The following is a 57,671-nucleotide window of genomic DNA, read 5'->3' on the forward strand; positions in this document are numbered from 1 at the left end:
CCACAGGCTCCACAGCGCGATCGGCAACCAGCCGCCGGTCAGCCGGCTGACCAACCTCCCTGGACATCACACCTAGGCGGCTCCGACTAGGCGCGAGATCTCGACGATTCCGGGCGTCAGTCATGTCCGGGCCAGGGCGCCCGAGGCGACGAGCAGCGTGTTGACCGCTGAAGACTCGCGGGGGCTCGTGACGCGGCGGCCTCGGCCGTGCGCGCACCGACGACGTCGCGCACCTGCCTGCCACGTCGCGTGCCACGCCCAGGTGCCGCCGGGCCTCCGCCGACTGTTCGCCTGTCGGACGGTCTGTCGTCACCGGCTGGTCGTCTTTCCGGTCTTGGCTCGTGCCGATGCTGTCCGACGAGACGAGGCCCACGATGGTCGAGAGCCCGACGACTCTCCGCGAGACCGATCCACCGACCCCTCGCGCTGCCGGGAACCCGACGGCGCGCACCGCACGGTTCCCGCGCCCCGTGGTCGCCGCGCACGATCCGTCGGACCCCGACTACACGGCGGGGGACCTCGACGAGCTGGTGCGGTGGCAGGTCCGCGCGGCCAGGACCGTCGCGTCGCGCACGCGCTGAGCGCGGCGGCTCAGCCGACGCGGCGCAGGAGCAGGATCGCGCCACCCGCCGCCGCGGCGACGAGCCCGCCGACGCCGACGACGGCGAGCGTCGGGAACGTCTCCTCCGCGGGCTGCGGAGGGGCCATGCGTTCTGCCGCGGACGTCAGGGGCGTCCGAGAGGGCTCGGGCCTCGGCGTCGTGGGCTCGGGCGAGGGATCGACGGGGGCCTCGGTCGTCGGCTCCTGCGTCGGCTCCTCGGTGACCTCCGGCGCGGGCGCCTCCACGGTCTCGACGGGCGCCTCGACGACCGGCGCCGGCGCCTCGACCGGCGGTGCCTCGACGGGCGCCTCCGTCGCGGGCGCGGGCGGCGGCGTCGTCGGTGGGGGCGTGGCGGCGGTCGTGCAGACGGCGGCGTCGCCGTTCCACCCCGCGTACTGCCGGTCGATGCCCGTCACCAGGACCCAGCTGATGCAGTACCCGTCGCTGTACTGCCCGCGCCGCGGGACGTCGAGCTCCAGCACGCCGTCCGCGGCGTCCTCGCTCGAGTAGCTGTCGCCGAGGTTGCGTGCGTGCGACCCGTCGGGCTTGGTGACGACGTACCCGAGCCACCCCGGTCCCTCGTGCAGGCGGCTCGCGTCGAAGGACACGGTGTCGACGGTGACGGTGAGCCCGCCGCCGCCGTCGCGGTCGGCGGCCACCGCCGGGGACGCGGCGAGCGCCGTCGTGACGACCCCCAGGGTCGCGAGCGCGAGCAGTCGGCCAGCGGCGCGCATCATCACCTCCGGGTCGGCTCGGGCGTGGTCCGCGGCACATCGTACGCAGTCCTGGCTCGCCGTTGGAAAGCCCTGTCACGAGCCCGGACAAATCGTTCGACGACGACGCTCGCGCCGTCCTAGCGTGGCCGCCATGTTCTTCATGACGATGGTGCGTCGTGGCCGGGCCGGCCTCGCGACGCGAGTGGGGATGGCACCCGCTCACCGCTGAGCACGCCGCGCGCGTGGTCGACGACGCCGGGGTGCGTCCCGGTCAGCTCGTCCTCGATCTCGGGGCGGGGGACGGGGCGCTCACGCGCCACCTCGTGGCCGCGGGCGCGCGCGTCCTCGCCGTCGAGCTGCACCCGCGCCGCGCCCGCGCCCTGCGCGAGCGGTTCGCCGGTGCGGACGTGACGGTCCTCGAGGTCGACCTCGCCGACCTGCGCCTGCCGCACCGCCCGTTCCGCGTCGTCGCGAACCCGCCGTTCGGACTGACGTCGCCCCTGCTCGCCCGCGTGCTCGCGCGCGGCTCGGCGCTCGTGGCGGCGGACGTCGTCGTGCAGCGGCAGGCCGCTCGACGCATCGCCGCGGGCGAGGGCACGGCGGGGCGCGCCGCGCGAGGCTGGGCCGTCGAGGTCGGGCGGGCGGTGCCGCGCTCGGCGTTCCGACCGCCGCCGCGCGTCGACGCGGCCGTGCTCCGCGTCCGGCGCGGGCGACGCTGAGGGCCCCCTGCGGGCGCGGTCAGGAGCCGAGCGTCGCGAGCCACGCGACGAGCGCGTCGCACACCGCGGCGTCCTGTCCCTTGAGGTCGTGCGCGCCCGGCAGCTCGACGCGGGTGACCGGGCCGGGGATCGCGGCGGCGTGCTCGGTGAGCTCGTCGGGGGTCGCGAACGGGTCCGTGCGCCCCGACACGAGCAGCACGGGCACGCGCAGGTCGGGGAAGTGCTCGGTGCGCAGGCGCTCGGGCTTGCCCGGCGGGTGCAGGGGGTAGCTGACGAGCGCGAGCCCGGCCGCGGGCAGGCCCTCGGCGACGGCCATCGAGCACATGCGTCCGCCGTACGATCGGCCGCCGAGCACGAGGCGGTCCGTCGTCGTGCCGAGCTCGGCGGCGAACGCCTCCGCCTCGGCGCGCACGTGAGCGATCGCGACGGGCGGGCGGTCGGGCATCCGCCTGCCCGCGGTCCGGTACGGGAAGTCCACGCGTCGCACCGGCACGGGCGGGTCGAGCGCGGCGAGGGCGTCGTCGATCGCGACGAGCGCGCGGTGGTCGCGGCTCGCGCCGGCGCCCGGCGTGAGCAGGACGCCGGCGACGGGCCGGTCGGCGGGGTGCGTCGTGGTCACCCGCCCAGTCTCGCAGCGAGCACGACGTTCCTCGCGGTCGAGCACGACGTAGGTGTCGCGAAGGCGTTCAGAACGACACCTACGTCGTGCTCGGCAGGTCAGAGGTCCGTCAGCAGCGAGCGCATCGCGTCGATCTCTTCCTGCTGCGTCGCGACGATCTCCTCCGCGAGCGCCAGCACCTCGGGGTCCTCGCCGTCGGCGAGGACGTCCTGCGCCATGGCGACGGCGCCCTCGTGGTGCTCGACCATGCCCTCCAGGAAGAGCCGCTGGGCCTCCTCGGCGGGCGCGGCCCTGAGCGCGGCGAGCGCGTCGTCGTCGAGCATGCCGCCCGTGTGCCCGGCGTGGTCGCCGCCGGACGGGTCGGCGCCCCAGCGGTCGAGCATCGCGGTCATCTGCTCGACCTCCGGGGCCTGCGCGGCCTCGATCTGCTCGGCGAGGGCGACGACGCGCTCGTCGACACCGTCCTTCGCGAGCACGATCGCGGACATCTCCACGGCCTGCTCGTGGTGCGGGATCATCATCTGCGCGAACATCACGTCGGCGTCGGACGCCGTCGCGGCGCTCGCGGGCGCGGTGCTCGTGGGCGTGCCCGCGGGCTGCTCGCCGGCATCTCCGGTGCCGGCGTCGGAGCAGCCCGCCAGGGCGAGCGTGGTGCCGAGCGCGAGCGCGGCGAGGGTCGTGCGGACGGTGCGTGTCATGGTCGATCTCCGTTCGTGGGGTGCAGCGGGCGCACGACGGCGCCCAGGACGGGGCCGATGTCGGCCTACGTCCTGCTGATCCCCAGCGCGTGGAGGTCGGGCGGGCGGTCCGGGTGCGCGGCCCGCGGCTGGCGGAGGGGCACGTCGCCGTGCGTCGGTGCCCACGGTGCCCGACGGCGCAGCGCGAGCCGTGCGGCGATCGTCACCAGCGCGACGAGCACCATGAGGCACAACGGCCCCGCGCCGCCGTGCGCGTCCGCGCCGGCCGAGAGGACCGGACCAGGCCCGGAGGCTGGCGTGGCGTCGTCCTGGCCGAGCCCGGAGGCGGCCGTGCCGTCGTCCTGGCCGAGCCCGGAGGCGGCCGTGGCGTCGTCCCGGCCGAGCCCGGTCGCGGCGTACGAGGGCTCGCTGTGCCCGGAGAGGGCGTCGCCCGCGGACGCCGGCCGACCCTCCAGGACGGTGACCGGACCGCTGTGCCCGGAACCGACGTCGGGCAGCACGACGCCGTGGTGCGTGCTGCTGCCCGCCAGGACGTGCATCCACAGCACGGCGGCCGCCAGCAGGCCCACGAGCGCGACCGCCGACCACGACCTTGCTCGCCCGCGAGCACGGGGTTGCTGTCGTTCTCGTGCGGAGAACGACAGCAACCTCGTGGTCGGCGTGGGGATCACCGGGACGCGAGCCGCGCCGGGTCGAGGTCGATGCGGCGCAGGAGCTGCGCGTTGAGCGCCACGATGACCGTCGACGCGGACATGAGGATCGCGCCCACCGCCATCGGCATGACGAACCCGACCGGGGCGAGCACGCCCGCCGCGAGCGGCACGGCCGCGATGTTGTAGCCCGCGGCCCACCACAGGTTCTGCTGCATCTTGCGGTACGAGGCGTGCGACAGCTCGATGATCGACAGGACCGCGCGCGGGTCGGAGCTCGCGAGGATGACCCCGGCCGACGCGATCGCGACGTCCGTCCCGGCGCCGATCGCGATGCCGACGTCCGCCTGCGCGAGCGCCGGGGCGTCGTTGACGCCGTCGCCGACCATCGCGACGACGCGGCCGTCGTGCTGGAGCTCCGCGACCTTCGCGTCCTTGTCCTCGGGGCGCACGCCCGCGAACACCTGGTCGATGCCGAGCTCGCGCCCGACCGCCCGGGCCACCGGCTCGGCGTCGCCCGTGATCATGACGACCTTGATGCCGCGCCGGTGCAGGGCGTCGACCGCCTCGCGCGACTCGGGGCGGATCGCGTCGGCGAGCGCGAACGCCCCCACGACCTCGCCCGTCGCGTGCCCGTGACCGTGCTCGTGGTGGGCGCGGGCGTCCGCGTCCGCACCCGCGACGTCGGGAGAGACCACCACGTGCAGGACGGTCGCGCCGTCGTGCGCCCACGCCTCGACGTCGGGGAGCGGGTCGAGGCCGCGTTCGCGCAGGAGCGCGGGACCGCCGACCGCCACGCGCCGGGCGCCGTCCGGCGTGGGGACCGTCGCCTCGACGCCGACCGCGGTGAGCGACCGGAAGTCGGTCGCCTGCGGGACGACGAGGCCGCGTCCGCTGCGTTCCTCCGCCGCGCGCACGATCGCCCGCGCGAGCGGGTGCTGGCTGTCGGCCTCGGCCGCGGCGGCGAGCGCGAGGAGCTCGTCCTCGCTCGTGCCGCCCGCGGTGGCGAGGTGCGCGACGACCGGCTCGCCCGCGGTGAGCGTCCCCGTCTTGTCGAACAGGACGGTGTCCACCGTGCGCATGCGCTCCAGCGCGAGGCGGTCCTTCACCAGGACGCCGGCCTTCGCGGCGCGCTCGGTCGAGAGCGACACGACGAGCGGGATCGCGAGGCCCAGGGCGTGGGGGCACGCGATGACGAGCACGGTGATCGCGCGGATCAGTGCCTGCTCGGGCGTGCCGAAGACGAGCCACAGTCCGATCGTCAGCGCGGCCGCGCCGAGCGCGTACCAGAACAGCCAGCCGGCGGCGCGGTCGGCGAGGCGCTGCGTCTTGGTCGAGGACGCCTGGGCGTCGGCGACGAGCCGCTGGATGCCCGCGAGCGCCGTGTCCTCGCCCACGGCCGTGATCCGTACGCGCAGCGCGTCGTCCGTCGCGACGGTCCCGGCGACGACGGCGTCCCCGACGGTGCGGCGCACGGGCCGCGACTCCCCGGTGATCATCGACTCGTCGACGTCCGCGGACCCGGCCGCGACCTCGCCGTCCGCGGGGACACGCCCGCCCGGGCGGACGACGACGAGGTCGCCCACGCGCAGGTCGGTCGGCGGGACCGTCGTGACAGACCCGTCCTCCGCGACGCGCTCGGCCTCGTCCGGCAGGAGCGCGGCGAGCGAGTCGAGCGCCGACGCCGTCTGGGCGAGCGAGCGCATCTCGAGCCAGTGGCCGAGCAGCATGATGACGACGAGGAGCGCGAGCTCCCACCACACGTCCAGCTCGTGCGCGAGAAGCCCGAGGCTCGACCCGAGCGACGACACGAACGCGACCGTGATCGCGAGCGAGATGAGCGTCATCATCCCCGGCTTGCGGCCGCGGAGCTCGCTCACCGCACCCGTGAGGAACGGGCGTCCGCCCCAGAAGAAGATGACCGTGCCGAGCACGGGCGAGACCCAGGGGAGCCACGCCGCGTCGGGCAGGTCGTAGCCGAGGAGCATCGCGAACATCGGGCTCAGCGCGACGGTGGGCACCGCGAGGACGAGCATGACCCAGAACAGGCGGCGGAACTGCCCGACGTGGTCGCCGTGGCCCCCGTGACCGGACATGTCGTGCCCGACGTGGTCGCCGTGGCCGGACATGTCGTGCCCGGCGTGGTCGCCGTGGCCGGACATGTCGTGCCCGGCGTGCGCGTCGTGCCCGGCGTGGCCCGCGTGGTCGTGCTCCGCGTGCGCGTCGGCCGGCGCGTGCGCGGCGGGCGCGTGCCCGTCGTGGTGGGCGTGCGACCCCTGGTGCGCGGCGTCGGTGCCCGGACCGGGCCCGTGCCCGTGGTCATGCTCCGTACGGTGGTCCACCGTTCCTCCTCCCAGATACCCCTAGGGGGTATGCTCTGCTCACGATCATGCACCGCCATGTCCGATTCGTCAACCCCTCGGCGGTGTCGTGGGCCGACGCAGCACAGCCCGTGCGTCGCTCGGCGGGAGGGCCGAGCAGCGCACGGGCTGCGGGTGGTGGAACTGAGCGGGCCCGGTCGGGTCGCGTGCCGGTCAGGAGCCGGTGAGGTGCGGCAGGACGTGGCGGGCGTAGCGGTCGGCCACGGTCGCGACGACGCGGCGCGGGTCGTCGTCCCAGATCTCCTGCCGGAAGATCTCGGTCTCGACGTCGCCCGCGTACCCGGTCTCGGCGACCCACCGGGTGATCGTCGCGAAGTCGACGTACCCGTCGCCCACGTGGCCGCGCGAGAGCAGCGGGTCGGCCGCGAGCGGCAGGACCCAGTCGCACACCTGGTAGCCCGCGATGCGCCCCTCGGCACCGGCGCGCGCGACGCTCGACCGCAGGTCCGGGTCCCACCACACGTGGTACGTGTCCACGACGACGCCGACCACCGCCGCGTCGAACGGCGCGGCGAGGTCGAGGGCCTGGCCGAGCGTCGAGAGCACGGCGCGGTCCGCCGCGAAGATCGGGTGCAGCGCCTCGAGCACGAGCCGCACGCCGTGGTCCGCGGCGAACGGGGCGAGGTCGGCGAGCCGGTCGGCCACGCGCCCGCGCGCGGCGACGACGTCGCGGTCGGCCGGGCCGGCGTCGGGCCGCGGCCCCTGCCCGGGCGTGCCGTTCGCAGGGAGACCGCCGACGACGAGCACGAGCTCGCGCGTCCCGACCGTGGCCGCCTCCTCGATCGCGCGCCGGTTGTCGTCGAGCGCCGCGGCGACGTCGTCCGTGCCGGTCGCCGTGAGGAACCCGCCCCGGCACAGCGACGAGACGCGCAGACCGGCCTCGGCGACGACCTGCGCGGCCCGCTCGGCGCCGGTCTCCTGGACGCGGTCGCGCCACAGCCCGACCGCGCCGTAGCCCGCCTCGGCGGCGAGGCCGACCGCCTCCTCGAGCGTCGCGCGCTTGACCGTCGCGGTGTTGAGCGAGCAGCGCGAGAGGTCGGGCCCGTTCCGGGCCCCGGACGACGCGCTGGTCACGACGCCGCCCCGTTCGCCTCGAGGAACGCGCGCGTGCGACGCGCGGCGAGGTCCGGGTCGAGCAGGAGCCCGGCGCGGTCGGCGAGCCGGACGAGGGCGACGAGGTGCGCGACCGAGCGCCCGGACTGCAGGCCGCCGACCATCTGGAACGCGGGCTGCGTGCCGTTGAGCCAGGACAGGAACGCGATCCCCGTCTTGTAGTAGTACGTCGGCGCGGCGAACACGTGGCGCCCCAGCGCCTCGGTCGACGCGAGGATCGCGTGCGCGCGGTCGGGGTGCCCGGCGTCGAGCGCGCCGAGCGCCGTCGACGCCGCGGGGTAGATCGCCGCGAAGATGCCGAGCAGCGCGTCCGAGTGCGCCCGGCCGTCGCCGACCACGAGCTCCGGGTAGTTGAAGTCGTCGCCCGTGTAGAGACGGACGGGACCTGGCGCGGCGGCGCCGGCGCCCGGGTCGAGCGCGGCGAGGCGGGCTCGCAGGTCCTTCTCGTGCGCGGCGTCGAGCAGCGACACCTTCACGCCGTCGACGCGGCCCTGGTGGGCGCGGACCAGGTCGACGAACACGTCGGTGGCCGCGGCGACGTCGTCGCCCGTGCCCCAGTACCCGGCGAGCGCGGGGTCGAACATCGTGCCGAGCCAGTGCAGGATCACGGGCGCCTCGGCCTCGGCGAGCACGGCGTCGTAGACGTGCGCGTACTCCTCGGGGGAACGGGCGACGCGGGCGAGCGCGCGCGACGCCATGACGATCACCTGGGCGCCGGCGTCCTGGACCACGCGCACCTGCTCGCGGTAGGCGTCGGTGACGGCGGCGAGCGCGGCGGGGTCGCCGGGCTCCCAGCCCGCGACGACGCCGGGGTCGAGCTGGTCCGTGCCCGCGCCGCACGCGACGCGGCCGCCGACGGTCCGCGCCTCGGCCGCCGAGCGCCGGACGAGCTCCTGGGTCGCGGCCCAGTCGAGGCCCATGCCGCGCTGCGCGGTGTCCATCGCGTCGGCGACGCCCAGCCCGTGCTCCCAGAGCCGGTGCCGGTAGGCGAGCGTCGTGTCCCAGTCGACGACGGCGGGCGCGCCGGGCACGTTCTCCGCGCCCACCTGCGGCACGACGTGCGCGGCCGCGAAGGCGACGCGCGACGTGAAGGGCGCGGACGGCGTCGTCCACGGGCCGGGGACGAGCAGCTCGCGCACCTCGGTCCCGGCGACGCGGCCGTCGTCGGAGAAGCGGGGCAGGCGCACGACGGCGCCGCTGCCGTCCCGTTCGCGCAGCTCGCGCGCGCCGGGGAGCGGAGGGGCGGGGTGCGCGGGAGCAGGCGCGGGCGCTGGCGCGGCGGTGACCGGTACCGCGTTCACAGTGCGATCTCCGGCACGTCGAGGCGGCGACCCTCGGCCGACGAGCGCAGGCCGAGCTCGGCGAGCTGGACGCCGCGCGCGGCGGAGAGGAGGTCGTACCGGTGCGGGCGGCCGGCGGCGACGTCGCGCAGGAACTCCTCCCACTGGGCCTTGAAGCCGTTGTCGAGGTCGGCGTTCGCGGGGACGTCGAGCCACTGGTCGCGGAACGGCTCGGTGACGGGGAGGTCCGGGTTCCAGACGGGCTTGGGCGTGTGGGCGCGCTGCTGCGCGACGCACCGGCGCAGCCCGGCGACGGCGGAGCCGTGCGTGCCGTCGACCTGGAACTCGACGAGCTCGTCGCGGTAGACGCGCACGGCCCAGGACGAGTTGATCTGCGCGACGACCGGGTCACCACCCGGGGTCTCGACCTCGAAGATCCCGTACGCGGCGTCGTCGGCGGTCGCGTCGTACTCCGTGCCCTGCTCGTCCCAGCGCGTGGGGATGTGGGTCGTGGTCTGCGCCGTGACGGTCCGCACCGACCCGAGGATGCCCTCGAGCACGTAGTTCCAGTGGCAGAACATGTCCGTCGTCATGCCGCCGCCGTCCTCGGCGCGGTAGTTCCACGACGGGCGCTGCGCGGCCTGGTGGTCGCCCTCGAACACCCAGTAGCCGAACTCGCCGCGCAGGGACAGGATGCGGCCGAAGAAGCCCTCGTCGACGAGCCGGCGAAGCTTGACGAGGCCCGGCAGGTAGAGCTTGTCGTGCACGACGCCGGCGGTCAGCCCGGTCTCCTCGCGCAGCCGGGCGAGGTCGATCGCCTCGGCGAGCGTCTCGGCCGTCGGCTTCTCGGTGTAGACGTGCTTGCCGGCCTGCATCGCCTTCGTCAGCGTCTTGGCGCGCAGCGCCGTCATCGAGGCGTCGAAGACGACGTCCGTCGCCGGGTCGACGATCGCGGCGTCGAGGTCGGTGGTCCAGTGCTCGACGTCGTGCTGCGCGGCGAGCTCCCGGAGCCTGGTCTCGTTGCGCCCGACGAGAACCGGCTCGACCTGGAGCCGCGTGCCGTCAGGGAGCTCGATGCCGCCCTGCTCGCGGATCGGCAGGATCGAGCGGACGAGGTGCTGGCGGTACCCCATGCGGCCGGTCACGCCGTTCATCGCGATCCGCAGGGTTCGGGTGGTGGTCATCGAGGACTCCGTCGTCGGTCGGGCGCCCGGCGGGCCGCCGAGCGCGGAATGCGCTTTCCGCGAGCGTAGGGTAACCGTTTTCCCGCGTCAACAGGGAGGCGTCAGAGCGGCGGCGTGGACTCTCGGAGCACGACCTCTCCCCGGACCACGACCCGCTGCGGCGCGGCGTCGTCGTCAGGCGCCGCGAGTGCGAGCGCGAGCGCCTGCTCCCCGACCTCGGCGAGCGGGATGCGGACCGTCGTCAGTCCCGGCGTGACGTCTCGCAAGGTCACGATGTCGTCAAACCCCGCCACGGCGACGTCCTCGGGGACGCGCAGACCCGCCTCGCGCACCGCGGCCATCGCCCCGACGGCCATGACGTCGTTCACCGCGAAGACGGCGACGGGTGTTCCTGTGCCGCGCAGGCCGTGCCCCAGGTGGTCGAGCAGCGCCCGCATCCCGCCGTGGCCGCCGTCTCGCGTGAACGCGCACTCGACGACAGCGTCCGCGGCGACGGGCGAGCCCAGCCCGGCCAGCGCCTCGGTGAAGCCGCGCGCCCGGTCGAGCGCGGTGCGGTGGCCCCCCGGACCCGCGAGCACGCCGAACGCGCGGTAGCCCAGGCTATGCAGGGCGCGCGCGAGGTCAGCAGCGCCGTCGGCGTTGGCGATCTCCACCGCGGGCAGGTCGCCGAGCGGCTGCCCCACGAGCGAGACCCCGCCCCCCGACGCGCGGTAGCGCTCGAGCGCGCCCCGCAGCGCGCCGTCGGCGTCCTCCGCCAGCCGCCCGCCGCCCAGCACGACCGCCCGCGCCCGCTGCCGGTCCATGAGCTCGACGAACGCGCGCTCGCGCTCCGGCGAGTGGCGTGTGCTCGTCAGGGTGACGATGAGCCCGTCGCGGTCGGCCGCGTCGGCGACCCCCGCCGCGAGGGACGAGAAGTACGGGTCCGCGATGTCGTGCACCACGAGGCCCACGCTCGTCGTGCGACCGCGCGCCATGGCCTGCGCGCTCGGGTCCGGTGAGTAGCCCAGCCGACGGGCCGACGCGAGCACCCGCTCCCGGAGGTCGGGGCGCACCGTGCGGTTCGCGCTCCCGTTGATCGCGCGGGAGGCGGTCGCGAGGGAGACGCCGGCGTCGCGCGCGACCTCGCTCAGAGTGGGTCCGGGCACGGACCCAGGCTAGCGGGACCGCTCCCGCAGCCCGGGTGGGCCGCGCCCGGAGCGGCTACGTTCGTGAGGACCGCCCACCGAGCACGGCCGACGAGCCGCAGGAGGACCCCATGACGTCTGACGACGCAGCACCCGCACCCGGCACGACGACGCTCCTCGCCCGGGCGCTCGCGCTCGGCGTCGCCGCGGGGTCGCGCAGCAGCCTCGGCGTCGCGGCGCCGGTGCTCGGCGGCTGGGTCGGGGGTCGGGTTCGCGGGTCGGGCGACGGCCCAGGTGCTCTCGGCGTGCTCGTGCGCGGTGCGGCCGCTGCCGGGGTCGCGGGCGAGCTGGTCGGCGACAAGCTTCCGCAGACGCCGAGCCGCCTCGACCCGCCCGGGCCGGTGTTCCGCCTCGCGAGCGGGGCGGCGGGTGGCGTCCTCCTGGCCCGACGCCGCACCGGAGCCGCGGGCGTCGTCGCCGCCGCGGTCGCGGGCGCGGCGGGGGCCGCCGTCGGGACGTGGGGCGGTGCGGCGTGGCGACGCCTCGCCGTCGGTTCGCGCCCTGACTGGCCGGGCGCCGTCGCAGAGGACGCCGTCGCGCTCACCCTCGCGGCGTGGGCCGTGCGGCGCTGACGACCCGCCGAACCCGGGGTCGCCGGGCACGACCGAGCACCGGTGACCCGAGAACCCGGGATCGGCGCGACCACGACCGTGCGCCGTCGCTCAGGCGTCCGGGATGCTCGTCACCGTCGTGAGCAGGAACGCGGAGTCCTCGACAGCGCCCACGGCGTGCCGCTCGTGCGTGAGGACGCGCAGCTCGCCGGCGCCCAGCTCGACGTCGCCCTCGCCGAGCGCGGTGACGCGGACGCGCCCGCGCAGCACCTGGATCGACGCGGCGGGCGGCGAGTTGTGCTCGCCGAGCTCGACGCCCGCGCGCAGCGCAAGGATCGTCTGACGCAGGGGGCCGTCGTGCAGCACGACCTCGGCGCTGCGCCCGTTCGGGGCGGTCCGGGCGTGGGTGAGGTGGGCGTCGGTGAGAAGGTCGACGTTCGTCATCGGGGCTCCGACCTGTCGGGGAGCTCCATCATGCCGCGCCGGGCGACGCGGTGCCCGTCCCGGTGGCGCGCCGGGGTGTGTGGTGGTGATCCGCGGTGCCGTCGGGAAGAGTGACGGTCATGCAGGTCGTCTCCGGATTCTTCGTCGGGCTCGTCGGCGTCGTCTCCACGCTGGTCATGCTCGTGCTCCTCGCGGCGACGGCGCGGCGCGTCATGGGCGCTGCGGTCGGCTGGATCCGCTCCGCCGTGGTGGCGCTCGCGATGCTCACCGTCACGTCGTGGGTGCTCACCAACGGCCTGCTCGACGTCGGCTGGTCGCGCCCGGACGGGACGCTCACCGTCGCGCCCGGCGTCGCGCTCGTGGCGATCGTCCTCGCGTTCGCCTGGGCGTTCGTGCTCGGGCTGTGCGTGCTGCTCGTGCTCGAGCTGCTGGTGCCGACCGGGTCGGTGCCCGGGCCGTGGCGCGCGCTGCGCGGGCTGCGCCAGGGGCGTCGCGAGACCCGGCGGTACGCGCAGATCCTCGCGATCGGCGTCCGGCACGGCCTCGGCGGAGCGCTCACGCGCGGGGCGCGGCAGCCCGACGGGTCGCGGCTCTCGCGCACCGACCAGCGTCGACAGGCGGCCGCGCTCCGCGACGCCCTGAGCGACGCGGGCGTGACGTTCGTGAAGTTCGGCCAGGTCCTGTCGACGCGGCGCGACCTGCTCCCCGCCACGTTCGCCGACGCGCTCGCGACCCTCCAGAGCGAGGTCCCGCCCGCGCCGTGGCCGCAGGTCGAGGCGGCCGTCACGGGAGCGCTCGGGTGCCCGATCGACGAGGCGTTCGCCGAGTTCTCGCCCGAGCCGCTCGCGTCGGCCTCGGTCGGGCAGGTGCACGCGGCCCAGCTGCCCGACGGGCGGGAGGTCGTGGTCAAGGTGCAGCGGCCCGGCGCACGGGCGCAGGTCGAGACGGACCTGGCGATCCTCGGCCGCCTCGCGCGCCGCATCGAGCGCGACACCGCGTGGGGGCGCTCGCTCGGCGTCGTCGACCTCGCCGACGGGTTCGCGGCGTCGCTGCGCGAGGAGCTCGACTACACGGTCGAGCTGGAGAACACGCTCGCGCTGCGCGCGGCGCTCGCGCGGGGTGCGGTGGGGGAGCGACGTCCAGACGGCGACGGAGACGGCGGCGACGCGGCGGGGGGTCCGCGCGTCCGCGTCCCGGAGGTCTACCCCGAGCTGTCGGGGACGACGCTGCTCGTCATGGAACGGCTCGACGGCGTCCCCGTCGGCCGCGCCGCGGACGTGCTCGCGGGTCTGGACGACGCCGTGCGCGCCGACCTCGCGTCCCGGCTCCTCACCGCGACGCTCGAGCAGGTGCTCGTCGCGGGCACGTTCCACGCCGACCTGCACCCCGGCAACGTGCTCGTCACCGACGACGGCCGCCTCGGCCTCCTCGACATGGGCTCCGTCGGACGCCTCGGCGAGCCCGAGCGCCTGGCGCTCGCGGCCGTGCTGCTCGCGGTCGACGCCGACGACGCCGTCGCCGCGACCGACGCGCTGCTCGAGCTGCTCGACGCCCCGGCGGACCTCGACGTGCGCCGCCTGGAGCGCGCCGTCGGGCAGGTGATCGTGCGGTTCCGCGGCGCCGGCGCGAGCGGCGCGATGTTCACCGCGCTGTTCCGGCTCGTCACCGACGCCGGGCTCGCCGTCCCGTCGCAGGTCGCCGCCGCGTTCCGCACGTTCACGTCGCTCGAGGGCACGCTGCGCCTGATCGACCCCGGGTTCGACCTCGTCGCCGGGGCGCGCGCGACCGCGCAGCCGCTCGTGCGGCGCGTCGTCACGCCGGAGGGCCTGCGCGAGCGCGCGACGAGCCTCTTCCTCGGCCTCGCGCCCGAGCTCGAACGGCTCCCGCGCCGCCTCGCCAAGATCACGAGCGACGTCGAGGCCGGGCGGCTCACCGTCAACGTCCGCTCCTTCGCCCACCCCGACGACCGCGCGTTCGTCACCGGCCTCGTGCAGCAGGTCGTGTCCACGGTCATCGCCGCCGCGGCCGTCGTGGCGGCAGTCGTGCTGGTCTCCGCGGACTCCGGCCCCGAGCTCGTCGAGGGCCTGCGCCTCTTCGCCGTCCTCGGTGCGGCGCTCGGGTTCGTGGGGACCGTCCTGGCCGTGCGCGTCCTCGTGTTCGCCTTCCGCGGGTCAGGTCCGAGAGTTGGCTCGATGCGCTGACCTGGCGGGACGCCCCCGGAGGGGGCACGGTCGGTCGGTCACACGGTCCCGTCGGGCGCCGCAGATTCACCCACCGCGGGTTTGGTCGGGGTGGTGCTCGTGGCCTACCTTCTGCGCTACCAGATCGTGCTGGATGGTTGCTGAGAGCCGCGCTGGGGCCTGCCCGCAGGGGGTGAGGTTCTGAATGCGCCGCCCGCACCGCTGCGGGCGGCCTGGCCCCGGGATGTCGCATGGCGTTTCTGGTTTCGTTCTCTGGTGTTCCTGGTGCGTGGCGTGCGTCGGTCGCGACGCTCGCGGGTCTGACGGCTGTCGCGGTGGGGTCGGTCGGGCTTCCGGCGGTCGCGCAGCCGCTCGTGGCGGTCGAGGCCCCGGCATCGGACGTTCCCGTGACGGTGCCAGAGCCGGAGCGGACCGATGGTGGCTACTTGTGGGCGCCGGACGCGGTGAGTGCGAAGGCGATCGCGCGGTTGGAGGACGAGCCGGTCGAGGTCGTGGGCGAGCGGACGCCGATGTCGTCGTCGTATGCGTTGCCGACGGGGGCGATGGTGCTGCAGAGCGCGCCGGGTCCGGTGTGGGTTCCCCGGGGTGAGGGGGATGGGACGGCGCTGGAGGACTGGGCGCAGACCGACCTCGCGCTGGTGGAGGGTGAGGACGGGGTGGTGCGCCCGGTGGCGCACTTCGGCGGCCTGGAGGTCAGCGGCGGGGGTGCACCGGGGGCGGACGGTCTGGTCGAGCTCGCTGCGGTGACCGACCCGGAGACGGGGGCGCGGTCGGCGCTGTCGTGGTCGGGGGCGTTGCCTGCGCCGCGGTTGGAGGGTCGGCGTGCGGTCTACGAGGGCGTGGCCGCGGGGACGGACCTGGTGGTGGAGGCGAGCACGTCGGGGTTCCGGCACTACCTGGTGGTTGAGGACGCGGAGGCGGCGGTCGCGGCACAGGACGTGCCGTTGACGTACTCGGTGGACGGGGCGCATCTGGCCCCGACCGGGGATGGTGGCTCGTTGGAGGTGGTGGCCGAGGACGGGTCGGTGGTGGCGCGGACGTCGGAGCCGTTGGCGTGGGACGCGGCGGCGGATGTGGAGCGGGTGGCTCCGGTGACGCAGGAGCTGGTCGAGGACACCACGGCTCGCACCTTTGCTCCGTTGCCGGCCGTGGACGAGCTGATGGGGGAGGTGCAGGCCGCGGCGCCGAAGGCATCGTCGGAGGCGCCCGCCCAAGTGCCGGAGCCGGTGGTGTCGGATCCGCTGGCCGAGGCGGTCCAGCTCACGCCGGAGGCCCAGGCGGTGGACGCCTCGACGGTGTCGGTGACCCTGGCCGGGGTCGAGGAGCTGGTGCAGGATGCTTCGACGACGTACCCGTTGGTGATCGATCCGCCGATGTACTTGGTGAGCGACTACGTCGACTTGTACGTGCAGTCGGGCACGACGCGGGACACGTCCTGGGACGGGGAGATCCGTCTGGGCACGTTCGACGGTGGCGCGACGGTCGCGCGATCGTTCGTGCAGATTCCGACGAACCAGTTGGCGGGCAAGCAGATCGTCAACGCACAGCTCGCGCTGTACAACTTCCACTCGTACTCGTGCCAGGCGCGGAACTGGGAGGTTTGGCACACGGGGGCGGTAGGTGCGGGTACGCGTTGGACGTCGCAGCCGGGGTGGGTGTCGCACCAGATCACCACGAGTGCGACGGCTGGGTACTCCTCGTCGTGCGGTCCGGCGTGGACGTACACGGATCTGACGGGTGCGATCCAGTGGTCGGCCAACCGCGGTGATCCCAACATCACGTTCGGCCTGAAGGCGCAGAACGAGTCTGACTCGTATGGGTGGAAGAGGTTCTACTCGGTCGACTACGGGTCGTACGTGCCGGCGGTCATCGGGACGTACAACTCGCGCCCGAGCGTTCCCACGGCGTTGAAGACCTCGCCTGGGGCTGGCACGGACGGGCGTGGATCAGCAGCCTGCGCCCGGTGCTGTCGGCAACCGTGAGCGACCCGGACGGTGACAAGGTCCATGGGATGTTCGAGGTCGCCAACCAGGCGGGCACGGTCATCCACACGCAGAACGTGCTGTATCTGGCCAGCGGCTCGGTCGCGCAGATCACGCTTCCGGCGGGGAAGGTGGTCGACGGCGGGATCTACAAGTTCCGGGTGAAGACCTCGGACGACAAGATCGAGAGCACCGGCTACTCGAGGTGGCATTGGTTCGGGATCGACGTCTCTGCTCCGGGTGCGCCGGTCGTGTCCTCGATCGACTATCCGGCTGACGACGACTGGCACAAGGACGCGAAGCAGGCTGGGACGTTCACGTTCACGATGGCCGCGCCGGACGCGACCGTGACCGGGTACAAGTGGGGTTTGGACAAGGCCCCGACGACGCTGGTGCCCGCGCCCAGTGGTGCGACAGCAACGGCAAGCATCACCCCGACCACGGTCGGCAAGCACACCGTGCAGGTCCAGACCGTGGACCGTGCCGGGAATGTCTCGGCCCAAGTCTCGAAGTACACGTTCAGTGTGGGCAAGGCGGGTCTGCTCACCCCCGAGGACGGTGCGCGCGTGGTTCGGCGTGCACGAATCGAGCTCGGGACGAACGACACGACGTTGACGCACGTGAAGTACCAGTGGCGGCGCGGCCCGGACTCGACGGTGATCACCGATGTCGAACCTGGTGCGCTGTCGACGTCGACGGGGACGGCGTGGGGTGCAGGGTGGCAGCCCGTCCCGGGTGCAGGGGACTACGTGTCGTGGGACGCGGTCGCCACCCTCGGGGCGGCCGGCGGACCAGCCCAGATCCGGGCAGTGCTCGCCACGAACTCGGCCGGGGCCGACGCCGCGGAGACGCAGTGGATCACTGTGACGATCGACCCGGACGCCTCCGGTGCCGCGTCCACGCAGATCGGTCCCGGACAAGTGAACCTCTTGACGGGGGACCATGCGCTCTCGGTGACCGATGTCGAGGAGTTCGGGATCTCCCTGGTGCGTACGGCATCGTCTCGTGACACCGACTCCGGGTTCCAGCTGCAGGACGACCGACTCTCCACAGTGCAGCAGGAAGGCAGCGGCGTCACCGGCGTCAGCAACGCGACCGCCTCGATCGTTTCGGACACGACGCGCTATCACAGCGGCGGAAGCTCCTTCAAGGTCCTTCCGATCTCCGGAGGCACAGCGTCCTACGCCCACGTCGGCGGTGGAGAAGGCGGGGGCATGCGGCTGGGCCTGCTCAAGGGCCAGACCTACCGCATCAAGGGCTGGGTGTACGTGCCCGCGGCCAGTGGCCTGACCCCGGCCAACCCGTTGGGCTACTCGATCGCGCTCACGACCAAGACCCCCGCGGGCTACTCCGACCCCGTGACCACGGGTCAGCTCACCCCGAAACCGACAAAGACGGACACGTGGCAGGAGGTGAGCGTCGACGTCACCGTCCCGGTCGACGCAACCGAGGCGTTCATCCGCCTGTTCAACGGCAACGCGGCCGGCTCCGGCAAGGCGGTGTTCTTCGACGACCTGTCGATCCGCCAGATCTGGGCGCCGTTCGGCAAGCAATGGGCCACCGGTACCGCGGACGCCGCCGCCGGGACCGCGTACACGAAGATCGCGATGCCGTACGACGACGTCGCCGCGGTGCACCTGACGGGCGGGTCGCAGGTCTGGTTCAGCACCGGTGACCGCACCAAGTGGTTCCCCGAGCCTGGGGCCGAGGACCTCAACCTCGTGCGCACGGGTGCGAACGCGTGGCGCCTGACGGAGATCGACGGGACGATCACCGACTTCGCCCGGACGACGTCGACAGGTGACTTCGCCGTGCAGACGACCGCACCGCCGGTCGCGTCCGGACAAGCCAGGCACGTGTGCTCCGACATGAACGGGGTACAGCGCCTGTACCGGGTGATCGCACCCATCGAGGACGGCGTGGACGGGTGGCCCACGAACACGTCCGCGTGCACGACGACGACCCCCGCGCGGGGGTGTGAGGTCATGGAGCTCGGGTACGCCGGGTCGAGCACCGCGACGTCGACGACCCCGGGCGCTTACGCGGGTCAGGTGGCCCTGGCGTGGGTCTGGGTGTGGGACCAGGCGACATCCACGATGAAGAAGGTCGAGGTCGCCCGCTACCGGTACGACACCACCGGGCGCCTGGTCGAGGTCGAGGACCCACGCATCACCGCCACCGGCGCCCCCGCCCTGGTGACTCGGTACGAGTACGACACCGACGGCCGTCTGGCCAAGGTCACCGCACCCGGTGAGGAGCCCTACACGTTCACCTACGGTGCCGGTGGTGCGTCCAAGACCGGTGCCGGTGACTTCATCGACCCCTCCCTCGGGCGACTGCTCAAGGTCTCGCGCGCCTCGCTCGTCCCGGGCACCAAGGACCAGCTCGGACCCGTCAACACGAGCACCGTCGTGTACGACGTGCCACTGACCCGCGCCAAGGGCGGCCCCTACGACCTGAGCTCAGCATCCTTGGCGACATGGGCGCAGTCCGACGGCCCGACCGACGCCACCGCCGTCTTCGGACCACAAGACGTCCCGTCGGTCACCACAGCCACGGCGACCACGCCCGGGCCGGACGGGTACCAGCCCGCGACCGTGCACTACCTCAACGCCGCCGGCCTGGAGGTCAACACCGCCACCCCCGCGGGGAAGGACGCCCCGGTCGAGGGGTTCATCGACACCGCCGAGTACGACCGCACCGGCAAGACCATCCGCACCCTGGACGCCACCAACCGGCTCCTCGCACTGCGCAAACTGCCGAACGCCGAGCAGATGCTCACCGACTGGGGACTGCAGGAACGCACGTCGATCGACCTCGCCACGCTCTTCGACTCGAGGTCGCTCTACTCCGCAGACGGCCTCGAGGTCGTCTCCGAGACCGGGCCTGCACAGCAGCTCGCGCTCGCGAACGACCCGAACGACATCCGGCTGCTGCGCCCGCACACCGACTACCTCTACGACGAGGGCAAGCCCGACGGCGCCGCCTACCACCTCCTCACGACCGAAACCACGACCGGGCTCGACCCGGACACCGGCGACAAGCTCGACCCCATCACCACCACGACGACGTACTCGCCCGTGGACGGCGCGTCCGCGCTCGGCGTGACCTCGGGGTGGGTGCACATGAACGCCACGTCGATCACCGTCGACGCCGGCCAGCCCACCGCGTTGACCTCGACGGTCGTCTACGACAATCGTGGGCGCGCGATCAAGTCCAGCAAGCCCGGATCCACCGGTACCGACGCCGCAACGACCCGCACGATCTTCTACGCCGCCGGAGCCAACCCGGGCGACGCGTCGTGCGCGAACAAGCCGGAATGGGCGGGCCAGCCGTGCCTCACGCTCGCGGGCGGGCCAGTGAGCGGGCACGACCCCGCACGGATGAGCGCCGACCTGCCGGTCAAGCGCAACGACGCCTACAACCAGTTCGGCTCACCCACGGTCGTGTCCGACTACGTCGGGTCCGGTGCCGGGCAGGTCAAGCGCACCACCACCACGACCTACGACGCCGCAGACCGGGTCACCGCCGTCGAGATCACCGGCAACGGCCCCGCCGCCGGGCTCCCGATCGCCAAGACCACCACCGCGTACGATCCCGCGACCGGCGACGTCACCAAGAACGCATCCGTCGATGCCGCCGGGACCGAGACCGGGGCGGTGACCAAGGAGTACGACCGCCTCGGACGCCTCGTCACCTACACCGACGCCCACGGCGGGTGGACCAAGTCGCTCTACGACCGGTACGGGCAGCCCACCCAGGTCACGGACTCGATCGGCACGACGCGCTCCTACACCTACGACCGGGCGGTCGACCCGCGCGGGTACGTCACGAAGATCTCCGACTCGGTCGCCGGTGACATCACCGCGTCGTGGGGGCCGGACGGGCAGCTGGAGTCCCAGACGCTGCCGGGCGGCGTCACCCTGACCCTCGGGTACGACACCGCTCGCGTCCCGGTCTCCCGGACGTACACCCGCACGGCCGACGAGACGGTGATCGCACAGGACTCGGTGGTGGAGAACCACCACGGACAGTGGATCACCCACACCACCCCCGGCGGCGTGCGGAACTACACCTACGACCGCCTCGGACGCCTCACCCAGGTGAACGACACCTCCGCAGCGACCGAGACGTGCGCGACCCGGACCTACGTCTACGACAACCACACCAACCGCATCGCAAGCACCACAGCCACCGGCGACGCCACCGGTACTTGTCTGGGTACCACCGGCGCCACCACCGCGACGTCGACCTACGACTCGGCGGACCGCCTCGTGACGTCGTCGGGCCCCGGCGGGGGCTCGTGGGCGTACGACGCGTTCGGGCGGATCACCGGGATGCCCACCGCGGACGGCGCGGCGACCGCTGCGACGTCGTACTACCTCAACGACCTCGTCGCGACGCAGGAGGTGCCACAGACGAAGCGCACGCAGTGGGGCCTGGACCCGCTCATGCGGTTCTCCACCCAGGACGACTACGCGTGGGTCGACGGCGCCTGGGCGAACTCGGTCGAGAAGATCACGCACTACGACGGGGACGGTGACGAACCGGCATGGATCGTCGAGGACGCCACCCTGCCCGACAATCTGACCCGGTACGTCGAAGGCATGGACGGCAACCTCGCCATCGAGACCGGCAAGATCGGCGAACGCGTCCTGCAGCTCGTCGACCTGCACGGCGACATCACCGCCACCCTCCCGATCGCCGACGGCGCCTCCGAAGCCTCCTGGGCCGAGGCACGGTTCACGTCGTTCGACGAGTTCGGCAACCCCCAGCCCATGACATCCGGGGAGACGAGCAACGCACCCCCGGCCCGGTACGGGTGGCTCGGTACCGCGCAACGCAACGCCGACACCCCCACCGGCGCCATCCTTATGGGCGTCCGCCTCTACCACCCCGCTACCGGACGTTTCCTGCAGACCGACCAGGTGGCTGGCGGTTCCGCAAGCGCCTACGACTACTGCAACGCCGACCCCGTCAACTGCACCGACCTCGCCGGCACCTTCTCCTGGAAGGGCCTCGTCAAAACCGTCGCCGTGGTCGGCGAGGTCGCCTCCTGGATCCCTGGCCCCGTCGGCGCCGCCGCAGCCGGAGTCTCGGCCGTCGCATATGCCGCGTCCGGCAACAAGGGCAAGGCCCTCGAGATGGGCGTCACCGCCGCAGCCCAACTCGTAGGAGCAGGCGCCGGAGTCCGCGCCGGCTTCGCCGTCGCCTCGGTCGCGGTTAAGGCGGGGAACAAGGTACGTGCGGGGGCGAAGGCGATCCGGTCGTGCAACAGCTTCGCCGCAGGAACACTCGTCCGGCTCGCCGACGGCTCGCTCGCAGCGATCGAGACACTCGACACGGGCGACCTCGTGCTCGCGGGCGATCCATCCTCGGGCGACGTCACCGTCGAGCAGGTGATCTACCCGATCACCGGCACCGGCACCAAGCACCTCGTCGACATCACCATCGAAGGCACAGGCACGCCGATCACAGCGACCGGCAACCACCCCTTCTGGGTCGACGGCAAGGGCTGGACCGACGCCGACAACCTCACTCCCGGCGACCGCCTCGTCGGCGCCACAGGCGGCATCACGGTCGTGCAGACCATGCACGACCGCGGCTGGCTCTCCAGCCAGACCGTCCACAACCTCCACATCAGCGGCCCGCACACCTACTTTGTGACAAAGGGTCCGGGAAATGAGCAGGACCAACTTGTCCACAATGCCGCCTGCTCCATCCTATCCCGGCATGTCCCGCGAAAGCCTGGTGTCTACACAATCCACTACAAGGATGGAAAGAAATACGTCGGGTCCAGCATTAGCAACATGCGCAGCCGCGTCAACGCGCACATTCGTGACTCCAGTTGGCAGACGCGAGATGGATACGGTGCGTCGCAGGTTTCCCACGTGACGTACATTAGAACGCCGCGCCTCACTGCAAGGAGGGTCGAGCAAGTGCTCATTGATAACTATGGTGGCTGGCGAGGGCCAACTCTGATTAATCGAATCAATGCATTCGGAAGGAGCAAAGCGGTATGAACTGGCGAATAAGCGAGCAGGAGCTGTTCGGACACCACTATCGCCTGTTCGTCACTGACGAGGCACTTGACTCCAGTCGGGTGTCGCAAGTTTGGGAGCAGCGAGCTACCGCCATTAAAGTCTCGGGCGGTTCCCTCCGCGGCCGAGGGCCAAATAAGTTAGCATTCTTGGACGACGTCACCGACGTCGTAAATGTCGAGCTCTGGGACGTCGGGAGCGCTGTGCTCTCGAAGCAAACTCTCGAACGACTAGAGGTTCTAAAGATCTTCGGGCGCTCGAAATTGACTGTAGAGCCGGAATTGCTCCCTCGGTTGTGGTTCTTCGCGGGTAGGCAGGCGCATCTGGGTTCGACGAGATTCGCGAAGGGTCTACGTGCCCTGTCGATTGAGTCTTGGCAGCAACAGAGCATTGCAGGCCTGGGAGTGGGTGCTTCGATCGAGCACCTCGCTCTCGATGCCGTCGGTCAGGATGTCTCGTTGGATGGACTGGACGCTCCAAATCTTCGATTTCTTGAGGTTCGGGATGCCGAGGTGAGTTCACTCGCAGGGATCGAGGAATCAGTCGCGCTGGAGACCTTGAGTCTTCAGCCTGGCCGTGACGGGCCTAGTGGACTACGCTCAATTGATCTCCGTACGCTTAGCGGCTTGAGCGGGTTGCGCTGGCTGCGGGTTGGGAGGCAGGGGATCATGCGGAACATGGCGGACGTTGATGCGCTCCCCAGGATCGCGCAGGTACACGGATATCGATCTTTCTTTGATTCGGCGTTTCTTGACGCCCCGTGGGCCGATCCAATTGGCGACTCGCGACACGTGCGGCGGTTACTTGCAGAACGCTAGTGGCACCGCTGAGGCCGTCCGTAGACGACATGCGGTACTTTGGAGTCTGAAGTCCGCCTGACCTACGCGGCTGAACTGGGGTCTTCCTGGGTGAAGGCGCGACTTGGCCTTTGCCGAAGGATGAGGAGATCGGCTGGTCCGCTGGCTGACCATCGGACCGCGAGGTGCATTCAGACGCATGAAGCCTACGGCGATCTGTTTCGGCATCGGCTCCGGTGCATGAATGCCCGCGGAGTTGGAACGTCAGGGCGCTGCCTGAACTCTCCAGTAGGTCGATTTCGACTTGAGGTGCGATTTCTTGTATTTGATACAACTCGCACTAGTTGGGCGCCGATAAGTTGCCTTATGTCGGAATTTGGAGGCTCGGTAGATTGCTCGGCGAGATGCCAACTCCGAGTGCCCGCATCAGCGGGCAGGATTGCGTCAGCGCCGGTGTTCAGGCCGCAGGCGTCGCGTGCATCTGCGCGTACGTACCGCCCGCGGCGACGAGCTCGTCGTGGCTGCCGACCTCGACGACGCGGCCGTGGTCCATGACGACGATGCGGTCGGCGCCGCGGACGGTCGAGAGCCGGTGGGCGACGACGAACGTCGTGCGTCCGCGCATGAGGCGCCCGAGCGCCTCCTGCACGAGCCGTTCGGACGTCGTGTCGAGCGCGGACGTCGCCTCGTCGAGGACGAGCACGCGCGGGTCGCGCACGAGGGCGCGCGCGATGGCGAGGCGCTGGCGCTGCCCGCCGGAGAGGCGCCCGCCGCGCTGGCCGATCACGGCGTCGAGGCCGCCCATCTCGGTGACGAAGTCCCACGCGTTCGCGTCGCGCAGCGCCTGCTCGACGGCGGCGTCGGTGAGGTCGGGGCTGCCGTAGGTGACGTTGTCGCGGACGGACCCCTCGAACAGGATCGACTCCTGCGGGACCACCGCGAGGAACCGGCGGTACGAGCGCAGGTCGACCGTCGCGGTGTCCACGCCGTCCACCAGGACGCGCCCCGACGTCGGCGCGAGGAACCCGATGACCATGTTGAGCACGGTCGACTTGCCCGACCCCGAGGCCCCGACCAGCGCGACGGTCTCGCCGGGCCGTGCCGACAGGGAGAGGTGGTCGACCGCGAGGGCGGGCTCCTCGCCCGGGGCGGGGACGTCGTCGTACGCGAACGTGACGTCCTCGAACGCGACGCGACCCTCGACGTGGTCGAGCACGCGCTTGCCGGCGTTGCGCTCGACGTCGGGCTCGCCCAGCACCTCGCCCATGGACCGCACGGACTCCAGGCCCTTGGTGATGATCGGCGCGAGGCTCAGCAGTCCGGTCACGGACGCGGTGAGGGTGACGAAGTAGCTCGACAGCATGACGACGTCGCCGGGGGACACCGCGAACGTCTGCGTCCACGCGACCCACGCCGCCCCGACGAGGCCCGCGACGGAGAGCACCTGGAACACGATCCACGACAGCGCGCCGAACCGGCCGTTGACGACGTCGAGCCGGATCCCGGCCTCGCGCACGCGGTGCAGCACCGAGCCCATGCGGTCGAGCTCGCGCTCCTCGAGCGCGTGCGCGCGCGTCACGGGGATGAGGTGCGTCATCTCCGCGACGCGCGCCGACATGTTCTCCACCTCCGCCCGGAACGCCGCGTTGCGGGTGGTCATGCGGCGGCGCATCGCGACGACGAGCCAGGCCGCCGCGGGCACCGTGAGCGCGAAGATCACGAGGAACTCCGGGACGCGCACGGCCGTGAGCACGACCGCGCCGACGAGCGTCGTGAGCGCGGCCATGCCGGAGTCGAACGTGGTCCGCGACGCCTCGACGACGTTCTCGACGTCGCGCACGATCTTGGCCTGGAGCACGCCGGCGCTGACGCGGCGGTGGTAGCCGATCGAGAGCTCCTGGAGCCGGCGCGAGAGCGCCATGCGCAGCCCGTTCTCGACCGTGCGCACGGCGGTCGAGAGCCACCGCACATAGAGCGTGTGCAGCGGGAGGTTCTGCGCGACCACGGCAAGCATGATCGCGCCCGTGATCCACAGCTCCCGCAGCGGCCGGTGCTCGACGACGACGTCGATGACCGTCGCGGTGAGCGCCGGGATCACCCACACGGGCGAGTGCTTGACGGCGAACGCGAGCGCCGCGGCGGCGAGCCGCCCGCGCTGGGGCGCGAAGAGCCGGGTGATGGTGCGGACGGGCCGGGAGCCGTCGTAGGTGTCCTCGATCTGCACGTGCCCCATCGTCCACCCGCGCGGCGGGCGGCGTCGAATCGTTTCGAGGGGCGAAATCCTCAGTCGTCGTGCGCGCCCGAGGGGTGGGTCGCGTCCGGGGGCCGCACGACCGTGACCGGGCAGTGCGCGTACTCGACCGCGTGCCGGCTCACGGACCCGAGCAGGAGGCGGTCGAACCCGCCGACGCCGCGGTTGCCGAGCACGAGCCGCTCCGCGTGCGACGACGCCTCGATGATCCCCTTCGCCGCGTGCACGTGCTTCACGCTGCGCACGAGGCGGTCGTCGGGCAGGTCGACGCCCGCGGCCTGGAGCGCGGCGTCGAGCTTCTGGGAGGCGAACTTCTCGTAGTCGTCGATCGGCGGCGTCCACCCCCACGAGTCGGGGAGCGGCGCGAGCGACACGATCTGCCAGCAGAACAGGGCCTCGAGCGTCGCGCCCGTGCGCCGCGCGACGTCCGCGCCGTGCCGCAGCGCCTGGACCGACGTGGACGACCCGTCGACCCCGACCACGACGGGCCGGGCGTGGTCGTGCCGCACGTCGGGCGTGCCGCGCACCACGGTCACGGGGACGGTCGCGTGCTGCACGACGGCGGTCGGCACCGACCCGAGGACCATGCGTCCCAGGCGTCCCCGGCCGCAGCGCCCGACGACGAGCTGGTCCGCGTCGTCGCCGTCGCCCGGGGTGGGCCGCACGTCGTCCTGGACGGGCTGGGCGGTCCCGGGCTGGGCGAGGGCGAGCAGGACCGCCGCGGGGCTGCCGCGCTCGGCGACGGCCGCGGTCGTCACCGCGTCCGGTGCGAGACCCGTGCGCGCGTGCGCGGCGTCCAGCCACTCCTGGACCAGCGCCCGCTTCTCGTCGGCCGCCGCGTCCGGGCCGTCGCCCGGACCCTGCCGCGACTCGAACGCGAGCACGGCCGTGAGCGGGACGCCGCGGTCCGCCGCCTCGCGCAGCGCCCAGTCGAGCGCACCGCCGGACTCCTCCGACCCGTCCACACCGACGATCACGCCGCGCATCTGCGCCACCTCCGCCCGGTCGGCCGACCGCGTGCGCCGTCGGCGTGCTGTCCCGGCGCCGCCGCCCGGCACCGGTGCTGACACGACCCTAGGCCGCGAGGCCGCGCTCCGCCCGGGACGCCGGTCCCGGACCGACGGACGAGGGTCACCGGATGCTCGCCGAACCCGGGGTTGCCGTCCCTGCCGACGCCGGACCCACCCGTGTCCCCGGGTTCGGCAGGCCGGGTGGCCGCAAGACCCGGGTCGGGCGTCAGAACCTCGGCTCGGGCTCGTCCTGGAGGATGTTGCGCAGCGGGCGGGTCACGACGTCCACGCGCGCGAGCAGGTCGGCCGGTCCCGAGACGACGAGCGCCCGGTCCTCCAGCGGGACGTACACCGCCGCGTGCTCCCGCACGGTGACGTGCAGGCACGCCTGGGGCTCGCCGTCGACCACGAACGTGGTGCGCGTGACCGGCGCGACGTCGACCTCCTCGACGATCGCGCGCATCGCCGCGCGGTACTCCTGGTAGGAGTCGAGGAAGTCGTCGTCGCCCGGGTTGTCGGAGTGCAGCGGTGCGGCGAGCGCACCGCTGAGGGCGGTGCGGACGATGTCCTCCGCCTGCTCGTCGTGCGCTGCCAGGACGCGCAGCGTCTCGACGTCCAGCGTCTCGCCCGTGAACGAGACGTAGGAGCGCAGGAACCGCTCCTCCGCCGGGTCGTGGGCGCCGTGACCGGCCCCCGTGAGCGTCTCCTCGTCGAGGTCCAGGCCCCAGGTCAGCGGGTCGTCCACCTCGGCGACGGCGCCGTGGAACCGGGCGACGACCTGCTCCCACGTGGCGGGCGCGCCCGCGGACGGCGCGCCGCGCTCGTCGGCTCCCGGCGCGGCGGGGTCCTCGGGCTGCTGGTCCGGCTGGTGCATCGCTCTCGCCACCCTTCTGGCCGTCCGTGCGGGGCGCACCCCCGAGCCTGCCCGGGGCGCGCGTCGCGGTCAACGCGCCGCGCGCGTGTCGGGCCGGGTGAACCGCGCACGACGGCGTCCGGCGCCCCGCAGGTCACGGCCCGACCCCTCTTTCACGCCCCTGGCGAACAACGGCATACGGAGGGGGTGCGGCTCGTTCGAACCGCATAGAGTCAATGCGGTCAGGCTTGTACCCGTCGTCCGGCGGGCAGGTGTACGCCGCTCACGAGGAGCAGCACATGTTCGAGAGATTCACAGACCGAGCCCGTCGGGTCGTCGTCCTTGCCCAAGAAGAGGCACGGATGCTCAACCACAACTACATCGGCACCGAGCACATCCTCCTCGGCCTCATCCACGAGGGCGAGGGTGTCGCGGCCAAGGCGCTGGAGTCCCTCGGGATCTCCCTCGACGGCGTCCGCACCCAGGTGACCGAGATCATCGGCGAGGGCCAGCAGGCCCCGAGCGGGCACATCCCGTTCACGCCGCGCGCCAAGAAGGTGCTCGAGCTGTCGCTGCGCGAGGCGCTGCAGCTCGGCCACAACTACATCGGCACCGAGCACATCCTGCTCGGCCTCATCCGTGAGGGCGAGGGCGTCGCCGCCCAGGTCCTGACCAAGATGGGCGCCGACCTCAACAAGGTGCGTCAGCAGGTCATCCAGCTCCTGTCCGGCTACCAGGGCAAGGAGCCCGTCGCCGCGGGCGGCCCCGCCGAGGGCCAGCCGTCCGGCTCGGCCGTGCTCGACCAGTTCGGGCGCAACCTCACCCAGGCCGCGCGCGAGGGCAAGCTCGACCCGGTCATCGGGCGCAACCTCGAGATCGAGCGCGTCATGCAGGTGCTCAGCCGCCGCACCAAGAACAACCCGGTGCTGATCGGTGAGCCCGGCGTCGGCAAGACCGCCGTCGTCGAGGGCCTGGCCCAGGACATCGTGCGCGGCGACGTGCCCGAGACGCTCAAGGACAAGCAGCTCTACACGCTCGACCTCGGTGCCCTCGTGGCCGGCTCGCGCTACCGCGGCGACTTCGAGGAGCGCCTCAAGAAGGTGCTCAAGGAGATCCGCACGCGCGGCGACATCATCCTGTTCATCGACGAGATCCACACCCTCGTCGGGGCGGGTGCCGCCGAGGGCGCGATCGACGCCGCGAGCATCCTCAAGCCGATGCTCGCGCGCGGCGAGCTGCAGACGATCGGTGCGACCACGCTCGACGAGTACCGCAAGCACGTCGAGAAGGACCCGGCCCTGGAGCGCCGCTTCCAGCCGATCCAGGTCGCCGAGCCGTCGCTCAACCACGCGATCGAGATCCTCAAGGGCCTGCGCGACCGCTACGAGGCGCACCACCGCGTGTCCATCACGGACGCCGCGCTCGTCTCCGCGGCCACGCTCGCGGACCGGTACATCAACGACCGGTTCCTCCCGGACAAGGCGATCGACCTCATCGACGAGGCGGGCGCGCGCCTGCGCATCCGCCGCATGACCGCCCCGCCGGAGCTCAAGGAGCTCGACGAGGAGATCGCCGAGGCGCGTCGCGAGAAGGAGTCCGCGATCGACGCGCAGGACTTCGAGAAGGCCGCCGGCCTGCGCGACAAGGAGAAGCAGCTCACCGCGAAGCGCGCCGACAAGGAGAAGGCGTGGAAGTCCGGTGACCTGGACACCGTCGCCGAGGTGGACGAGGAGCTGATCGCGGAGGTCCTGGCCATGGCCACGGGCATCCCGGTCTTCAAGCTCACCGAGGAGGAGTCCAGCCGCCTGCTCCACATGGAGGACGAGCTGCACAAGCGCGTCGTCGGCCAGGAGGCCGCGATCAAGGCGCTGTCGCAGGCCATCCGCCGTACGCGTGCGGGCCTCAAGGACCCCAAGCGCCCCGGTGGGTCGTTCATCTTCGCCGGCCCCACGGGCGTCGGGAAGACGGAGCTGGCCAAGGCGCTCGCCGAGTTCCTCTTCGGGGACGAGGACGCGCTCATCCAGCTCGACATGTCGGAGTTCTCCGAGAAGCACACCGTCTCGCGGCTGTTCGGCTCGCCCCCCGGCTACGTCGGGTACGACGAGGGTGGCCAGCTCACCGAGAAGGTGCGGCGCAAGCCGTTCTCGGTCGTCCTGTTCGACGAGGTGGAGAAGGCCCATGCGGACATCTTCAACTCGCTCCTGCAGATCCTCGAGGACGGTCGCCTGACCGACTCGCAGGGCCGCGTCGTGGACTTCAAGAACACCGTCATCATCATGACGACCAACCTCGGCACGCGGGACATCGCCAAGGGCGTCCAGACCGGCTTCAACGCCGGCGGCGACCTGGTCACGTCCTACGAGCGCATGAAGGCGAAGGTCAACGACGAGCTCAAGCAGCACTTCCGGCCTGAGTTCCTCAACCGCGTCGACGACGTGGTGGTCTTCCCGCAGCTCTCGCAGACCGAGATCATCCAGATCGTCGACCTCATGATCGCCCGTCTCGACACCCGCCTGCGGGACAAGGACATGGGCATCGAGCTCACGCAGCCCGCGAAGAACCTCCTCGCGGAGAAGGGCTACGACCCGGTCCTGGGTGCCCGTCCGCTGCGCCGCGCGATCCAGCGCGACATCGAGGACGTGCTGTCCGAGAAGATCCTGTTCGGCGAGCTCAAGGCCGGCGAGATCGTCCTGGTCGACGCCGAGGGCGAGGGCCTGCTCGGGGAGTTCACCTTCCGAGGTGTCTCCAAGGGCGAGCACGACCGCGGCCCGGTGAGCGTGGGCGCGGCCGCCGCGCTCGACGCCCCCACCGGTGTCTCGGTCCGCGACCTGCCCCCGACGGGCGAGCTGCAGGCCGGCGCGGAGTGACGCACTCCTGAAACGCCTGACACACGGGCCCCGATCCTCCACCCGGAGGGTCGGGGCCCGTCGTCGTCCCACCGAGGGAGAGCGGAGGCCGCGCGAGGTAGAACCAGCGGTCGCGCCGTAGAGCTCCGCGAGTACTACGTCGAGACCGCTGGTTCTACCTCGCGGTGGGGGACGCGACGACGTTGCACGGCGTTACGTTCGTCCTCGTCGTGGGACGGGGTGCGGGTGCCCTTCCTGCGGCGTCCGCGCGCTGGCACAGTCGCCCGCATGCAGACGACACCGGGGGGCCTCGTCGCCGTCCCTACCGCCGACGCCGGGCGCGTGCCCGGCCTCGCGTGTCGTCGTGCGCTCGACGCGCAGGCGTGTCGTCGCGCCGCGTGTCGTCCGACCCCGTGCCGCTGAGCACGTCGACGCACTGACCGACGGCCGCCCCGGCCGCCGTCGGGCCCACCACCGCACCTCCCGCGCACGGCTTCCGCATGCCCCCGTGCGCTCTCCCCGAGAGGACTCGCCATGCCCGCACACCCGCTCGTCCGTTCCTCCGCACCGCCCGGCCGCCCGTCGGGTCGTCCGTCCGGCCGACGCCGAGCGACCGCCGTCGTGCTCGGTCTCGTCGCGCTCCTGGCGACGGGTGCGTGCAGCGCCGCGCAGGCGTCCGACGACGGCCCGGCCGCGGCCGGCACGCTCGCCCCGGACGCCGACCTGCCGACCGAGGTGCCCGAGGGCACGGTCCTGCGCATCGGGGACCCGACGACGCAGAAGGCGTTCGAGCTCGCGGGCGACGACCTGGACAGCGCCTTCTCCTTCGAGGTCGAGTGGGCCAACATCTCCGGCGGGCCCGCGACGACGGAGGCGTTCCGCGCGGGGTCGCTCGACGTCGGAGCGGTGGCGGAGATCCCGCCGATCCACGCGACGTGGACGGGCCTGGACGTGCAGATCTACGCGTCGATCTACCGCGAGAACTGGGAGGACGCGCCGATCTACGAGTTCGCGGGCGCGCCGGGCGTCGAGCTCGACTCGCTCGAGGACTTCCGCGGCCACCGCATCGCGTTCAGCCCGGGCCAGGCGCAGGGCGCGATCGTGCTCAAGGCGCTCCAGGAGGCCGGTCTCACGCAGGACGACGTCGAGCTGGTCGAGCTGCCGAGCACGGGCGACGTGTACTCGACGGCGCTCGCCGCGGGTGAGGTCGACATCGCCCCGCTGGGCGGGACGCAGCTCTTCCGCTACCTGGGCACGTACGAGGCCGACGGTGCGACGTCGGTCAAGCACCACCTGCGCGACGACGCCTCGCACCTCTACGGCCCGACGGAGGTCGTGCGGGACCCGGCCAAGGCCGCGGCCCTGCGCGAGTACGTCGCGGCGTGGGCGGCGGCGAAGATCTGGATCGACGAGCACCCGGAGGAGTGGAAGCAGGGGTACTACGTCGAGGACCAGGGGCTGAGCGAGGAGGACGCGCAGTACCTCATCGACCACGCGCCCGTCCCGGACATCCCGTCCGACCTCACCGAGGGCATCGAGCGCACGCAGGCGACGATCGACCTGCTCGCGACCGAGCTCGACCACGAGCCGTTCGACGCCACCGACCTGTTCGACGAGCGCTTCGGCCCCGTCGCGGGCGAGGCCGCCGCGGCGGCACGGGACGGCGGAGCGCAGTGAGTGCGGCAGTCGTCGACCGGGTGGACCTCGCGGCCCCGAGGCTCGACGCCGCACCCGCGACGACCACGGACGTGCGCCCCCGCGGCACGCGCCTGGGGCTCGGCCGGCCGATCCCGCTCGCGGCGCTCGTCGGGGTGACGCTCCTCGTGGGCGTCTGGTCGGTCGGCTCCGCGACGGGGCTCATCGACCCGCGCGTGCTCTCCGCGCCGTGGACGGTCGTCACGACCGGCGCGGAGCTCGTCGCGAACGGCAAGCTCGGCGCGCACCTCGGGGTGTCCCTGACGCGCGCCGCGCTCGGGCTCGCGTTCGGCATCGTCGCGGGCGTCGTGCTCGCGCTCGCCGCCGGGCTGAGCCGGGTCGGTGACGCCGTCCTCGACGGCCCGATCCAGGTCAAGCGCGCGATCCCCAACCTGGCGCTCCTGCCGCTGCTCATCCTGTGGTTCGGGATCGGCGAGGAGATGAAGGTCATCACCATCGCGCTCGGCGTGTTCATCCCCATCTACCTGCACACGCACAACGGCCTGCGGGCGATCGACAGCCGCTACGTCGAACTCGCCGAGACGGTGCAGCTCTCGCGGTGGCAGTTCGTGCGCCGCGTCATCCTGCCCGGCGCGCTGCCCGGGTTCTTCCTCGGGCTGCGGTTCGCGGTGACGGGGTCGATGCTCGCGCTCGTCGTCGTCGAGCAGGTCAACGCGACGGCCGGCATCGGCTACATGATGGAGCTCGCCCGGACGTACGGGCAGACGGAGATCATCCTCGTCGGCCTCGTGGTCTACGGCGTGCTGGGCTACTCCGCGGACCTCGCCGTCCGTCTCCTGCAGAGGAGGGTGCTGTCGTGGCGGCGCACGCTGGAGGACTGACCGTCCAGGAGGACCGCCCGACGGCGGTCGGGGCGGCCGTGCGGGTCCGCTCGCTCGTGCGGTCGTACGGGGAGAAGCGCATCCTCGACGACCTCGACCTCACCGTGGACGACGGCGAGTTCGTCGCGATCCTCGGCCGGTCGGGCTCGGGCAAGAGCACGCTCCTGCGCGCGCTCGCCGCCCTCGACCACGGGGTCGACGGGTCGGGCGAGGTCGTCGTCCCGGACCAGGTGTCCGTCGTCTTCCAGGACTCGCGGCTGCTGCCGTGGGCGCGTGTGCTGGACAACGTGGTGCTCGGCCTCGACGCCGGGGCGCGCGGCCGAGGCGCGGCGCGCGACGCGGGCCGCGCGAGCCTCGCCGAGGTGGGGCTCGCTGGACGCGAGCGCGCGTGGCCGAACGAGCTCTCCGGCGGCGAGCAGCAGCGCGTGTCGCTCGCCCGCTCGCTCGTGCGCTCGCCGCGGCTCCTGCTGGCCGACGAACCCTTCGGCGCGCTCGACGCCCTGACGCGCATCCGCATGCACGCGCTGCTGCGCGACCTGTGCGCCCGGCACCGCCCCGCCGTCCTGCTCGTGACGCACGACGTGGACGAGGCGATCGTCCTCGCGGACCGCGTCGTCGTGCTCGACGAGGGACACATCGCGGCCGAGCGTCGCATCGACCAGAGCTACCGGCCCGGCGAGGCGCGCGACCCCGCCGACCCCCGCTTCTCCCGGCTCCGCACCGAGCTGCTCGACGCGCTCGGCGTGGTCCGGGACGACAGGAAGGACACCGCCGCATGACCCGCTACTCGTCCGCAGGCCACCGCCCCGGCCGCCTGCACCTCAACGCGTTCCTCATGAGCACGGGCCACCACGAGGCGTCGTGGCGGCTGCCGGAGAGCGACCCGTCGTGGACGTCGACGAACATCGCCCACCTGCAGCGTCTCGCGCAGATCGCAGAGGCCGGGAAGCTCGACTCGATCTTCTTCGCGGACGGGCCGGGGCTGCGGTCCGACGTCGGGCGGCGCCCGGCGGGGTCGCTCGACCCGCTCATCGTGCTCACCGCCATCGCGACCGTGACCGAGCGGATCGGTCTCATCGCGACGGCGTCGACGACGTACAACTCGCCGTACAACCTCGCGCGGCGGTTCGCGTCGATCGACCACGTCTCCGGCGGCCGGGCCGGGTGGAACGTCGTGACGACGGCGGGCCCGGACATCGCGCGCAACTTCGGCCTCGACGACCAGCCGGCCCACGCGGTCCGGTACGAGCGCGCGGCGGAGTTCCTCGACGTCGCGTTCCAGCTCTGGGACTCGTGGGAGGACGACGCCGTGCTCGCCGACAAGGCCGCGGGCGTGTGGGCGGACGCGGGCAAGATCCACGCGCCCGGCCACCTCGGCACGCACTTCTCCGTGCACGGCGCCCTCACGACGCCGCGCTCGCCGCAGGCGCGGCCGCTCATCGTGCAGGCCGGGTCGTCGGAGGACGGCAAGGACCTCGCCGCGCGGTACGCCGAGGCGGTGTTCACCGCGCACCAGACGCTCGACGGCGCCCGCGACTTCTACGCCGATCTCAAGGCCCGCGCGGTCGCCGTCGGCCGCGACCCGGCGACGGTGAAGATCCTGCCCGGCATCGTCCCCGTCATCGGGTCGACCGAGGCGGAGGCGCTCGCCCAGGAGCGCGAGCTCGACGAGCTCATCGTCCCGGAGTACGCGCGCGCCCAGCTCGCCAAGACGCTGCGCCTCGCGCCCGAGGACCTGCCGCTCGACCGCGAGCTGCCCGCCGACCTGCCGTCCGAGGACGAGATCGAGGGCGCCAAGAGCCGGTACACGCTCATCGTCGAGCTCGCGCGGCGCGAGCGGCTCACGGTGCGCCAGCTCATCGGACGCCTGGGGGGAGGCCGCGGTCACCGCACGTTCGCGGGGACGCCCGAGCAGGTCGCCGACGCGATCCAGGACTGGTACGACGCCGAGGCCGCCGACGGGTTCAACATCATGCCCGCGGTGCTGCCGTCGGGGCTCGAGCGGTTCGTCGAGCACGTGCTGCCCGTGCTGCGCGAGCGCGGCCTGTTCCGCGAGGAGTACGAGGGCCGGACGCTGCGCGAGCACTACGGGCTCGAGCGCCCGGCCAACCGGTACGCGGGCGACGTCGGCGCGGCGCCCGGCGACCGACCGCGCGTCCTCGAGGGGGCCCTCGCGTGAGCGCCGAGCACCTCTGGTACATCCCGAACCAGGTGCGGCCGGGGCACCGCGGGGACGACACGGTCCAGGACCACAACAGCCTCGACACCCTGACGAGCCACGCGCACGCGCTGGAGCGCCACGGGTTCGCGGGCGCGCTGCTCGGGACGAGCTGGGGGCGTCCCGACACGTTCACGGTCGCGACGGCGCTCGCGGCCCGCACCACGACGTTCGAGCCGCTCGTCGCGATCCGGCCCGGGTTCTGGCGGCCCGCGCACTTCGCGTCCGCCGCCGCGACGCTCGACCACCTCAGCGGCGGCCGGCTGCGCGTCAACATCGTGTCCGGCACCGACGGGCAGGAGGCGTACGGCGACGGCGAGGCCGACCCCGCGCACCGCTACGCCCGCACGCGCGAGTTCCTGCAGATCGTGCGCCGCCTGTGGACGCAGGAGGAGGTCACGTACGCGGGCGAGCACTTCTCCGTGACGCGGTCGTCGCTCGGGCCACGGCCTGTCGTGCGCGAGGGCCGCGCGCACCCGCGGATCTACTTCGGTGGGGCGTCGGAATCGGCGGAGCGGGTGGCCGCGACCGAGGCCGACGTCCAGCTCTTCTGGGGCGAGCCGCTCGACGGGATCGCGGAGCGCATCGATCGGTTGAAGCGCCTGAGCGCCGAGCTGGGGCGTGAGCACGCTCCGCTCGAGTTCGGGCTGCGGATCACGACGTTCGTCCGCGACACCACCGAGGAGGCGTGGGCCGACGCCGAGGCGAAGGTCGCGGAGCTGGCCGCGCGGTCGCAGGAGGGCGAGGCGTGGTCCGCGCGCGACCGGGGTCGGAAGACCGCCGTCGGGCAGCAGCGCCTGCTCGACCTCGCCGCGCGCGGCGAGGTGCTCGACGACAACCTGTGGACGACGCCCGGCCGGTTCGGCGGCGGGGGAGCGGGCACGACGTGGCTCGTCGGCTCGGCGGAGGACGTCGCGAAGTCGCTGCGGCGCTACCAGGACCTCGGCGTCACGCACTTCGTCCTGTCCGACACCCCGTACCTGCGCGAGATCGAGCGCCAGGGCACCCGGCTCCTCCCGCTCCTGCGCGACTGAGCGGCGCCCCGCCCAGATCGACCCGTGCGCCGGAGATCAGCCCCAGGAGGCCGACGCCGCGACGCACGGGTCGATCTTCGTGGGGGGAGGGGAATCTCCGCGCGGACGCAGCCCGGCCCGGAGTACCGTCCGGACGTGGACCAGGACCAGCTCGACGACCTCGCCGCCCGCCTGCGCGCCGTCGGGTGCGTCTTCGCGGAGGACGAGGCCGCGCTCCTCGTCGCGCGGGCCGACGACGACGCGCACCTCGAGGCGCTCGTCGCGCGCCGGGTCGCCGGGGAGCCGCTCGAGCACGTGCTCGGGTACGTCGACTTCCACGGGCTCCGCGTCGCCGTCGACCCCGGGGTGTTCGTGCCGCGGCAGCGCACCGCGCTGCTCGTCGACGAGGCGGTCGCGCTCGGGCGACGTTCCGCGGGTGCGGCCCCCGGGGCCCTTCCCGTTGCGCTGCCCGACGGCGCACCGGACGGCGCCCACCCCCGGCCGCCCGTCGTCGTGGTCGACCTGTGCTGCGGCGCCGGGGCGCTCGGGCTCGCGACGGCGACGGACCTCGGCGCCGTCGCCGACGTCGCGCTGCACGCCACCGACGTGGACCCGGCCGCCGTCGCGTGCGCGGCGCGCAACGTCGCCGCCGTCGGAGGGGCCGCCCACGAGGGCGACCTGTTCGACCCGCTGCCCGCCAGGCTCCGGGGACGCGTGGACCTGCTGCTCGCGAACGTGCCGTACGTGCCGACGGCGGAGATCCCGCTGCTGCCGCGCGAGGCGCGCGACCACGAGGCCCACGTCGCACTCGACGGCGGCGGCGACGGGCTGGACGTGCTGCGTCGCGTCGCGGCCGACGCGCCGGGGTGGCTCGCGCCGGGCGGCCACCTGCTCACCGAGTCCGGTGAGCGGCAGGCCGCGGGCGCCGTCGATGTCCTCGAGCGTGCGGGGCTGCGGGCGCGCGTCGTCCGCGACGAGGAGATCGGCGCGACGATCGTCGTCGGGACGCTCCCCGCCGAGACATGAGAAGTGGCCCCCGGGACGTGCGGTTCAGGGGCCACGTCTCACGTCTCGTCGCGCTCCGCGGCGGATTCGCGGGTCTCGGTGCAAGGATCCGGCCGCACGCGACAGGTTCTGGAGGAGGGTCCGGCGAACGTGCCGGCCGGCGGAGGGGGTGCCGACGATGAGCGACCGACGGGGACGACGGCGTGCGCTCGGCCTCGCCGGCGCGCTGCTCGTCGCCGCGGGCACGGCGTGCAGCGGCCCGGAAGGCCTCGTCACCGCGTGCCCCGCGGTCGGCTACGTGGCGCGTATCGAGGTCCGGCTCGACGACTCCTGGCCGGATCGGGACGCCTACGGCGTCTCCGTGAGCTGCGTCGGCGCCGACCCGTGCGGGCTCGTGCGCGACGGAACGATCCGGCTCGCCCCGGAGCCGGTCCCCTCCACGATTGCGCCGGTCCAGCCGGGCCGACCGGTCTCGCCGGACCAACCTGAGGTTGCCGAGACGTCGTCCGAACCGACGGGAGAGGACACGCCGACCGAACCGTCACGAGGCGAGTGGGTGGGATCAGCGCTCAACGGGCCGGTCGGGCGGATCCTCGTGCGTGTCGTCGAGCTCGCGTCGGGCGACGTCGTCGTCGAGCGCGAGGTGGACCCGGAGTTCGTGCTGACCACCGGCGACGTCGGGGGTGAGTGCGGCGGGCCGACCGTCGCGACGGTCGAGATCGCCGCCCCGCCGGGGTAGCGCTCACGCCGAGGAGGGTCGCAGGAGCGCGCGGATCTCCTTCTCGGCCTGCGTCGGCGTCAGCGCACGGCAGCCGAGCGACGTCCAGTGACGGACGAAGCCCGGCTCGGCCCGCAGCAGCGCCCACCCGCGCCGGAACAGCGTCAGCGGCGGCTTGCGCATCTCCGCGAGGTCTCGCAGCAGCCGGAACCAGAAGGTCACCAGGCGGTTGCGGCGCAGGCAGATCGCGTCGGCGAGCACGTCCTCGGCGCGCAGCGCGGCGACGATCTCTGCCGCGAAGATCCCCTCCGCCAGCACGACGCGCGAGCCCGTCACGTCGAGGTGCGTCGTGCCGGTGCGGGTCGACGTCGGGATGTCGTAGACCGGGACGTCGGAATGCCCGGTGCGCGCGAGGTCGACGAGCGCCGTGACCGCGCCCCGCGCGTCCCACGACCGTGGGTCGTCCCAGTCGACGATGCCGAACCGCGTCGGCAGGCCGGGGTGGTCGTGGTCGAGGTAGAAGTCGTCGAGCGCGACGACCGGGAGGCCGAGGCGCCGCGTGAGCGACGTCTTGCCCGAGCCGGACGCGCCCGTGAGGAGCACGACCCGCGTCGGGACCTCGCGCGATCCCGGCGGGAGGTCGAACAGCGCGGGGTCCGTGCCGAGGTCGTCGGTCGCGGGACCCGTGCCGGTCTCGACCGGGTCTCCGTCGTGCTGAGGGTCGCTCACGGGACCCCATTCTCGCAGCGCCGCACGGAGACGGGCACGCGCGCCGCGTAGCCTTCGCCGGTGACCACCCTCGATCCCGCCGCCCTGCTCGCCCGCGACGCCCTCGCCCGCCTCGACCGCTGGGAGCCGGTCGACGAGCAGCAGGCGGCGCTCGCGGCCGAGTACCGCGCGTTCGTCCGTGGCGACGGCGGCTCCGGTCCGCGCGCTGACGCCGTCCGGCGCGACGGCGGACCGCAGCACCTCACGGCGAGCTGCTTCGTGCTCAGCCCGGACCTGGACCGAGTCCTGCTCTGCTTCCACCGCAAGGGCCAGTTCTGGGTCCAGGTGGGTGGGCACACCGAGCCCGGCGACACGACGCTCGCGGGCGCGGCCTTCCGTGAGGCGCGCGAGGAGAGCGGCCTCGACGACCTCGTCCCGTTCGACCCGGACCCGGACCCGTCTGCCGACGCCGCGCCCGCCGCCCCGGTCGACGTGCACCGGCACGACCTCGCCGCCGCGTTCGGCGCGTGCCGCACGCACTGGGACGTCGGGTTCGTCGCGTTCGCCGACCCCGAGGCGCGCACTGCCGTGAGCGACGAGAGCGAGGACGTCGCGTGGTTCCCGGTCGATGCCCTGCCGGCCGGAACGCCGGACGACTTCCCGGCCCGCCTGGCGACCGTCCTCGCGGAGGTGCGCCACCGCCGTCGGGCATGACCTCTGCCGCGAGGTAGAACGCGCGGTCGCGACGTAGAACGTGCGGAGCTCTCCTGGCGACCGCGGTTTCTACCTCGGCGCCAGGATCACGTGGAGGGTGCGTGGGCCGTGGACGCCCTCGACGCGGGAGAGCTCGATGTCGCTCGTCGCGCTCGGGCCGCTGATCCATGTCTGCGGTCGCTCCGGGTGCGCGGCGAGCAGCCGGACGCCCTCCGGGACGGTCTGGACCACCTGGTCCGTGCGCACGACGCACACGTGCAGGTCGGGGACGAGCGTGATCGCGCGCCGCCCCTGGTCGGGCTCGCCGTCGAGCACGATCGTGCCCGTGTCGGCGATCGCGACGCGCGCCGCGGTGACGACGGCGTCCACCCGGTCCAGCTCGTCGGGCGTGCGCGGGTCGTCGCGCGTGTCGGGTACGACGACGGTCCCGTCGCCCAGGGCGCTCAGCCACGCGACGTCGAGCCCTGGCGGCACGACGACGGACGCCGCGTCCGCGAGCAGGTCGCCGACGATCGTGGCCACCTCGGCCGGGTCGGCGGCGCGGTGAACGTGCGCCCGGTAGTCGACGAGCCGGTCGACGAAGAGGTCCACGGCCTCCGGCGAGCCGGGGTCGAGCTCGCCGCGCTCGCGGTACGCCCGCGGGACGGAGCCGGACGCCGCCGAGCCGCTCGTCATCGACCCGCCGAGCGCGCCGCGCACACGGCCGAGGACGTCGTCGCGCGCGCTCATCGACCCTCGCCTCCCTCGCCGAACCCGGGATTGCTCCCCGGGGAAGGCCCGACCTGAGGAGAGATCTCGGGTTCGGCGAACCCTGGGTCGTTCCCCTCCGCAGACCGGTCCTGGGGAGGGACCCCGGGGTCGGCGGGCGCGGTGGCGGGGGCGGGGCGGTCGCGCCACCAGTCGCGGAAGGTCTGTTTCGCCGGGGCCGGGAGGTCGCGCGAGCGGGTCCACGCGGACGCGGGCGGCGGGAGGGTCGAGATCCGGCCCTTCGGCCCGGCGACCACGCGCCCCAGACCCGCCGCCTTCTCCGCGAGCTCGAACCGCCGCGCGTCGGACATGACGAACGACGCGGCCTTCATGGCGGCGCCCCAGCCGGTGGGGCGGCCACGGTCGGCGTCGACCTCGCGCGCCCGGAGCTCGACGAGGATCGACGGGATGTCGATCTTCACGGGGCACACGTCGTAGCACGCGCCGCACAGCGTCGAGGCGTAGGGAAGCGAGGCGTTCGGGTCGTGGTGGCCGGAGAGCCCGCCGGAGGACTTCGTGAGCTGCGGCGTGAGGATCGCGCCGATCGGGCCGGGGTACACCGACCCGTACGCGTGGCCGCCCACCCGCTCGTACACCGGGCACACGTTGAGGCACGCCGAGCAGCGGATGCAGTGCAGCGCGGCACGCCCGACCTCGTCGGCGAGGACGTCCGTGCGCCCGTTGTCGAGCAGCACGAGGTGGAGCTCCTGCGGCCCGTCGCCCGGCGTGACGCCCGTCCACAGGGACGTGTACGGGTTCATGCGCTCTCCCGTGGACGAGCGCGGCAGGAGCTGCAGGAACACCTCGAGGTCGGTGTACGTGGGCACGACCTTCTCGATCCCCATGACGGTGATGAGCGTCTCGGGGAGCGTGAGGCACATGCGCCCGTTGCCCTCGGACTCGACGACGGTGAGCGTCCCCGTGTCCGCGACGCCGAAGTTCGCGCCGCTGATCGCGACCTTGGCCGAGAGGAACTTGCGGCGCAGGTGGGCGCGCGCGGCCATGGCGAGCTCGCGCGGGACGTCGGAGAGGTCGGGCGGAGCGTCGCCCATGCGGGCGAGGAAGATCTCGCGGATCTCCGCGCGGTTGCGGTGGATCGCGGGGACGAGGATGTGCGACGGCATGTCGTCGGCGAGCTGCACGATGAGCTCGGCGAGGTCCGTCTCGTACGCCGCGATCCCCTCGGCGGCCAGCGCCTCGTTGAGCCCGATCTCCTGCGTCGCCATGGACTTCACCTTGACGACCTCGTCGGCGCCCTTCGCCTTCACGAGGTCCGCGACGATCCGGTTCGCCTCGTCGGCGTCGCGCGCCCAGTGCACGACGCCGCCGCGCGCCTCGACGTTGCGCTCCAGCTCCTCGAGGAGCTCGGGCAGGCGCGCCATGACGTCGGTCTTGATCGCGGAGCCCGTGTCGCGCAGCGCCTCCCAGTCCGGCACCTCGCCGACGACGGCGGCGCGCTTGGCCCGGATCGTCGACGTCGCGTGCGCGAGGTTGCGCCGCAGCTGCGTGTTCTGGAGCGCCTCGCGCGCCGCGTCGGGGAACGACCCGCCCCAGCGCAGCGGCGCCTCCGGGTGCGGCACGTCGCCGAACGCGTCCGACGCCGCCGCTGCGCCCGCCGAGGTGCCGTGCCCGCCCGGGCGGGCGACGTCGTCGGGCAGGGTGCGCGCGCCGCGCGGCACGGGCAGGCCGAGGAACGTGCGGCTCACCGGGCACCCCCGCGCATCGACGGACCGACCCCGGCGGGGGCGGGCGTGTCCTTCGTGGACGCGAGGATCTCCGCGAGGTGCAGCGTGCGGACGCCCGCGCGGATGCGCGAGAGGCCGCCGCCGATGTGCATGAGGCACGACGCGTCGCCCGCGGTGAGGACCTCCGCGCCGGTGGACTTCACGTGCGTCATCTTGTCGGCGAGCATCGCGGTCGAGGTCTCGGCGTTCTTCAGCGCGAAGGTGCCGCCGAACCCGCAGCACGACTCGGCGGCGGGCAGCTCGACGAGATCGATGCCCTCGACGGCGCGGAGCAGGCGCAGCGGCTTGTCGCCCACGTGGAGCATGCGCAGCGAGTGGCACGTGGGGTGGTAGGTGACGCGGTGCGGGAAGTAGGCGCCGACGTCGGTCACGCCGAGCACGTCCACGAGCAGCTCGGACAGCTCGTACGTCTTCGCGGCGACCGCGTCGGCGGTGCGCGCGAGGTCGTCGAGCCCGGCGCGTCGGCAGACCATGCCCTGCTGGTGCCGGACCGAGCCCGTGCACGATCCGGACGGCACGACGATCGCGTCCCACTCGCCGTCGAGCACGGGGGAGAACGCCTCGACGTGGTTGCGCACCACGGGGACCGCCTCGTCCAGGTAGCCGGTGTTGACGTGCATCTGACCGCAGCACGCCTGCCGTTCGGGGAAGAACACCTCGTGCCCGAGGCGCTCGAGGAGGAGGGCGGTGGCGCGCGGTGCCTGCGGGAACATCACGTCGCCGATGCAGGTCGCGGTGAGGGCTATGCGCATCGTTGCTCCGGGGGAGGGCGAGTCGGGTCCAGTCTCGCCGGGCCGCGTCGTCGCCGCCTGCCGGGACCGCCGCGGTGAGGCGCCGCGGCTGTGGTCTGACCACAGGTCGTCCACTGTAGACCACGCGACGGGGTGAGGTCTGACCACAGCGCCGCCGGGTCGCCTACCCTGGGCGGGTGCGCACCCACGAACGCGTCCTCGCCCGCATCGAGGCGGACCTCGCCGCGGGCCGCTGGGCGCTCGGCGAGCGGCTCCCGGCCGAGCGCGCGCTCGCTGAGGAGCTGGGCGTGTCGCGCCCCTCCGTGCGCGAGGCGATCCGCGTCCTGGAGGCCATGGGTATCGTGCGCACGGCCGTCGGGTCGGGGCCCGACGCCGGTGCGACCGTCGTCGACCGGCCCGCCGCGGGCCTCGGTGCGGCCGTGCGGCTCCACGTCGCGTCGGGGACGCTCGCCGTGCGGGACGTCGTCGAGACGCGGGTGCTGCTGGAGACGTGGGCGGCGCGCGCGGCGGCCGAACGGGTCGTCGCCGCGCGGGACACCGGCCAGCGGTCGTCCGAGCCAGGACCCGGTGTCCCGGAGGTCGCCGGGGCGCTCGCCGCGGCGGGTGCGCTGCTCGACCGCATGGACGACCCGGCGCTCGCGGCGGCCGAGTTCCGCGAGCTCGACGCGTCGTTCCACGTGCTGCTCGTGCGGCTCGCGGGCAACCCGCTCGTGGAGGCGGTGATGACCGGGCTGCGTGGCGCGATCGAGTCGTACGTCGCCCAGGGGAGCGTGGCCCTGCCGTCCTGGGACCGGACGGCGACGCGCCTGCGCGCCGAGCACCGCGCCGTCCTGGCGGCCGTGACCGCGGGCGACGGTGAGCGTGCCGCGCGCGAGGTCCGCGCCCACATCGAGGGCTTCTACGCCGAGACGGGGCTCTGAGCGACGTCCGGTGCGGCGGCGTCGCGGCCCGGTCACGGTCGGGCCTGGAGCGGCGTGCGATCACGCTGTCCTCCGGTCCTGCGCCGGGATGGCGAGACCGACGGTCCCGCCACCCCGGCGCCCCGTCAGGCCGAGCAGGTGGCCGTCGGGAGCGTGGTGTTGCCGTTCGAGTACAGCGTGATGCCGAAGGCGTCGCCGTTGCCGTTCGGTGTCGCGGTGAGGGTGCCGCTCGTGCCGGAGACGGCGGCGTTCCAGGAGTTCTGGAGGCTCTGGCCGGAGCCGGTGCGGATGGTCACGGTCCAGTCAGAGGCGCCCGAGACCTGGAAGGTCGCGTTGAAGCGGTCGCCCCAGGAGTCGCCCCGCGTCACGGTCACGGTGCACGTCTCGCCACCGCTGCCGCCGGAGGCCGACGCACAGGTGGCGGTGGGGAGCGCGGTGTTGCCGTTCGAGTACAGCGTGATGCCGAAGGCGTCGCCGTTCCCGTTCGGTGTCGCGGTGAGCGTCCCGCTGGTGCCGGAGACGGCGGCGTTCCAGGAGTTCTGCAGGCTCTGACCGGAGCCGGTGCGGATGGTCACGGTCCAGTCGGAGGCGCCCGAGACCTGGAAGGTGGCGTTGAAGCGGTCGCCCCAGGAGTCGCCCCGCGTCACGGTCACGGTGCAGGAGCCGTCCCCGCCCGGGTTCTCGCCGGGGCCGCCGGGGGTCCCGCCACCGCTGTTGAGCTGGTCGAGCACGGCGGTGTAGGCGGCCTTCTTGGTCCCGTTGCCGTCGAACAGCAGCGGGGTTCCTGACGCACGCCACGAGTCGGTGTCCCGCACGCCCCAGACGGTGATGCCGGTGCAGCGCGACACGGCCATGCACGCCTGGACGACGCCGCGGTACTGCTCGGCCTGGGAGGAGCCGGAGCCCTCGATGTCGAGCTCGGTGATCTGCACGTCGACGCCCAGGTCGGCGAAGCTCTGGAGCGTGGTGTGGTAGTTGCTCGGCACCGGGTTGCCCGAGTTGAAGTGGGCCTGGAATCCGACGCAGTCGATCGGCACCCCCCGCGCCTTGAAGTCGCGGACCATGCTGTAGACGGCCTGCGTCTTCGCGTGGCTCCAGTTGTCGGTGTTGTAGTCGTTGTAGCAGAGCTTGGCGCCCGGGTCGGCGGCGCGGGCCGCCCGGAACGCCGCCTCGATCCAGTCGTTGCCGGTGCGCTGCAGGTTCGAGTCGCGGCGGGCGCCCGAGCTGCCGTCGGCGAACGCCTCGTTCACGACGTCCCACGCGTAGATCTTGCCGCGGTAGTGCGTCGCGACCTGCGTCACGTGGTTGAGCATCGCCTGGCGGAGCGCGGAGCCGGACATGTTCTGCATCCAGCCCGGCTGCTGCGAGTGCCAGGCGAGGGCGTGCCCGCGGACCTGCTTGCCACGGCTCGTCGCCCAGCTGACGATCTGGTCGCCCTGGGAGTAGTTGAAGCTGTTCTGGGACGGCTCCGTCGCGTCCATCTTCATCTCGTTCTCGGCCGTGATCGTGTCGAACTCGCGGTTCGCGATGGTCGTGTACGTCGAGTCGGACAGCCTCCCGGCCGCGAGGGCGGTGCCGAAGTAGCGGCCGGACTCGCCGGCCGCTGCCTCGAGGGTGGAGCCGGCGGCCTGGGCGGAGCCCGCGCCGACACCGGCCGTGATGAGCACGGCAACGAGGGCGGCCAGCGTGGCCGACCTCCTGCCGTTCGTGCTGCGCAAGGGTAGTGCTCGGGTCATCGTCGATCCTCTTCCTCCCGGGGTGGACCTCCGTTGGCCCACCAGCGCGAACAACGTGCGCGAGTGACGCTAGTCACATCGTGAGGGGACGGCAATCGTTATCGATAACGTTTTACATGCTGGGACGAGCGACGGAGTCGTGCGCTTTGGGGTGACGTGTCAGATTTGCGGCACCGTGGTGCTCTCGCTCACCACGAGTTCCACCAGGTGAGTTCCAGAACACTCGCCTCGGCCCACAGGTGGAACGTCGACTCCTACGGCGCGGTCGGCGTCAGCCCGGCCAGGCGGCGTTCCAGGAGGCGGCGGTCGCCCTCGCGGTCGACGAGCGCGAGGGCGCGGTGCAGGTCGACGGCGGCGTCCGCGGGCCGCCCGGCGCGTACGAGGAGCTCGGCGCGCACCGCCGGCAGCAGGTGGTAGCCCGCGAGTGCGGGGTCGGTGGCGACGGCGTCCACCGCGGCGAGGCCGGCGTCCGCGCCGTGCGCCTCGGCGACGGCGACGGCGCGGTTCAGCGCGACGACCGGCGAGCCGGTGAGGTCGAGCAGCACGTCGTACAGGCCGAGGATCTGCGGCCAGTCCGTCGCGTCGGCGTCGGAGGCCTCGTCGTGCAGCGCCGCGACGGCGGCCTGTAGCTGGTACGGCCCGGGGCGCCCGACGGCGAGCGCCGCCTCCAGCTCGGCCACGCCCTCGGCGATCTCGTCGTGCCGCCAGCGTGCGCGGTCCTGCTCGGCGAGGGTGCGCGTCGAGCCGTCCGGACCGACGCGCTCGTCCCGGCGCGCGTGCTGGAGCAGGAGCAGGGCGAGCAGCCCGCGGGCCTCGGGTTCGTCGTCGAGCAACCGGGCGGCCAGGCGCGCGAGCCGGACGGCGACGCCGGCGAGCGCGCGCCGCTCGGCTGATCCCTCGACCACGTCGGCGGGCTCCGCCCAGGCGTCGTAGCCCTCCGTGAAGAGCACGTACAGGACGGCGAGGACGCCGTCGACGCGCTCCGCCCGGAGCTCGGCGGGCGGCACCCGGAACGTGATCCCGGTCGCGCGGATGCGGCGCTTGGCCCGGACGAGGCGCTGCGCCATCGTCGCCTCGGGGACGAGGAAGGCGCGCGCGACCTGCGCCGTCGTCATGCCGGTCAGCGACCGCAGGGTGAGGGCGACCCGGGCCTCGGCGGGCAGCGCTGGGTGGCAGCACGTGAACAGCAGGCGCAGGAGGTCGCCGTCCGGGTCGTCCAGGTCCCACGCGTCGTCGTCGAGGCCGAGGGCGACCTGCTCGACGACGGGGTCCGGGCCACCGTTCCGGGACCCGGCGTCGACGCGCTCGCCCAGGCGGCCCGCGGCGGCGACGCGCTCCGCCTCGACCCGGCGCCGGCGCAGGACGTCGATCGCGTGCCGGCGGGCCGTCGTCGTGAGCCAGGCGCCGGGCCGCTCGGGGACGCCGTCGCGGCCCCACGTGCGCAGCGCGGTCGCGAACGCCTCCTGCGCGGACTCCTCGGCGAGGTCGAGGTCGCCCGTGCTGCGCGCGACCGCGCCGAGGACGCGTCCCCACTCGGTGCGGAACGCGTCCTCGACGGCGCGGCTCGTGCCCGTCACGACCGGCAGGTCACGACCCGTCGAGGTCGAGCGGCCACGCCGGGTGCAGCTCGATCGCGCCGCCGTATGCCATGGGGTGCTCGGACGCGATGGCGATCGCGGCGTCCAGGTCGGGCGCCTCGAGGACGTCGAAGCCGGCGATCGTCTCCTTGGTCTCGGAGAACGGCCCGTCGGTGACGAGGACCTTGCCGCCGCGCACCCGGACGCCCACGGCGTCCTCCGCCGGCCGCAGCCGGTCGCCGACCACCGCGGCGCCGCTGCCGTAGTGGCGGTCGACCCACTGCTCGATCGGGGGAGCGGCCTCGGCCTCCTCGGGGCGCAGGTCGGGGTCGTGCGGCGTGCTGAGCACGAGCATCAGGTAGCGCATCAGAGGCCCTCCGCCCTCGTCGTCGCGGGCCGGCGGAGCGCCGTCGGCCCGTAGAACGCCACGTCGGCGACGTCGATGCCGTCGCCGACGCTGCGCCGTCCGTCACGGTAGCGGAGGCCCGGCGGCTGCTCCCGGTTCGCCGCGAGGATCGTCTCCAGAAAGGTCATGGTGCCTCCTCCGTCGGTGCGGCCCGTGCGGCCGCTCATCAGGACGACGAACGACCGTCGCCGAGATCGACACGTCGCGCGGGCGAGTTCTCGGAGGGTTCTGCGGCGGGCGCTCCGCGCGAGATCGACCCGAGCGTCCGAGATCGACCCTCGGGAGGTCGATCTGAAGACGGGCGGGTCGATCTCGCGGGCGTGAGGGGGCTCCGGCGACGGGGTTCACGCACCCGGCCGGGGGTAGGACGCCTTCGGCAGGTGGTAGGCGAGGTCGACGGCGGTGTCGATCGCCTCGTCGAGGTCGAGCCGGTGCTCGGCGACGAGGCGGGCGAGGTGGCCGGCGTCGATCCGGCGCGCGAGGTCGTGGCGCGCCGGGACGGAGCAGAACGCGCGCGTGTCGTCGACGAACCCGCTCGTGTTGTAGAAGCCCGCGGAGTCGGTCGCGGCCTCGCGGAAGCGGCGCATGCCGTCGGGGGTGTCGAGGAACCACCACGGGGCGCCGAGCCGCAGCGCCGGGTAGACACCCGCGAGCGGGGCGAGCTCGCGCGAGAAGGTGTCCTCGTCGACGGTGAACGCGATCATCCGGAAGCCCGGGTGGTGCCCGAACGCCTCGAGGACCGGGCGCAGCGCGCGCACGTACTCGGTGCGCTCGGGGATGTCGTAGCCCTTGTCGGGCCCGTACGCCTGCGCGACGCCGGCGCAGTGGTCGCGCAGGACGCCCGGGTGCAGCTGCATGACGAGCCCGTCCTCCGCCGACATCGCGGCCATCTGGAAGAGCATGTGCGCGGAGAAGGCCCTGGCGTCCGCCGCGGTGGCCTCGCCGCGCAGCGCGCGGTCGAGGACGCGGGCCGCGTCGGCGTCGTCGAGCGGCGTGGTGTCGGCGGTGAGATGGCCGTGGTCCGTCGCCCGGGCGCCGGCGGCGACGAACGCGGCGCGGCGCGAGCGGAGCGCGTCGAGGAAGGACCGGTAGTCGACGACGTCGGTGCCCGCCGCCGCGCCGAGCTCGGCGACCTGGGTGGCCCAGTCCGCACGGTCGACGTGCAGGAGCGGGTCGGGGCGGAACGTCGGCACGACCCGCTCGCCCCAGCCGTCGGCCGCGAGGCGCGCGTGGTCGGTGAGCGGGGACTGCGCGGGGTCGGTCGTCGCGAGGAGCTCGAGGCCGAACTGCTCGAAGAGCGCACGCGGACGGTACTCGGGGCGCGCGAGACGGTCGACCAGGTGGTCGTACAGCGCGTCGGCGGTCTGCGCCGACGGCTTCACCGGGGCGCCGAACACCTCGACGAGCGCGTGCTCGGTCCAGTAGCGCGTCGGGGTGCCACGGAACAGGTGCCAGCCCGCGCAGAACCGGCGCCAGATCTCGCGCGGGTCCGTCTCGGCGGGCGGGGTGCCGTCGGGCGCGCCGGGCACGGGCGCGACGCCGAGGTCCTGCACGCCGCGCACGCCCGGTGCGCCGTGCGGCGACGTGCTCTGCGCGACGAGCATGCGCACGAGGTAGTGGTCGGGCGTGACGAACAGCGCGGCGGGGTCGCCGAACGGGGCGTCGTCGGCGAGCAGCGCGGCGTCGACGTGCCCGTGCATGGAGACGATGGGCAGGTCGCGCGTCGCGGCGTAGACCTCGCGCGCGAGCGGGCGCAGCACCGGGTCGGCGGGGAGAGCGCGGTCGGGGTGCAGGGACCACGGCGCCGTCGCGGTGGTCGGGTCCAGGTGGGCCGTGCTCGTCACGGGTTCCTCCAGTGGCGTCGTTGCGAACGTTTGCATCCTACGTCATCGGTGTTCTGATGTGCCACGACCCCCGAGCGCTACAATCGTTCGCAGCCCCCGTCTCCCCACGGGGTCCCAGCGCCGAGGAGGCAGCCGTGGTCACCGTCCGTGACGTCGCCCGCGAGAGCGGGGTGTCGATCTCCACGGTCTCCCGCGCGCTCGCCGAGCCCGAGCGGGTCGCTCCGGAGACGCGCGACCGCGTCGTCGCCGTCGCCAACCGCCTCGGGTACCGGCCCAACCGCGCCGCGAGCGGGCTGCGCGCCGGCCGCACCGGAGCGCTGGGGCTCGTGGTGCCCGACCTGGAGAACCCCTACTTCGCGTCCGTGACCAAGGGCGTGCAGGCGCGGGCGCGCCAGACCGGCCACGCCGTCTTCGTCGTCGACGCGGGGGAGGACCCCGCGCTCGAGACGGAGCTCGTGACCGGTCTGCGGTCCCAGACGGACGGGCTCGTGCTGTGCTCCCCGCGCGCCGCCGAGGCGGACCTCGACGCCGCGCGCGACGCCCCCGTCGTCCTCGTCAACCTCCGGCACGACGGCGTCCCCTCCGTCTCCTCCGACGACGCGCACGGCGTCGTCCTCGCCGTCGAGCACCTGCGGGCGCTCGGGCACCGCCGCGTCGCGTACGTCGGCGGGCCTGACCGGTCGTGGTCCGACGCGCGCCGCCGCGCCGGGCTCGACGCCGTCCGCGAGCGCTACCCGGACGTCGAGACCGTGACCGTCGGGTCGTTCCGCCCCCGCGTCGAGGGCGGTCGTGCGGCGGCCGACCTCGTCGTCGCGTCGGGGGCGACGGCGGTGCTGGCCTACAACGACCTCGTCGCCCTCGGCCTCGTCGCTCGACTCCGGGAACGCGGCGTCGACGTCCCGCGCGACCTCAGCGTCGTCGGGTTCGACGACACGTTCGTCGCGACCCTCGCCTCCCCGCCGCTGACCACGGTCCGCACGGACCTCGCGCACCTCGGCGCCCGCGCCGTCGACCGCCTGGTCGCGGCGCTCGGCACGCGCCGCCCGAACGCCGCCCCCACCGTCGGGGCACCCCCCGAGGCGTCGGCGGACGACGTCCTCCCGGTCGAGCTCGTCGTCCGCGACTCCACGACCCTCGCCCCCACCGGCCAGCCGGTCCCGCCGAGATAGAGCCTCCCGTCTCCGGGTAGAGCTCGCGGGGCTCTCCCTCGCGACCGGAACCTCTATCTCGCGCTGCCCGGGTTCTTCCTCCGCAGACGACGGACCCGGGGCCGTCTCGTGCGCCGGGGTGGCGCACGAGACAGCCCCGGGTCCGGGACCGGGTCGGTCAGCCGCAGGTCGGCTGGCCGTGCTCCGGGGTCGCGACGGTCTCCCGCTCGTCAGAGGTGTCGGACGGACGGGCGGTGACGGTCACGGATCCGGCCGCCGGGTCCTCCGCGCCCCGGACGGCGAACGACTGGTAGGCGTTCTTGCCGGGAGCGACGTCCGTGAACGTCCTGGACCCGAACGGCGTGTCGAGGACGACGTCCAGCGGGACGGAGTCCTCGTTGAGCGCGCGGACGGCGACGTACGGCGTGCCCGCGAGGCACCGGACCTCGGCGGTCGCGGTGATCGCGACCTCCTCCTGGCCGGGCTCCTCCACGCTGGGGAGGCGCTCGATCCAGATGTTGCGGAACCGCGGGTTGAGGCCGGGGTCGCCGTGGTCCTGGAGCTTGATGTACCCCGACGTCGGGCCCTCGTTCTTCCCGTTGCCGGTCTTGCCGGTGACCGCGACGTCGTCGTGCACGACCTGCCCGTTCCACACGAGGGTGATGCGGGCGTCCTCGGTCTTCTTGCCGTCGGGACCGAACCGCGCCGCCCGGAACTCGAGGTCGTACGTCTGCCACGTGCCCATCGGGGTCGCGGCGTTCACGTCCGGGGCCTTCTGGAGGTAGATCGACCCGGCGTCGTTGTTCTTCGGCGGGTCGATGCCGAAGGACTCGAGCACCTGCACCTCGTACCGCTCCTGGATGTAGACGCCGCTGTTGCCGCGGGCCTGACCCGTGACGTCGGGCGCGTGCTCGGGCTGGTACCACTCGACGTGCATCCGGAAGTCGTCGAACTTCTCCTTGGTGCGGATGTCGCCGCCGAACGACTCGACGGAGCCGTCGGCGATCGGCCAGGTCGCGGGGCCGCCGCCGTTGACGGTCGCCCACTGGTCGAGGTCGTCGCCGTCGAACAGCGCGATGCGCTCGGTCGGGGTGACCGTGAGGCTGTCGAGGTTGACGTGACCGATGTCGTCGTCGTCGTGCCGGATCGTGATGGTGTTGGCACCCTCGCGCAGCGGCACGGTCTCGACCTGGGTGGCCCACGTGGACCAGGCCACGGTGCTGTCGAACCAGACCTGCTTGATCTTCCCGCCGTTGACGTAGAGGCTCAGGTTCCTCGGCAGCGGCGCGGGGTCGCTGTTCTGGCCGTTGGCGTAGCGGATCGCGAGGTCGTGCAGGCCGGCCTCCTCGGTGCGGACGGCGAACGTCGTCTGCGCACCCGGCTCCCAGTTGCGGTCGACGAACCCGGAGCCCGAGTAGCCGGCGTGGTTGCTGTTCCACCCGGCTCCGCCCTCGATGTTCGCTGCCTCGGCCTCGTAGACCGGCGGCGCGACGGACCCGTCGGGCAGGCGCGTGAGGGTGTACCAGGCCTCGGTGCTCCAGAGCTCCTGGCCGCTCTCCGACGCGAACGGGCGCGGGGAGTGGACGTTCACGACGCGGCCGGGCTTCAGCCCGTCGATCTGGAGCGTGACGGTCTTGCGGTCCTCCGAGACGGTCGCGGCCGTGACGTCGAGGTCTTCCTCGTCGACCTTCGGGCCCCCGTACTGCGGGGTCGCGACGTAGCGCCACTGCGCGGCGGTGTACTTCGACGCGAGGTCCTGCGCCGTCTCCTCGGACAGCGGCTGCGTGTACTCGATCTCGAAGCCGCCCTCGACGGCCCGCATCGCGAGCATGTCGAACGCGTTGTTGTCGTCGTACGTGAGCTTCTGCAGGCCGTAGGAGAGCTTGCCCGCCTGGCCCCAGTTGCCGGACCAGCCGATGCCGCCGACGTAGATCGCACCGTCGGGGCCGACGCTCGTCCGGCTGACGCCGGACTCCAGGCCCTGCGTCATGCGGAAGACGGCACCCTGCTCCTGGCCCGCGACGTCCTCGAGGTAGGCGCGCTGCAGGCCGCCGTACGTGACGTCGCCGATCGCGAGCTGACCGGCGAACACGCCCTCGGTGAGCACGACCGGGTTGCTGGGCGAGTTCGAGATCTCGCTGTGCGGCATCCACAGGACCGGCTCGGTGACGGGCTGGTCGTCGTAGGGGCCGTCGGGGTTGGTGAAGTGGTTGTAGAACGCGCCCTCCTCGACGCGCACGAGCTTGGACGTCGGGATGCGGACGCCCTGGTTGTCGGCGACGTACATGGCGCCGTCGGCGCCCCAGCCGAGCCCGTTCGGGGTGCGCAGGCCGCCCGCGACGTACTCGACCTCGCCGGTCTCCTTGCTGATCTTCATGACCGAGCCGCGGTTCTCCGCGAGCTGCGGGTCGAGCGAGTTGCCGCCCGGCACCATCGCGATGCCGGTCGTGATGTAGAAGTAGCCGTCCTCGTACAGGAGGCCGAACGCGAACTCGTGGTAGTTGCCGCCGAACGGCCAGGTCGCGATCGTGTCGTACTCGTCGGCGACCTCGTCGCCGTCGGTGTCGACGAGCGCGGTGAGGCCGTCCTTCTCGGACACGTAGATCGTGCCGTCCACGTACTTGAGGCCCATCGGCTCCGTCAGGCCCTCGGCGACCTTGGTGTAGGTGACCTCGTCCGCGCCGGTGTCCCCCTGGACGTGGTCGATCAGGTAGACCTCGCCGCGCTGGGTGAGCCGGTCGCCGCCCCACGTGGAGATGGCCAGACGGCCGTCCGGCAGCCAGTCCATGCCGGTCACCTGGGGCTGGAAGCCCTCGGGGCGCAGGTCGGTGAGCGTGTAGTCGGGGTGCACCTCGGTGAGGGGCAGGCCGTCGCCGGGGGCCTCGGTGACGCCCTCGCACTGCTTGCGGCCGGGCGAGGTGACGCGCGTGACGTCGGCGTCGGTGCTCAGCACGGAGTTCGGCACGACGACGTAGCCCGACGCGCCCGGCGGGCGCCACTCGAGCTTGAGCCGCTGGTCGAACTCGCCGTCGAAGTGGTCGATGCGCAGCGCGCGGTACCCCGCCTCGAGCGCGATCGACCCTTCCTTGGGCGTCGCGCCGTGGCGTCCCGGGTGGTCGACGACGAGCTCGTCGTCGAGCAGCAGCCGCGCGCCGTCGTCGTTCGTGATCCGGAAGTCGTACGTCCCGGCCTCGGGGACGTTCAGGTACCCCGTCACCTCGGTGACGAACTTGTCCGTGAGCCCGAAGTCGGCCGCCGTGGTCCAGTCGATGGTCGGCATGATCTTGTCGACGTTGGGCGTCTGCCCCGGCTTGAGCGTGCAGTAGTCGTCGAGGATGACCTGGACGTCGAAGACGCGCAGCGTCACGCCGGGCTCCTGCGGGCGGATGTCCGCCTGCGTCGCGGCGGGCGCGGCGGTCGGCACCGCGGCCTGGGCCGTGAGGACGCCGGACGGCACGGCCAGGGCGGCGAGCGCCGCCACGACGACGCGCCGTCTTCTGCGTCGGTGCCCGGGCGTGGCGTGCGGGGGTGGTGCGTCGGTCGAGGGGTGTTCCATCAGCCTGCCTCTCCGTCGAGGACCGTGCGTCGGACTGCGCACAGGGCGCGCATCGGTGCGCTGTGCCGTCACTATCCGGGGGCGCGCGCGGTCCGGGCAACGAGTTGCCACTTGTTGCCCCCTGTCCCGCCGACGGCGGTGCCCGCGGGGCGCGGTCAGGCCGGGCGGCCCGTCGAGCCGCGCTCGACGAGCTTGGCCGGGAGCAGCGTCGGCCCCGCGGCGGGCGCGGGCGACGGGCGGAGCTGTGCCAGGAGCCGCTGGACCGCGAACGACCCGAAGTGGCGCAGCGGCGCGGCGACGGTCGTGAGCGGCGGGGTGCAGAAGTCCGAGCCGAAGATGTTGTCGAACCCGACGATGCTCAGGTCGCGCGGGACCTCGACCCCGAGCCGGCGCAGGCCGCGCATCGCGCCGATCGCGATGAGGTCGTTGTACGCGACGGCCGCCGTGGCGGGGTGCTTGACGAGCGACTTGGCCGCGGAGAGCCCGCCGGCGAGCGTCGGCGGGAACGGGCCGATCCGCCGTGCCTGGACGTCGGTCTCGCGCGTCGCCTCGCGGAACGCGCGCCAGCGCATCCCGTCGGCCCACGACGCCTCGGGCCCCGCGACGTAGGCGAGGCTGGTGTGCCCGAGGTCGGCCAGGTGCTCGACGGCGCTGCGCATGCCCTGCGCGTTGTCCGTCAGGACGCTCGGGACGTCCGTCATGTGCCGGTTCATGACGACGGTGGGACGCTGCTTCGCCGCGACCCGGATCGAGGAGTCCGAGAGCCGGGAGGTCGCGAGGACCAGGCCCTCGACGAGGGGCAGAGTCCGGTCCAGCGCGCGGCGCTCCGCCTCGTCGGACTCGTGGGCGTCGACCATGAGCAGCGTGTACCCGGCGTCGCGGGCCGTCTTCTCCGCGCCGCGGATGATCTCGAAGAAGAAGGGGTTGGTCACGTCGGCCACGACGATCGCGAGGAGCGAGGTCCGGCCCGTCGGCAGGCCGCGGGCCAGCGGGTTCGTCCGGTAGCCGAGCTCGCTCGCGACCTGGCGGATGCGCTCCGCGGTCTGCGCGTTGACGCGGCCGGGACGCGAGAACGTCCGTGACACGGTCGAGGGGGCGACGCCGGCCGCCTGGGCGACGTCGTAGATCGTCGGGCTGGCACCATTGCCGGCTGAGGTCATGCGGTCGGACTGTATCGGCCTTGACAGCGGTGGACAACAACCGGTTGTCGTCCTCGTGTCGCGGTCGTGCCGCGTGACCAGCGCGTACGCACCCGTGGCCCGTACCGTGCGACGACCCGTACGCGGTGCGTCCCGTGGCAACCCACGGCAACCGACGGCAACTCCTTGACGGGCCCCGACGGGCATCCTCCAATGGCTCCGTGATCTCGCGTGCGAACGCGTCCCTGCGCCCGACGACGGCACGTCGGCGGCCTGGACCTCGACCCTCCGGTGCCGCCACGGTCGTGCCCGGCGGGCGGTGCCGATGAGCCGCACGGACCAGGCGCCGCCGGTCGACCTCGCCGTCGACCGCGCCCGCGACGGCGAGGCCGCCGTCCAGGTCGAGGCGGCCGAGAGCGAGCTGCGCCGGCTCGGCCTGGAGGACCTGCGGGTCCACCACCACGGCGACCTCGCCCGGATCGAGGCCCCCCACACGGAGCTGCCCGTCGTGGCGAGCGAGCCGTTGCGCGGCGAGGTCCTGCGGGCCGTCCGGTCGGCGGGCTTCCGGCTCGTCGCCCTGGACCTCGGCACCCCGCCGGACCCCGGCGCCTGACGCCCGGCGCGCCCCCGCGCACCCCGGCGCCCCGCCCTGACCGTCACCGACCCGGCCCGGCCCGGCGAGCCGTCGACGGTCCGTCACCGAACCGTCGCAGGGCGTCGTCCAGCGGCGCCGCCCGGTGGCAACCGACGGCAACCACGCCCTCCCGCGCGTGTCGTCCTCACGTCACGGCTCGGCACCCGCGGCCCGGCGCGCCTCGCGCCCCCGCCGCTCGTCCAGCGCTGTCAGGTGCAACAAATGGCAACTCGTTGTCCATGCCTTGGCCCGCACCTACTGTCCATGCCAGGCGCACGGAGAACGAGCTCCGTGCGCAGGACCTCGACCACCGTCCCGTACGACCCCGCGTCCTCGCCTCATCGGCCCCGCGCCGCCCCTCCGCACGAGCCCCTCCCCGGGCCGGAGGCTGCGGCCTGCGGGCTCACGGTGCCGGGCCGCGGCGTCGCCACGGGAGCCACCAGCAGAAGGGAGGGCGCTCGATGTGGACGCTCTCGGGCTTCGCCGACGAGATCTCCCCTGACGTCGAGACGCAGTGCGTCGTCGCCTCCGAGCTCGGGCTGGGTTTCGTCGAGCTCCGCAGCGCGTGGGGCACCAACGTGCTCGACCTCGACGACGACCAGCGCGAGCGGGTCGCGGGCCTGCTGCGCCGGTACGACCTTCGCGTCTCCAGCATCGGGTCCCCCGTCGGCAAGATCTTCGTCGACGAGGACTTCGACCCCCACCTCGACCGGATGCGCCACGCCGCGCGCGTCGCCCGGCAGCTCGGGGCCCCGTACGTGCGGGTGTTCTCGTTCTTCGTGCGCCCGGGGACCGACCCGGCGTCGTGGCGCGACGTCGTCCTGCGCCGGATGGCGGCGCTCGCCGACGTGGCGCGCGCGGCCGGCGTCGTGCTGGTCCACGAGAACGAGAAGGACGTCTACGGCGACGTCCCGGAGCGGTGCCTCGACGTGGTCGAGTCCGTCGGCTCGCCGCACCTGGCCCTCGCGTGGGACTCGGCCAACTTCGTCCAGGTGGGCGTGCGGCCCTTCACCGACGGCTACAAGCTGCTGCGCCCGTACCTGGAGTACGTCCAGGTGAAAGACGCGCTCGCGGCGACGGGCGCCGTCGTGCCCGCCGGGCGCGGGGACGGCGAGGTGCCCGAGACCGTGCGTGCGCTGCGCGACGACGGCTTCGACGGGTTCTTCTCGCTCGAGCCGCACCTGAGCGAGGCGCACAGCCTCGGCGGGTTCTCCGGGCCGGAGCTGTTCACCGAGGCCTGGGAGGCCTTCACCACGATCCTCGACGCCGAGGCGGTGCCGTTCCGATGACCGACGCGCCCAGCTCGGACGTCCCGCCGACGACCCGGACCACGACCATGGAGGACCGCACGATGACGACTGCCCAGGAAGTGCGACCGGCCCGCCAGTCGGTGCCACCGCCCGCCGGGGCGGCCCGCCGCCCCGGCCCGCGTCCGCGCGGCACGACGTCGGTCGGCGGCCGGCTGGCGGCGGTCGCCTCGGCGGCCTGGCGCCCCGCGCTGGTGCTGCTCGCGCTGTTCGCCGTGTGGTGGTTCGTCGCGTGGCGCGAGCTCGTGCCGGCGTACCTGGTCCCGTCGCCCGGGGCCGTGTGGGACACGATGGTCGAGGACTGGGCCATGCTCGCCGAGCACACCTGGGTGACCACGATGGAGACGGTCGTCGGGTTCGTGCTCGCGTCCGTGATCGGCGTCGCGACGGCCGTCCTGCTCGTCTACTCGCCGACGGCCGAGAAGTCGCTCTACCCGCTCATCCTCTTCGCCCAGGTGATCCCCAAGATCGCGATCGCCCCGATCCTCGTGGTCTGGTTCGGGTTCGGCGCGGCCCCCAAGATCATCCTCGCGGTGCTCATCGCGTTCTTCCCGGTCGTGGTCTCGGCCGTCGCGGGGCTGCGGTCGATCGACCCCGAGCTGCTGGAGATGTCGGCGACCATGGGCGCGTCGCGGTGGAAGACGTTCCGCAAGATCCGCTTCCCGGGGTCCTTGCCGCAGCTCATGTCCGGGCTCAAGGTCGCCGTCACGCTCGCGGTGGTGGGTGCGGTCGTCGGCGAGTTCGTCGGCGCCGACCGCGGCCTCGGGTACGTGCTGCTCCTCGCGAGCGGCAACCTCGACGCACCGCTCCTGTTCGCCGACCTCATCCTCATGTCGCTCATCGGCGTCGTGCTGTTCCTCCTCGTCGAGCTGCTGGAGCGGCTCCTCATCCCGTGGCACGCGTCGAGGCGCGGGAACCTCGTCCTCGCGTCCTCCTGACCCACCCCTGACCCACCCCAGAGTTCGCCGCCCCGACGACGAGGCGGCGCGAGCAGAAGGAGTCTTCCCATGCGTGGTGCACGTCTGACAGTCTCGCTGGCCGTGGCCGGCGTCGTGGTGGCGGGGACGGCGGCCTGCGGGCAGTCGGCCGACCCGTCCGGGCCCGCGGAGGGCGAGGGCGGTCTCAC

At 73.3% G+C, this 57,671-nt stretch carries 45 protein-coding genes (1 of these 45 running past the window's edge); 21 read left to right on the forward strand and 24 right to left on the reverse strand.

Translation table 11 applies throughout. The annotated features are described in order from the left end of the window. Positions 1-374: 374 nt before the first annotated feature. Complete coding sequence (locus NF338_RS12065; protein WP_264031007.1) at positions 375-581, forward strand: hypothetical protein; 207 nt, start codon at positions 375-377, stop codon at positions 579-581. A 10-nt stretch (positions 582-591) separates the two neighbouring features. Here the strand turns inward: NF338_RS12065 and NF338_RS12070 are convergent, their stop codons facing one another. Next, positions 592-1,338, reverse strand: a complete 747-nt coding sequence (locus tag NF338_RS12070; RefSeq protein ID WP_264031008.1) for a hypothetical protein — start codon at positions 1,336-1,338, stop codon at positions 592-594. Between the two features lie 155 nt (positions 1,339-1,493). Between NF338_RS12070 and NF338_RS12075 the strand changes: the two genes are divergently transcribed. Next, positions 1,494-2,036: an rRNA adenine N(6)-methyltransferase family protein gene (locus NF338_RS12075; RefSeq protein WP_264031009.1), complete on the forward strand. Its 543-nt coding sequence runs from the start codon at positions 1,494-1,496 to the stop codon at positions 2,034-2,036. A gap of 19 nt (positions 2,037-2,055) precedes the next feature. Here the strand turns inward: NF338_RS12075 and NF338_RS12080 are convergent, their stop codons facing one another. The 8 genes from NF338_RS12080 to NF338_RS12115 all read right to left on the reverse strand — a co-directional run bounded on the left by NF338_RS12080 (position 2,056) and on the right by NF338_RS12115 (position 11,106). Beyond that, positions 2,056-2,655, reverse strand: a complete 600-nt coding sequence (locus NF338_RS12080; protein ID WP_264031010.1) for an alpha/beta family hydrolase — start codon at positions 2,653-2,655, stop codon at positions 2,056-2,058. Positions 2,656-2,753: 98 nt separating this feature from the next. Next, positions 2,754-3,353, reverse strand: a complete 600-nt coding sequence (locus NF338_RS12085) for a DUF305 domain-containing protein (protein ID WP_264031011.1) — start codon at positions 3,351-3,353, stop codon at positions 2,754-2,756. 65 nt (positions 3,354-3,418) lie between these two features. Continuing rightward, positions 3,419-3,922 carry a hypothetical protein gene (locus tag NF338_RS12090; RefSeq protein WP_264031012.1) on the reverse strand — a complete coding sequence of 168 codons (504 nt, stop codon included), beginning with the start codon at positions 3,920-3,922 and terminating at the stop codon, positions 3,419-3,421. Positions 3,923-4,020: 98 nt separating this feature from the next. Continuing rightward, positions 4,021-6,345: a heavy metal translocating P-type ATPase gene (locus NF338_RS12095; protein ID WP_412846710.1), complete on the reverse strand. Its 2,325-nt coding sequence runs from the start codon at positions 6,343-6,345 to the stop codon at positions 4,021-4,023. 192 nt (positions 6,346-6,537) lie between these two features. Next, a complete protein-coding gene (locus NF338_RS12100; RefSeq protein ID WP_264031013.1) occupies positions 6,538-7,458 on the reverse strand; it encodes a sugar phosphate isomerase/epimerase family protein in 921 nt (306 codons plus the stop codon). Beyond that, positions 7,455-8,678 (reverse strand): dihydrodipicolinate synthase family protein, encoded by a 1,224-nt coding sequence (locus tag NF338_RS12105; protein WP_264031178.1) that lies wholly within the window; start codon positions 8,676-8,678, stop codon positions 7,455-7,457. Before NF338_RS12105 ends, NF338_RS12100 begins: the two co-directional genes overlap by 4 nt. Before the next feature lie 116 nt (positions 8,679-8,794). Further along, on the reverse strand, positions 8,795-9,961 hold the full coding sequence (locus NF338_RS12110) for a Gfo/Idh/MocA family protein (RefSeq protein ID WP_264031014.1): 1,167 nt from the start codon (positions 9,959-9,961) through the stop codon (positions 8,795-8,797). Between the two features lie 101 nt (positions 9,962-10,062). Next, complete coding sequence (locus tag NF338_RS12115) at positions 10,063-11,106, reverse strand: LacI family DNA-binding transcriptional regulator (protein WP_264031015.1); 1,044 nt, start codon at positions 11,104-11,106, stop codon at positions 10,063-10,065. A gap of 110 nt (positions 11,107-11,216) precedes the next feature. Between NF338_RS12115 and NF338_RS12120 the strand changes: the two genes are divergently transcribed. Then, the gene (locus NF338_RS12120) at positions 11,217-11,717 is read left to right on the forward strand and encodes a hypothetical protein (protein ID WP_264031016.1); all 501 of its coding nucleotides are present in this window, start codon (positions 11,217-11,219) and stop codon (positions 11,715-11,717) included. A 90-nt stretch (positions 11,718-11,807) separates the two neighbouring features. Here the strand turns inward: NF338_RS12120 and NF338_RS12125 are convergent, their stop codons facing one another. Next, a complete protein-coding gene (locus NF338_RS12125; protein ID WP_237841717.1) occupies positions 11,808-12,140 on the reverse strand; it encodes a cupin in 333 nt (110 codons plus the stop codon). A gap of 119 nt (positions 12,141-12,259) precedes the next feature. Between NF338_RS12125 and NF338_RS12130 the strand changes: the two genes are divergently transcribed. The 3 genes from NF338_RS12130 to NF338_RS12140 all read left to right on the forward strand — a co-directional run bounded on the left by NF338_RS12130 (position 12,260) and on the right by NF338_RS12140 (position 22,346). Continuing rightward, the gene (locus NF338_RS12130; protein WP_264031017.1) at positions 12,260-14,341 is read left to right on the forward strand and encodes an ABC1 kinase family protein; all 2,082 of its coding nucleotides are present in this window, start codon (positions 12,260-12,262) and stop codon (positions 14,339-14,341) included. Positions 14,342-14,571: 230 nt separating this feature from the next. Continuing rightward, on the forward strand, positions 14,572-16,323 hold the full coding sequence (locus tag NF338_RS12135; protein ID WP_264031019.1) for a DNRLRE domain-containing protein: 1,752 nt from the start codon (positions 14,572-14,574) through the stop codon (positions 16,321-16,323). A 29-nt stretch (positions 16,324-16,352) separates the two neighbouring features. Continuing rightward, positions 16,353-22,346, forward strand: coding sequence for a polymorphic toxin-type HINT domain-containing protein (locus NF338_RS12140; protein ID WP_264031020.1), 5,994 nt, complete (start codon positions 16,353-16,355; stop codon positions 22,344-22,346). Positions 22,347-23,618: 1,272 nt separating this feature from the next. Here the strand turns inward: NF338_RS12140 and NF338_RS12145 are convergent. The 3 genes from NF338_RS12145 to NF338_RS12155 form a co-directional block, all read right to left on the reverse strand. Next, positions 23,619-25,394 (reverse strand): ABC transporter ATP-binding protein, encoded by a 1,776-nt coding sequence (locus NF338_RS12145; protein ID WP_264031021.1) that lies wholly within the window; start codon positions 25,392-25,394, stop codon positions 23,619-23,621. 50 nt (positions 25,395-25,444) lie between these two features. Continuing rightward, positions 25,445-26,398, reverse strand: a complete 954-nt coding sequence (locus NF338_RS12150; RefSeq protein ID WP_264031022.1) for a universal stress protein — start codon at positions 26,396-26,398, stop codon at positions 25,445-25,447. Positions 26,399-26,648: 250 nt separating this feature from the next. Beyond that, positions 26,649-27,296 carry a hypothetical protein gene (locus tag NF338_RS12155; RefSeq protein ID WP_264031023.1) on the reverse strand — a complete coding sequence of 216 codons (648 nt, stop codon included), beginning with the start codon at positions 27,294-27,296 and terminating at the stop codon, positions 26,649-26,651. A 278-nt stretch (positions 27,297-27,574) separates the two neighbouring features. Between NF338_RS12155 and NF338_RS12160 the strand changes: the two genes are divergently transcribed. From NF338_RS12160 to NF338_RS12195, 8 genes are all read left to right on the forward strand, one after another. Further along, positions 27,575-30,142, forward strand: coding sequence for an ATP-dependent Clp protease ATP-binding subunit (locus NF338_RS12160; protein ID WP_264031024.1), 2,568 nt, complete (start codon positions 27,575-27,577; stop codon positions 30,140-30,142). A gap of 513 nt (positions 30,143-30,655) precedes the next feature. Further along, complete coding sequence (locus tag NF338_RS12165; RefSeq protein ID WP_264031025.1) at positions 30,656-31,798, forward strand: ABC transporter substrate-binding protein; 1,143 nt, start codon at positions 30,656-30,658, stop codon at positions 31,796-31,798. Continuing rightward, complete coding sequence (locus tag NF338_RS12170; protein WP_412846717.1) at positions 31,795-32,658, forward strand: ABC transporter permease; 864 nt, start codon at positions 31,795-31,797, stop codon at positions 32,656-32,658. Before NF338_RS12165 ends, NF338_RS12170 begins: the two co-directional genes overlap by 4 nt. Next, positions 32,634-33,437: an ABC transporter ATP-binding protein gene (locus NF338_RS12175; RefSeq protein ID WP_412846719.1), complete on the forward strand. Its 804-nt coding sequence runs from the start codon at positions 32,634-32,636 to the stop codon at positions 33,435-33,437. Before NF338_RS12170 ends, NF338_RS12175 begins: the two co-directional genes overlap by 25 nt. After that, the gene (locus tag NF338_RS12180; RefSeq protein WP_264031026.1) at positions 33,434-34,837 is read left to right on the forward strand and encodes an LLM class flavin-dependent oxidoreductase; all 1,404 of its coding nucleotides are present in this window, start codon (positions 33,434-33,436) and stop codon (positions 34,835-34,837) included. The genes NF338_RS12175 and NF338_RS12180 overlap by 4 nt, the downstream gene beginning before the upstream one ends. After that, entirely contained in the window at positions 34,834-35,910 is a 1,077-nt protein-coding gene (locus NF338_RS12185) for an LLM class flavin-dependent oxidoreductase (protein ID WP_264031027.1), read from the forward strand. The genes NF338_RS12180 and NF338_RS12185 overlap by 4 nt, the downstream gene beginning before the upstream one ends. Positions 35,911-36,045: 135 nt before the next feature. Then, on the forward strand, positions 36,046-36,915 hold the full coding sequence (locus NF338_RS12190) for a putative protein N(5)-glutamine methyltransferase (RefSeq protein WP_264031028.1): 870 nt from the start codon (positions 36,046-36,048) through the stop codon (positions 36,913-36,915). 157 nt (positions 36,916-37,072) lie between these two features. Further along, complete coding sequence (locus NF338_RS12195) at positions 37,073-37,633, forward strand: hypothetical protein (RefSeq protein WP_264031029.1); 561 nt, start codon at positions 37,073-37,075, stop codon at positions 37,631-37,633. Positions 37,634-37,636: 3 nt separating this feature from the next. Here the strand turns inward: NF338_RS12195 and NF338_RS12200 are convergent, their stop codons facing one another. Further along, a complete protein-coding gene (locus NF338_RS12200) occupies positions 37,637-38,341 on the reverse strand; it encodes a uridine kinase (protein ID WP_264031030.1) in 705 nt (234 codons plus the stop codon). 60 nt (positions 38,342-38,401) lie between these two features. On the opposite strand from NF338_RS12200, the gene NF338_RS12205 reads away from it, so the two are divergent. Next, positions 38,402-39,034 (forward strand): NUDIX hydrolase, encoded by a 633-nt coding sequence (locus NF338_RS12205; protein ID WP_264031031.1) that lies wholly within the window; start codon positions 38,402-38,404, stop codon positions 39,032-39,034. Between the two features lie 69 nt (positions 39,035-39,103). Here NF338_RS12205 and NF338_RS12210 read toward each other — a convergent pair whose 3' ends face one another. From NF338_RS12210 to NF338_RS12220, 3 genes are all read right to left on the reverse strand, one after another. Further along, the gene (locus NF338_RS12210; protein ID WP_264031032.1) at positions 39,104-39,763 is read right to left on the reverse strand and encodes a LutC/YkgG family protein; all 660 of its coding nucleotides are present in this window, start codon (positions 39,761-39,763) and stop codon (positions 39,104-39,106) included. Then, positions 39,760-41,361, reverse strand: a complete 1,602-nt coding sequence (locus NF338_RS12215) for a LutB/LldF family L-lactate oxidation iron-sulfur protein (protein WP_264031181.1) — start codon at positions 41,359-41,361, stop codon at positions 39,760-39,762. Before NF338_RS12215 ends, NF338_RS12210 begins: the two co-directional genes overlap by 4 nt. A gap of 122 nt (positions 41,362-41,483) precedes the next feature. Next, positions 41,484-42,278: a (Fe-S)-binding protein gene (locus NF338_RS12220; protein WP_264031033.1), complete on the reverse strand. Its 795-nt coding sequence runs from the start codon at positions 42,276-42,278 to the stop codon at positions 41,484-41,486. A 176-nt stretch (positions 42,279-42,454) separates the two neighbouring features. On the opposite strand from NF338_RS12220, the gene NF338_RS12225 reads away from it, so the two are divergent. Next, entirely contained in the window at positions 42,455-43,198 is a 744-nt protein-coding gene (locus NF338_RS12225) for a FadR/GntR family transcriptional regulator (protein WP_264031034.1), read from the forward strand. 125 nt (positions 43,199-43,323) lie between these two features. On the opposite strand, the gene NF338_RS20995 is transcribed toward NF338_RS12225, so the two are convergent. The 5 genes from NF338_RS20995 to uxaC all read right to left on the reverse strand — a co-directional run bounded on the left by NF338_RS20995 (position 43,324) and on the right by uxaC (position 48,761). Further along, positions 43,324-44,934: an endo-1,4-beta-xylanase gene (locus NF338_RS20995; RefSeq protein WP_318783061.1), complete on the reverse strand. Its 1,611-nt coding sequence runs from the start codon at positions 44,932-44,934 to the stop codon at positions 43,324-43,326. 254 nt (positions 44,935-45,188) lie between these two features. Next, complete coding sequence (locus tag NF338_RS12235) at positions 45,189-46,511, reverse strand: RNA polymerase sigma factor (protein ID WP_264031035.1); 1,323 nt, start codon at positions 46,509-46,511, stop codon at positions 45,189-45,191. A gap of 10 nt (positions 46,512-46,521) precedes the next feature. Beyond that, on the reverse strand, positions 46,522-46,878 hold the full coding sequence (locus NF338_RS12240; RefSeq protein WP_264031036.1) for a YciI family protein: 357 nt from the start codon (positions 46,876-46,878) through the stop codon (positions 46,522-46,524). Beyond that, the gene (locus NF338_RS12245; RefSeq protein WP_264031037.1) at positions 46,878-47,045 is read right to left on the reverse strand and encodes a hypothetical protein; all 168 of its coding nucleotides are present in this window, start codon (positions 47,043-47,045) and stop codon (positions 46,878-46,880) included. The genes NF338_RS12240 and NF338_RS12245 overlap by 1 nt, the downstream gene beginning before the upstream one ends. A gap of 216 nt (positions 47,046-47,261) precedes the next feature. Continuing rightward, complete coding sequence (gene uxaC / locus NF338_RS12250; RefSeq protein WP_264031038.1) at positions 47,262-48,761, reverse strand: glucuronate isomerase; 1,500 nt, start codon at positions 48,759-48,761, stop codon at positions 47,262-47,264. A 134-nt stretch (positions 48,762-48,895) separates the two neighbouring features. On the opposite strand from uxaC, the gene NF338_RS12255 reads away from it, so the two are divergent. Then, complete coding sequence (locus NF338_RS12255) at positions 48,896-49,930, forward strand: LacI family DNA-binding transcriptional regulator (protein ID WP_264031039.1); 1,035 nt, start codon at positions 48,896-48,898, stop codon at positions 49,928-49,930. Positions 49,931-50,087: 157 nt separating this feature from the next. Here NF338_RS12255 and NF338_RS12260 read toward each other — a convergent pair whose 3' ends face one another. Continuing rightward, positions 50,088-53,465 carry a family 16 glycoside hydrolase gene (locus NF338_RS12260; protein WP_264031040.1) on the reverse strand — a complete coding sequence of 1,126 codons (3,378 nt, stop codon included), beginning with the start codon at positions 53,463-53,465 and terminating at the stop codon, positions 50,088-50,090. 155 nt (positions 53,466-53,620) lie between these two features. Continuing rightward, positions 53,621-54,625, reverse strand: a complete 1,005-nt coding sequence (locus NF338_RS12265; RefSeq protein ID WP_087471137.1) for a LacI family DNA-binding transcriptional regulator — start codon at positions 54,623-54,625, stop codon at positions 53,621-53,623. Between the two features lie 304 nt (positions 54,626-54,929). On the opposite strand from NF338_RS12265, the gene NF338_RS12270 reads away from it, so the two are divergent. The 4 genes from NF338_RS12270 to NF338_RS12285 all read left to right on the forward strand — a co-directional run. After that, positions 54,930-55,217, forward strand: a complete 288-nt coding sequence (locus NF338_RS12270; RefSeq protein WP_264031041.1) for a hypothetical protein — start codon at positions 54,930-54,932, stop codon at positions 55,215-55,217. A 482-nt stretch (positions 55,218-55,699) separates the two neighbouring features. Further along, on the forward strand, positions 55,700-56,527 hold the full coding sequence (locus NF338_RS12275) for a sugar phosphate isomerase/epimerase family protein (protein WP_264031042.1): 828 nt from the start codon (positions 55,700-55,702) through the stop codon (positions 56,525-56,527). After that, positions 56,524-57,483, forward strand: coding sequence for an ABC transporter permease (locus NF338_RS12280; protein ID WP_264031043.1), 960 nt, complete (start codon positions 56,524-56,526; stop codon positions 57,481-57,483). The genes NF338_RS12275 and NF338_RS12280 overlap by 4 nt, the downstream gene beginning before the upstream one ends. A 69-nt stretch (positions 57,484-57,552) precedes the next feature. After that, on the forward strand, positions 57,553-57,671 hold the 5' portion of the coding sequence (locus NF338_RS12285) for an ABC transporter substrate-binding protein (RefSeq protein ID WP_264031044.1). Its footprint extends 904 nt past the window's final position; the window shows 119 of its 1,023 coding nt (coding positions 1-119); the start codon lies at positions 57,553-57,555; its stop codon lies off the right edge, out of view.

This window comes from Cellulosimicrobium sp. SH8, from assembly GCF_025818875.1.
GTDB classification, from domain to species: domain Bacteria; phylum Actinomycetota; class Actinomycetes; order Actinomycetales; family Cellulomonadaceae; genus Cellulosimicrobium; species Cellulosimicrobium cellulans_D.

Coding starts and splice junctions, on each gene's coding strand:
- NF338_RS12065 (WP_264031007.1), top strand. CDS start 375: ATGGTCGAGAGCCCGACGACTCTCCGCGAGACCGATCCACCGACCCCT.
- NF338_RS12070 (WP_264031008.1), bottom strand. CDS start 1,338: ATGATGCGCGCCGCTGGCCGACTGCTCGCGCTCGCGACCCTGGGGGTC.
- NF338_RS12085 (WP_264031011.1), bottom strand. CDS start 3,353: ATGACACGCACCGTCCGCACGACCCTCGCCGCGCTCGCGCTCGGCACC.
- NF338_RS12110 (WP_264031014.1), bottom strand. CDS start 9,961: ATGACCACCACCCGAACCCTGCGGATCGCGATGAACGGCGTGACCGGC.
- NF338_RS12120 (WP_264031016.1), top strand. CDS start 11,217: ATGACGTCTGACGACGCAGCACCCGCACCCGGCACGACGACGCTCCTC.
- NF338_RS12125 (WP_237841717.1), bottom strand. CDS start 12,140: ATGACGAACGTCGACCTTCTCACCGACGCCCACCTCACCCACGCCCGG.
- NF338_RS12130 (WP_264031017.1), top strand. CDS start 12,260: ATGCAGGTCGTCTCCGGATTCTTCGTCGGGCTCGTCGGCGTCGTCTCC.
- NF338_RS12135 (WP_264031019.1), top strand. CDS start 14,572: ATGGCGTTTCTGGTTTCGTTCTCTGGTGTTCCTGGTGCGTGGCGTGCG.
- NF338_RS12140 (WP_264031020.1), top strand. CDS start 16,353: ATGTTCGAGGTCGCCAACCAGGCGGGCACGGTCATCCACACGCAGAAC.
- NF338_RS12145 (WP_264031021.1), bottom strand. CDS start 25,394: ATGGGGCACGTGCAGATCGAGGACACCTACGACGGCTCCCGGCCCGTC.
- NF338_RS12150 (WP_264031022.1), bottom strand. CDS start 26,398: ATGCGCGGCGTGATCGTCGGTGTGGACGGGTCGGAGGAGTCCGGCGGT.
- NF338_RS12155 (WP_264031023.1), bottom strand. CDS start 27,296: ATGCACCAGCCGGACCAGCAGCCCGAGGACCCCGCCGCGCCGGGAGCC.
- NF338_RS12160 (WP_264031024.1), top strand. CDS start 27,575: ATGTTCGAGAGATTCACAGACCGAGCCCGTCGGGTCGTCGTCCTTGCC.
- NF338_RS12165 (WP_264031025.1), top strand. CDS start 30,656: ATGCCCGCACACCCGCTCGTCCGTTCCTCCGCACCGCCCGGCCGCCCG.
- NF338_RS12180 (WP_264031026.1), top strand. CDS start 33,434: ATGACCCGCTACTCGTCCGCAGGCCACCGCCCCGGCCGCCTGCACCTC.
- NF338_RS12195 (WP_264031029.1), top strand. CDS start 37,073: ATGAGCGACCGACGGGGACGACGGCGTGCGCTCGGCCTCGCCGGCGCG.
- NF338_RS12210 (WP_264031032.1), bottom strand. CDS start 39,763: ATGAGCGCGCGCGACGACGTCCTCGGCCGTGTGCGCGGCGCGCTCGGC.
- NF338_RS12220 (WP_264031033.1), bottom strand. CDS start 42,278: ATGCGCATAGCCCTCACCGCGACCTGCATCGGCGACGTGATGTTCCCG.
- NF338_RS20995 (WP_318783061.1), bottom strand. CDS start 44,934: ATGACCCGAGCACTACCCTTGCGCAGCACGAACGGCAGGAGGTCGGCC.
- NF338_RS12240 (WP_264031036.1), bottom strand. CDS start 46,878: ATGCGCTACCTGATGCTCGTGCTCAGCACGCCGCACGACCCCGACCTG.
- NF338_RS12245 (WP_264031037.1), bottom strand. CDS start 47,045: ATGACCTTTCTGGAGACGATCCTCGCGGCGAACCGGGAGCAGCCGCCG.
- NF338_RS12260 (WP_264031040.1), bottom strand. CDS start 53,465: ATGGAACACCCCTCGACCGACGCACCACCCCCGCACGCCACGCCCGGG.
- NF338_RS12265 (WP_087471137.1), bottom strand. CDS start 54,625: ATGACCTCAGCCGGCAATGGTGCCAGCCCGACGATCTACGACGTCGCC.
- NF338_RS12270 (WP_264031041.1), top strand. CDS start 54,930: ATGAGCCGCACGGACCAGGCGCCGCCGGTCGACCTCGCCGTCGACCGC.
- NF338_RS12275 (WP_264031042.1), top strand. CDS start 55,700: ATGTGGACGCTCTCGGGCTTCGCCGACGAGATCTCCCCTGACGTCGAG.
- NF338_RS12280 (WP_264031043.1), top strand. CDS start 56,524: ATGACCGACGCGCCCAGCTCGGACGTCCCGCCGACGACCCGGACCACG.